General features: G+C 34.1%; 52 protein-coding genes and 1 pseudogene (1 of these 53 running past the window's edge). 3 read left to right on the top strand and 50 right to left on the bottom strand.

What is annotated here, in order from left to right; translation table 11 throughout:
• The 17 genes from VI621_RS03015 to VI621_RS02935 all read right to left on the bottom strand — a co-directional run.
• A protein-coding gene (locus VI621_RS03015) for a glycosyltransferase family 4 protein (protein WP_324216916.1) crosses the window boundary here: on the bottom strand, positions 1 to 484 show its 5' end (the start). 659 nt of this gene lie to the left of the window's left edge; only the first 484 of its 1,143 coding nucleotides appear in the window; the start codon lies at positions 482 to 484; the stop codon falls past the left edge of the window.
• A gap of 36 nt (positions 485 to 520) precedes the next feature.
• Positions 521 to 1,021 (bottom strand): hypothetical protein, encoded by a 501-nt coding sequence (locus tag VI621_RS03010; protein ID WP_324216915.1) that lies wholly within the window; start codon positions 1,019 to 1,021, stop codon positions 521 to 523.
• A gap of 383 nt (positions 1,022 to 1,404) precedes the next feature.
• Positions 1,405 to 2,841 (bottom strand): MBOAT family O-acyltransferase, encoded by a 1,437-nt coding sequence (locus tag VI621_RS03005; RefSeq protein ID WP_324216914.1) that lies wholly within the window; start codon positions 2,839 to 2,841, stop codon positions 1,405 to 1,407.
• An 81-nt stretch (positions 2,842 to 2,922) separates the two neighbouring features.
• Positions 2,923 to 4,008 (bottom strand): glycosyltransferase family 4 protein, encoded by a 1,086-nt coding sequence (locus tag VI621_RS03000; protein ID WP_324216913.1) that lies wholly within the window; start codon positions 4,006 to 4,008, stop codon positions 2,923 to 2,925.
• Positions 4,005 to 5,417: a hypothetical protein gene (locus tag VI621_RS02995; RefSeq protein ID WP_324216912.1), complete on the bottom strand. Its 1,413-nt coding sequence runs from the start codon at positions 5,415 to 5,417 to the stop codon at positions 4,005 to 4,007. The genes VI621_RS03000 and VI621_RS02995 overlap by 4 nt, the downstream gene beginning before the upstream one ends.
• 77 nt (positions 5,418 to 5,494) lie before the next feature.
• Positions 5,495 to 6,448 carry a D-isomer specific 2-hydroxyacid dehydrogenase family protein gene (locus VI621_RS02990; RefSeq protein ID WP_324216911.1) on the bottom strand — a complete coding sequence of 318 codons (954 nt, stop codon included), beginning with the start codon at positions 6,446 to 6,448 and terminating at the stop codon, positions 5,495 to 5,497.
• Positions 6,423 to 7,127 carry an acylneuraminate cytidylyltransferase family protein gene (locus tag VI621_RS02985; RefSeq protein WP_324216910.1) on the bottom strand — a complete coding sequence of 235 codons (705 nt, stop codon included), beginning with the start codon at positions 7,125 to 7,127 and terminating at the stop codon, positions 6,423 to 6,425. The genes VI621_RS02990 and VI621_RS02985 overlap by 26 nt, the downstream gene beginning before the upstream one ends.
• Positions 7,128 to 8,285: a UDP-N-acetylglucosamine 2-epimerase gene (gene neuC, locus VI621_RS02980; RefSeq protein ID WP_324216909.1), complete on the bottom strand. Its 1,158-nt coding sequence runs from the start codon at positions 8,283 to 8,285 to the stop codon at positions 7,128 to 7,130. It abuts the gene before it with no gap.
• Positions 8,286 to 8,512: 227 nt separating this feature from the next.
• Complete coding sequence (locus VI621_RS02975) at positions 8,513 to 8,785, bottom strand: endonuclease domain-containing protein (RefSeq protein ID WP_324216908.1); 273 nt, start codon at positions 8,783 to 8,785, stop codon at positions 8,513 to 8,515.
• A gap of 484 nt (positions 8,786 to 9,269) precedes the next feature.
• Positions 9,270 to 10,268, bottom strand: a complete 999-nt coding sequence (locus tag VI621_RS02970; protein WP_324216907.1) for an N-acetylneuraminate synthase family protein — start codon at positions 10,266 to 10,268, stop codon at positions 9,270 to 9,272.
• Between the two features lie 66 nt (positions 10,269 to 10,334).
• Positions 10,335 to 11,414 carry a glycosyltransferase family A protein gene (locus tag VI621_RS02965; protein ID WP_324216906.1) on the bottom strand — a complete coding sequence of 360 codons (1,080 nt, stop codon included), beginning with the start codon at positions 11,412 to 11,414 and terminating at the stop codon, positions 10,335 to 10,337.
• A 9-nt stretch (positions 11,415 to 11,423) separates the two neighbouring features.
• A complete protein-coding gene (locus VI621_RS02960) occupies positions 11,424 to 12,671 on the bottom strand; it encodes a UDP-glycosyltransferase (RefSeq protein ID WP_324216905.1) in 1,248 nt (415 codons plus the stop codon).
• A 28-nt stretch (positions 12,672 to 12,699) separates the two neighbouring features.
• Positions 12,700 to 13,425 carry an FkbM family methyltransferase gene (locus VI621_RS02955; protein ID WP_324216904.1) on the bottom strand — a complete coding sequence of 242 codons (726 nt, stop codon included), beginning with the start codon at positions 13,423 to 13,425 and terminating at the stop codon, positions 12,700 to 12,702.
• Positions 13,426 to 13,432: 7 nt separating this feature from the next.
• Positions 13,433 to 14,548: a non-hydrolyzing UDP-N-acetylglucosamine 2-epimerase gene (gene wecB / locus VI621_RS02950; RefSeq protein ID WP_324216903.1), complete on the bottom strand. Its 1,116-nt coding sequence runs from the start codon at positions 14,546 to 14,548 to the stop codon at positions 13,433 to 13,435.
• The gene (locus tag VI621_RS02945) at positions 14,548 to 15,483 is read right to left on the bottom strand and encodes a glycosyltransferase family 2 protein (protein WP_324216902.1); all 936 of its coding nucleotides are present in this window, start codon (positions 15,481 to 15,483) and stop codon (positions 14,548 to 14,550) included. The genes wecB and VI621_RS02945 overlap by 1 nt, the downstream gene beginning before the upstream one ends.
• Positions 15,480 to 16,508 carry a glycosyltransferase family 2 protein gene (locus tag VI621_RS02940; RefSeq protein WP_324216901.1) on the bottom strand — a complete coding sequence of 343 codons (1,029 nt, stop codon included), beginning with the start codon at positions 16,506 to 16,508 and terminating at the stop codon, positions 15,480 to 15,482. Before VI621_RS02940 ends, VI621_RS02945 begins: the two co-directional genes overlap by 4 nt.
• Before the next feature lie 12 nt (positions 16,509 to 16,520).
• Positions 16,521 to 17,690 carry a glycosyltransferase gene (locus tag VI621_RS02935; protein ID WP_324216900.1) on the bottom strand — a complete coding sequence of 390 codons (1,170 nt, stop codon included), beginning with the start codon at positions 17,688 to 17,690 and terminating at the stop codon, positions 16,521 to 16,523.
• Between the two features lie 202 nt (positions 17,691 to 17,892).
• On the opposite strand from VI621_RS02935, the gene VI621_RS02930 reads away from it, so the two are divergent.
• Positions 17,893 to 18,864 carry a beta-1,6-N-acetylglucosaminyltransferase gene (locus VI621_RS02930; RefSeq protein WP_324216899.1) on the top strand — a complete coding sequence of 324 codons (972 nt, stop codon included), beginning with the start codon at positions 17,893 to 17,895 and terminating at the stop codon, positions 18,862 to 18,864.
• A gap of 210 nt (positions 18,865 to 19,074) precedes the next feature.
• Here the strand turns inward: VI621_RS02930 and VI621_RS02925 are convergent, their stop codons facing one another.
• The 12 genes and pseudogenes from VI621_RS02925 to VI621_RS02870 all read right to left on the bottom strand — a co-directional run bounded on the left by VI621_RS02925 (position 19,075) and on the right by VI621_RS02870 (position 32,182).
• The gene (locus VI621_RS02925; protein WP_324216898.1) at positions 19,075 to 19,989 is read right to left on the bottom strand and encodes a glycosyltransferase family 2 protein; all 915 of its coding nucleotides are present in this window, start codon (positions 19,987 to 19,989) and stop codon (positions 19,075 to 19,077) included.
• A 394-nt stretch (positions 19,990 to 20,383) separates the two neighbouring features.
• A complete protein-coding gene (locus VI621_RS02920) occupies positions 20,384 to 21,301 on the bottom strand; it encodes a glycosyltransferase family 2 protein (RefSeq protein WP_324216897.1) in 918 nt (305 codons plus the stop codon).
• The gene (locus VI621_RS02915; protein WP_324216896.1) at positions 21,298 to 22,203 is read right to left on the bottom strand and encodes a glycosyltransferase family 2 protein; all 906 of its coding nucleotides are present in this window, start codon (positions 22,201 to 22,203) and stop codon (positions 21,298 to 21,300) included. Before VI621_RS02915 ends, VI621_RS02920 begins: the two co-directional genes overlap by 4 nt.
• Before the next feature lie 315 nt (positions 22,204 to 22,518).
• On the bottom strand, positions 22,519 to 23,127 hold the full coding sequence (locus VI621_RS02910) for an acyltransferase (protein WP_324216895.1): 609 nt from the start codon (positions 23,125 to 23,127) through the stop codon (positions 22,519 to 22,521).
• A 5-nt stretch (positions 23,128 to 23,132) separates the two neighbouring features.
• On the bottom strand, positions 23,133 to 24,260 hold the full coding sequence (rffA, locus tag VI621_RS02905; protein ID WP_324216894.1) for a dTDP-4-amino-4,6-dideoxygalactose transaminase: 1,128 nt from the start codon (positions 24,258 to 24,260) through the stop codon (positions 23,133 to 23,135).
• A complete protein-coding gene (locus tag VI621_RS02900) occupies positions 24,260 to 24,889 on the bottom strand; it encodes an acetyltransferase (RefSeq protein ID WP_324216893.1) in 630 nt (209 codons plus the stop codon). The genes rffA and VI621_RS02900 overlap by 1 nt, the downstream gene beginning before the upstream one ends.
• Positions 24,890 to 24,892: 3 nt before the next feature.
• Positions 24,893 to 25,579, bottom strand: coding sequence for a WbqC family protein (locus VI621_RS02895; protein ID WP_324216892.1), 687 nt, complete (start codon positions 25,577 to 25,579; stop codon positions 24,893 to 24,895).
• A gap of 15 nt (positions 25,580 to 25,594) precedes the next feature.
• The gene (locus tag VI621_RS02890; protein WP_324216891.1) at positions 25,595 to 26,713 is read right to left on the bottom strand and encodes an acyltransferase; all 1,119 of its coding nucleotides are present in this window, start codon (positions 26,711 to 26,713) and stop codon (positions 25,595 to 25,597) included.
• The gene (locus VI621_RS02885; protein ID WP_324216890.1) at positions 26,703 to 28,598 is read right to left on the bottom strand and encodes a DCC1-like thiol-disulfide oxidoreductase family protein; all 1,896 of its coding nucleotides are present in this window, start codon (positions 28,596 to 28,598) and stop codon (positions 26,703 to 26,705) included. The genes VI621_RS02890 and VI621_RS02885 overlap by 11 nt, the downstream gene beginning before the upstream one ends.
• Before the next feature lie 3 nt (positions 28,599 to 28,601).
• Positions 28,602 to 29,927: a glycosyltransferase gene (locus VI621_RS02880; protein ID WP_324216889.1), complete on the bottom strand. Its 1,326-nt coding sequence runs from the start codon at positions 29,925 to 29,927 to the stop codon at positions 28,602 to 28,604.
• A gap of 475 nt (positions 29,928 to 30,402) precedes the next feature.
• Positions 30,403 to 31,168: pseudogene (locus tag VI621_RS14800) on the bottom strand (ABC transporter ATP-binding protein); the annotation flags it as partial.
• 144 nt (positions 31,169 to 31,312) lie between these two features.
• The gene (locus VI621_RS02870) at positions 31,313 to 32,182 is read right to left on the bottom strand and encodes an ABC transporter permease (RefSeq protein ID WP_324216888.1); all 870 of its coding nucleotides are present in this window, start codon (positions 32,180 to 32,182) and stop codon (positions 31,313 to 31,315) included.
• A 206-nt stretch (positions 32,183 to 32,388) separates the two neighbouring features.
• On the opposite strand from VI621_RS02870, the gene VI621_RS02865 reads away from it, so the two are divergent.
• A complete protein-coding gene (locus VI621_RS02865; RefSeq protein ID WP_324216887.1) occupies positions 32,389 to 32,529 on the top strand; it encodes a hypothetical protein in 141 nt (46 codons plus the stop codon).
• 491 nt (positions 32,530 to 33,020) lie between these two features.
• Here the strand turns inward: VI621_RS02865 and rfbB are convergent, their stop codons facing one another.
• From rfbB to VI621_RS02830, 7 genes are all read right to left on the bottom strand, one after another.
• A complete protein-coding gene (gene rfbB, locus VI621_RS02860) occupies positions 33,021 to 34,067 on the bottom strand; it encodes a dTDP-glucose 4,6-dehydratase (protein ID WP_324216886.1) in 1,047 nt (348 codons plus the stop codon).
• Positions 34,068 to 34,544: 477 nt separating this feature from the next.
• Positions 34,545 to 35,936, bottom strand: coding sequence for a UDP-glucose 6-dehydrogenase (locus tag VI621_RS02855; RefSeq protein ID WP_324216885.1), 1,392 nt, complete (start codon positions 35,934 to 35,936; stop codon positions 34,545 to 34,547).
• Positions 35,937 to 36,155: 219 nt separating this feature from the next.
• Positions 36,156 to 36,530 (bottom strand): four helix bundle protein, encoded by a 375-nt coding sequence (locus VI621_RS02850; RefSeq protein ID WP_324216884.1) that lies wholly within the window; start codon positions 36,528 to 36,530, stop codon positions 36,156 to 36,158.
• Between the two features lie 86 nt (positions 36,531 to 36,616).
• Positions 36,617 to 39,052 carry a polysaccharide biosynthesis tyrosine autokinase gene (locus VI621_RS02845; RefSeq protein WP_324216883.1) on the bottom strand — a complete coding sequence of 812 codons (2,436 nt, stop codon included), beginning with the start codon at positions 39,050 to 39,052 and terminating at the stop codon, positions 36,617 to 36,619.
• Between the two features lie 12 nt (positions 39,053 to 39,064).
• On the bottom strand, positions 39,065 to 39,847 hold the full coding sequence (locus VI621_RS02840) for a polysaccharide biosynthesis/export family protein (protein WP_324216882.1): 783 nt from the start codon (positions 39,845 to 39,847) through the stop codon (positions 39,065 to 39,067).
• Between the two features lie 73 nt (positions 39,848 to 39,920).
• The gene (recR, locus tag VI621_RS02835) at positions 39,921 to 40,541 is read right to left on the bottom strand and encodes a recombination mediator RecR (protein ID WP_324216881.1); all 621 of its coding nucleotides are present in this window, start codon (positions 40,539 to 40,541) and stop codon (positions 39,921 to 39,923) included.
• A 108-nt stretch (positions 40,542 to 40,649) separates the two neighbouring features.
• Entirely contained in the window at positions 40,650 to 40,820 is a 171-nt protein-coding gene (locus tag VI621_RS02830; RefSeq protein WP_324216927.1) for a hypothetical protein, read from the bottom strand.
• Between VI621_RS02830 and VI621_RS02825 the strand changes: the two genes are divergently transcribed.
• Complete coding sequence (locus VI621_RS02825; RefSeq protein WP_324216880.1) at positions 40,752 to 41,486, top strand: tyrosine-protein phosphatase; 735 nt, start codon at positions 40,752 to 40,754, stop codon at positions 41,484 to 41,486. The genes VI621_RS02830 and VI621_RS02825 overlap by 69 nt on opposite strands.
• Before the next feature lie 131 nt (positions 41,487 to 41,617).
• On the opposite strand, the gene VI621_RS02820 is transcribed toward VI621_RS02825, so the two are convergent.
• The 14 genes from VI621_RS02820 to VI621_RS02755 all read right to left on the bottom strand — a co-directional run.
• Entirely contained in the window at positions 41,618 to 43,969 is a 2,352-nt protein-coding gene (locus tag VI621_RS02820) for a GumC family protein (RefSeq protein ID WP_324216879.1), read from the bottom strand.
• A gap of 6 nt (positions 43,970 to 43,975) precedes the next feature.
• Positions 43,976 to 44,755, bottom strand: a complete 780-nt coding sequence (locus VI621_RS02815) for a polysaccharide biosynthesis/export family protein (protein ID WP_324216878.1) — start codon at positions 44,753 to 44,755, stop codon at positions 43,976 to 43,978.
• Between the two features lie 273 nt (positions 44,756 to 45,028).
• Positions 45,029 to 46,987: a nucleoside-diphosphate sugar epimerase/dehydratase gene (locus VI621_RS02810; protein WP_324216877.1), complete on the bottom strand. Its 1,959-nt coding sequence runs from the start codon at positions 46,985 to 46,987 to the stop codon at positions 45,029 to 45,031.
• 110 nt (positions 46,988 to 47,097) lie between these two features.
• Positions 47,098 to 48,246, bottom strand: a complete 1,149-nt coding sequence (locus tag VI621_RS02805) for a DegT/DnrJ/EryC1/StrS family aminotransferase (protein WP_324216876.1) — start codon at positions 48,244 to 48,246, stop codon at positions 47,098 to 47,100.
• Between the two features lie 104 nt (positions 48,247 to 48,350).
• Positions 48,351 to 48,899 carry a sugar transferase gene (locus VI621_RS02800; RefSeq protein ID WP_324216875.1) on the bottom strand — a complete coding sequence of 183 codons (549 nt, stop codon included), beginning with the start codon at positions 48,897 to 48,899 and terminating at the stop codon, positions 48,351 to 48,353.
• A gap of 17 nt (positions 48,900 to 48,916) precedes the next feature.
• Positions 48,917 to 49,585 (bottom strand): HAD-IA family hydrolase, encoded by a 669-nt coding sequence (locus tag VI621_RS02795; RefSeq protein WP_324216874.1) that lies wholly within the window; start codon positions 49,583 to 49,585, stop codon positions 48,917 to 48,919.
• Positions 49,578 to 50,546, bottom strand: coding sequence for an ATP-grasp domain-containing protein (locus VI621_RS02790; protein WP_324216873.1), 969 nt, complete (start codon positions 50,544 to 50,546; stop codon positions 49,578 to 49,580). Before VI621_RS02790 ends, VI621_RS02795 begins: the two co-directional genes overlap by 8 nt.
• Positions 50,539 to 51,666 (bottom strand): glycosyltransferase family 4 protein, encoded by a 1,128-nt coding sequence (locus tag VI621_RS02785; protein WP_324216872.1) that lies wholly within the window; start codon positions 51,664 to 51,666, stop codon positions 50,539 to 50,541. Before VI621_RS02785 ends, VI621_RS02790 begins: the two co-directional genes overlap by 8 nt.
• A 518-nt stretch (positions 51,667 to 52,184) precedes the next feature.
• On the bottom strand, positions 52,185 to 52,808 hold the full coding sequence (locus VI621_RS02780) for an acetyltransferase (RefSeq protein WP_324216871.1): 624 nt from the start codon (positions 52,806 to 52,808) through the stop codon (positions 52,185 to 52,187).
• A gap of 3 nt (positions 52,809 to 52,811) precedes the next feature.
• Positions 52,812 to 53,414 (bottom strand): sugar transferase, encoded by a 603-nt coding sequence (locus VI621_RS02775; protein WP_324216870.1) that lies wholly within the window; start codon positions 53,412 to 53,414, stop codon positions 52,812 to 52,814.
• A 129-nt stretch (positions 53,415 to 53,543) separates the two neighbouring features.
• Positions 53,544 to 54,686 (bottom strand): glycosyltransferase family 4 protein, encoded by a 1,143-nt coding sequence (locus VI621_RS02770; RefSeq protein ID WP_324216869.1) that lies wholly within the window; start codon positions 54,684 to 54,686, stop codon positions 53,544 to 53,546.
• A 3-nt stretch (positions 54,687 to 54,689) separates the two neighbouring features.
• Complete coding sequence (locus VI621_RS02765) at positions 54,690 to 55,781, bottom strand: right-handed parallel beta-helix repeat-containing protein (RefSeq protein ID WP_324216868.1); 1,092 nt, start codon at positions 55,779 to 55,781, stop codon at positions 54,690 to 54,692.
• Positions 55,778 to 56,884, bottom strand: coding sequence for a glycosyltransferase (locus VI621_RS02760; RefSeq protein WP_324216867.1), 1,107 nt, complete (start codon positions 56,882 to 56,884; stop codon positions 55,778 to 55,780). The genes VI621_RS02765 and VI621_RS02760 overlap by 4 nt, the downstream gene beginning before the upstream one ends.
• 2 nt (positions 56,885 to 56,886) lie before the next feature.
• Positions 56,887 to 57,671: glycosyltransferase (locus tag VI621_RS02755; protein WP_324216866.1), on the bottom strand; the 785-nt coding region annotated here is incomplete at its 5' end.

The raw sequence follows: 57,671 nt of genomic DNA, 5'->3' as shown, positions 1-57,671 counted from the left end.
TGGTCATAATGGCAGTATAGTGACTTACCGAAATATGTCCATTTGCTTTTTGCAGCGCTCGTTTTTCATGAAAACGATTGATCCACTTCACAGGACGGTGGTCCAGATGACAAAAATAAGTATCACTGCCATGTAAACGAATTACTAGAGGGCATTGGGGTTGAATAAATGAAGAAATTCCTGTCCAGTCGGCGACTTCTACCAAATCAAGCTCTTGTTGGTTATAAAGTTGATTGATGATTTTTTCGAACTTTTTTCGGGTGAGGTACCAGGATAATCCTTTTACTTTTATGTTTTTGATACGTTGTACAACGACCCCATGATCCTCAAAAAGTCCTTCTTCTTTTTGTCCGTAAACCAATATGCGAGCGGAATGCCCCTGATTAACCAAGCTTACGGCCAGACTTTTGATGCTAGTACCCAAACCACCGGAAGTCCCTGTTACAAGGTGTGGATATTCTGAGGTAAGAAAGGCTATTTTCATGTCTTAAATCTTGTTATTTCTTAAAAAAAGTAATTCTTATTGTAATAATTCTTTAACAAAAATTTCGGTAAAAGTTTCTGCTCCGTCATTATTCAAATGAGAACAATTTTGAAATTTATCATTCTGAATAATTACCTTTGAAAAATCTTTTAAGTCGGGTATTTTGTGTTTTAATTTTTTAATAAATTCCAGATTTTTGGTGTGTTTACAAAATGGAGCACAATAAAAAACGACCTTTATTTTGTTTTTTGAACAAAATTTTATGATTGAATCGAATATTTTGTTACTAACCTCAATTTTTTCAGGTAACCTTCCATCATGAATTTCAGAATATCCCTTAAGGGGTATATATCCTTTTGTGTCAATCAATTTGGACTTTTTATTCATCAAATTTAAAAATACTTCTCTAAACCCTAATTTCAAATCATTTCTGCAATATCTATAAAAAGGAACATAATAATTTAATAAGAATCCACCTTTAGATTGTTTTTTTAGATGTGAACTTATAACTTCATTTTCACTTATAAAAGGAATCATTTCATATTCCAGAATATTGGATCTTCCGGAAGTCAGATTAAATATATAATCAATCTGAATAAAAACGGTCTCGTTTTCAATATTTAATTCATTTACTAACTTTAAGACAGTAAAAATATCTTGTAATTTACTTGCCTGAAAGCCCAAATTCACTGCCTCTTTTCCCGTCTTGTTTTTTATAATTTTAGGGATTATCGCGTTTTCAACTCTTGAGGATCCTAAAAAAATATATTCAATTTTTTTGTCTTTTAGGCTTCTTAAATATTGAAATTTAGTTCTCGGTTTACATTCTTCATATATTTTCGTATAGCAATAATCAAGTACCATCATTAAAAAAATGACGGCACTAATTAAAAGCAGCGTGTTTTTAATAAATTTTTTCATTAAAATTGAAAATAAATAAATTCTGAAACTTGTGAAAATACGCCAAATAAAAATATACTCAATATTATAAGCAATAATTTTAAATTTTTAAAATTGCCAGTGATAGGATGAATACTTTCTCTCGAATTCCATTCTATAATTATAAACACGCTTACTAAAAAAAGCACTTCAGAGGAATACCTGTCAATTGTTAAATATTCAAAACCTCCGTCAAATTTAAAAGCAAAAACATTTTTTATGTACTTTAAAGCATCCGATATCGTTTTGGATCTAAAAAATACCCATGCCAAACAGGTGAGTAAAAAGGTACTTAATATACTTGCTATTACTTTTAACGAATTGAAATCCCGCTTCAAATGGATGGTGTCCATATTCGACCGATTTTTATTTAACAACAAAAGTGGCAGAAAGTATAGCGCATTTATAAATCCCCAGGCAATGAAGGTCCAGTTGGCGCCATGCCAAAAACCACTCAATAAAAATATGACAAAAACATTTCGAATTTGTTTGAATTTACTTCCTTTACTGCCACCTAATGGAATATACACATAATCACGAAACCAGGAAGACAGCGAAATGTGCCAGCGGCGCCAAAATTCAGCTATGTCTCTCGAAAAATACGGATAATTAAAATTGCGCAACAAGTCCAGTCCGAATAACTTTGAAGTTCCCAGCGCAATATCAGAATAACCTGAGAAATCACCATAGATTTGAAAAGCAAAATAGATTGCACCCAAAAATAAGGATAGCGAATTCATCGATTCATAATTGTCAAATATGGCATTGGCATACATCGCACAAGTATCGGCTATAACCACTTTTTTAAACAATCCCCAAACAATCTGGTAAATCCCTTCTTTAGCCTGATTGTAATTAAAACTTCTTTTAACTTTTACTTGCGGCAATAAATGGGTGGCTCGTTCTATAGGCCCAGCTACCAATAAAGGAAAATAACTGACAAATAAGGCATAATCTATAAAATTGTGTTCCGCTTTTATTTTATTGTTATAGATGTCTATGATATAGGATAATCCATGAAAAGTATAAAACGAAATGCCTACGGGAAGAATTAGGTTCAATAGCACCGGACTAACATTAAAACCAAAGCCATGTATGAAACCAGCGAAAGAAACCGCAAAAAAATCGTAGTATTTAAAAACCCCTAGAAAACCCAGATTAATCCCCACACTCAGCCAAAACCAAAACTTCCGCATGCCTGGATTCGCACTGTTTTCTATTTTAATCGCAGTAAAATAATCTAAAAAGGTGGAAAACAACAATAATAATAAAAAACGCCAGTCCCAACAGGAATAAAAATAATAACTCGCCAGAATTAGCAGGGTGTTTTGTGCTTTTTTGGAGGTATTGAATACAAACCAATAGAGACAAAAAACGATAGGTAAGAACAAGGCAAAGGATAACGAATTAAAAAACATACTTAAATTAAAATTGAATTACGGTTAAGGAGTTAGATTTTTGTTGCTTTTAAAATTCGTTCAGTAATTTGCAGGAAATAATTAATAATCAATTAGTTTGAGATATTGCCGAACCATATTTTCAAGGGATAAATCTTTTACTTTTTCATTGTTTGAAGAAAAATCATTGATTGCATATTCCTGAATCGAAATCTTAAATAAAATCTCTTTTAATTGGTCTATTTCAGAAACTTCATATAAAAATCCATTGGTATTATTCTCTACTAATCCTAAAACATTTCCATAATTTTTAGTGGTTATAACAGGTAAATTACTAAGTAAACTCTCAACAACTGAATAACAAAAGGTCTCCCCATGACTAGGGTGAATGAGGTAATCATAGTTACAATATAACTCATGTAAATTAGCGACATTTCCTTTAAAAATAAATATATTTTGCAAAGAAAATTCCTGAACCATATTTTTTAATGTTGCTTCATAGTACCCATCACCGTAAATATCAATTATAAAATTGATATCCATATCTTTTTTTAATAAAGCTACTGCCAAAATCAAATCTTGTATTCCTTTGTCCTCTCTTAGGTGTGATGCCGTTATGAAATGCTTATTTGAATTAAATTGTGATTTTTTCTTAAATTTATGAATCTCTAAACCATTAAAAATCACAATTGTCTTTTTTTGTATTGGATTGCCAAATTCGCTGATTAATTCGCTAATCGAATATTTAGAAACACATACAAAAACATCAGTGTAGCGGGCATATAAAATCCCTTTGATTCGTTTAATGATTTTCTTTTTTAAAGCATAACCTTGCAATGGTCTCGGATTATGATCGACGGCGATGGTTTTGGAAGCTTGCTGTTTTTTGACCTTTTTAAAAAACGAAGTGCACAATTCTAAAAAATGCGTAATCACTACATCAAATTGTGAAAGGTTTTGTTTACTGTAGGAAATAAAAATAGATTCTAAAGAATTATCATTTGCAGGAATAATCGTCAGATTATCATAGTTGCCATGATGGGCAGCATTGGGAAAAAACCAGATTACTTCATGTCCTAAACTTTTACAGGCGGTATCAAAAAGCCAAAAAAAACGATCCATACCGCCCACACGATCAGGCAGGAGATGATAATTACATATTACAGCTATTTTTTTATTTTTCTTCATCCGCACATTGATTTTAATACTTCAGCTATGCGCGCACTGGTTCCTAAAATGGGTTTGCTGATCTCAAGATTTAGCAACCTTTTTTGCTGTGATTCTTTGTAATCTGGCGTTTGCAGACATTGATTTATGGAAGTAATAAGTTCATTCTCATTAGTCACAATAACCACTGCATCACTTTGTAAAACATGATTGATATGCTTGTATTTTAAAAATTTTTGGTCCATATATAAACCATTTTCTTTATTGCCAAATACAGTATTTATAACCGGTTTGCCAAAAATCATGGCATCCAGACTCATCGTCGATAACATATTAATATTAACATCACAAAAAGCTAATATAGATTTCAAATCATTTACATCTTGTACAGAAGGAATACGCTGTGACCAGGCTTCCTGGTGATTCGATCGGGTAAGATTCCAATCTGGATAATTCCAACGGATAAAAGGATACTTCTCTTTTATAGCTGCAAATCGGGTAGGTTCCTCAGCGGGAGACGTACGAACCAATAAATTCACTTTTTTTATTAATTTAGATTCCAATATGGCTTTTGCAATCAATTCAACATATAGAGGATCATTTTTGCTGGTGGAAACATCGCCACAGCTAAAAAAAAGCGTAGGAATCTCTTTTTTCAACTGAAACCGTTCTAAGTACTGTTCTCTGTTTATTTCATATCCTCCCATGACATAGGGTTCAAATTGAGGGGTACCCACAACTTCTATCTGGTCTTTGTTAATTGACTTATAAAAGTGGTTTAATTCTTCTTTCATCAAATCACTCCAAACCAAATAATAATTAAAATTACCTGCCATTCTTCCTTTGGATGCTAAATTATCCCAACTGAATATAAAAGTGGCTGTTTTAATTTTTAATTTTTCAGCAGCATAAATTAAAGGAGCAATATAAGGAGGCCGCTGGTGTGTGAAAAACAATAAATCTACTTTAAAATCCTTTAGAAGGGTACGGTATTGGTTTGTAACCTCGTTATTTGAAAAGCTTGCTTGTTGTATGGTATTATAGCCTTGTATCCACGATTCTGAATTAAAATATTTTGTCCAGAAAAAAAGAAATCGGGTCGCAAAACCCCTGACTGTTTTTGAGGATGAATTGTTTTTCAACAAATTACTTTGAATTCCGAAATTCCCTTTAGCATGCAATTGCAAATGTGCTAATTCTTTGGATTTTCTAAAAAACCAGGTAAAAAAGGATTCCTCAAAAACAGCTAATTCAACAATGGTACAATCCAAAAACAACCCATCATAAGCACTTTTAGGAAGACAGGAAAAAACAATAACTTCATCAAAAGTTTTTTTTGTCTGCTCAATAAAATTGCTCAATATAAAATTTCTATAACCGACACCATCGGTAATAACAACCCCAATGCTTTTTTTATACTCTTTTGGCATAATTCAATTTAAATATTTTTTTTTTTGACAAAACTATTATTTGTCTTTTCTTTATAGTAAATGTGATTATTTTAGAGCTAATGATTCGGATCTTTTTTAAATAAATTTATAAATTTATCAGCCACATACTCTTCTGTCATGGCCATAGATTCATAAGTGGCTCCCGCAATATGCGGGGTGATAATTACATTATAATTTTCTTTTGCCAAAAGTACTAATGGGTTTGAAGAAATAGTACTGCCATCCAGTTCCTTTTCTAAAACATCAACGGCAACTCCTTTTATTTTTCTCTGTTTAAGCAATTGCGCTACTGAATTTTCATCCCAAACACCACCTCTTGAAGTGTTAATCAACATAGAATGGATTTTAGCATGTGATAACAATTCTTTGTTGACAAAATTTTCATTTTCAGCATTGTAAGGGATATGAATGGTCACAATATCGGCCCAACTAAATAATTCTTCCGGGGTTTGGAAACTTTGATGAGGTGTTTTGATGTTACAAATATCAAAATACCCCACTTCCATTTCAAAAATTGCTGCAAATTGAGCCACTTGTTTGCCAACCCTTCCCAGTCCAAGAATGCCTATTTTTTTCCCTTTTAGATTATTCCCCTTAAACAAATTTCTATTCCATTTTCCCTCTTTAACATGGGTGAAAGAGGAGGGTATTTTTTTAATTAAAGATAATAATAATGCCCAGGTATGTTCTGCTGTTGAAGGAATGGAAGACAAAAAATCCGTTTCCCCTTTTAAAGATATTATTTTTCCGCCTCTCTTTTCGAAATAATTCACATCGACATGATCTAATCCGGTAGTTGCAGACAAAATATATTTTAATTGGGGTGCGTTTTCAATTATTTTCCTGTCAATCTTAAATCGAAGTCGGACAAAAAGCACCCCAACATCAGATAGCTTATCCATCAAAAGTACTTTATTATTGATGTCCGCAACTTCTACCTCAAATTTTTCTTTTAAGTTTGAAATGGCTAGACTGCTAAAGTCTTCAGATTCCGTTATTAGTAATTTCATCTTTCCACTCCTCATATAATAACGTTGCTAATTTAAAATCTCTCTTACTATCAATATTAACTAACCATTCCGGATTCATTATATAGGCCCTTTTATTGGAAACCATAAAGGATTGTTCTTCAAAAAAAGCTTTGGTTCTTACGGCATAAAAACAGCCATTTCTATAATAAACCGGTTTCAGATCCTGACGCCTCAAAGTTTCTCCATCAGCTAAAAAGGGAACCATAACCCCCTCTTCTGATAAGTTATACATTCGGGCAGGGTGCATATCATCCATAGGTACCACACTGATTACGCCATCTATTGTCATATCTTCCGCTAACATTGTTATAACGTTATCTAAATCTTTGCCAGTCCTTAAAGGAGCAGTGGGTTGCAGCAATACAATAACATCAAACGTTTCTTGTAAGGCTTCATAAACATGATTCACAGCAGTAATTACATTACTGGTATCTTCCGCAAGGGAAGAAGGTCTTATTATAACTTCCGCACCAAATTGACGGGCAATAGTTGCCGTTTCTTCTGAATCTGTAGAAACGATAAGTCTTTTAATATTTTTAGCACTTTTAGCACAAGCTATTGCATGAGCGATTAACGGCCGATCACCCAATACTCTGATGTTCTTTCCCGGAACACCTTTAGAACCCCCTCTGGCCGGTATTACAACTAAAATTCTCATCTAATACATAATGGTTTTATGGAACTGTAAGGGCAATTTTAGTAATAATTCCGCTATTTGACTGCCTGCTTTTCCTTCACCATAAAGAGTGGACGAACTGAATTTTCCATTTTTTATAGATTGTACAATAGCAGCTTGTATTTTCTCTTGACAATAATCCACATCCATACTATTGCCGCCCCGGTCTCTTCTGTTTTGGCGGGAACCTATATTTACAACAGGAACACCCAAATAGGCACATTCCCGAATGCCTACACTTGAATTGCCTATAAGACAATCGCTGTGTTGCAACAATTGCAAAAAATCTTTACCTTCCATATTCTTAAAAAAATGAACTTGGGGCAACTGGTGTTGTTCCCTGAAGGCTCTAATTCCGGTGGAAGTACCATCGGCTCCGGCATCCACATTGGGCCAAAACCAAAGGGTGGGTTTGTTTAATGTATGAATGGCTTCCAGCGTCGCTTCAATATGTTTTCTGGAATCCTGATATTCTGTCGTTACAGGATGTTGCATGACTACCAAATAACCATTCGCCAAATCGGGTTTTGCCCCGACACCACCATATTTTTCATACGGGTTAAAAGGGAGCGTTTTACTGAGTAACACTTCTTCGGCCAAATCAATGGATGGACAGCCGGTATTAAAAACCATTTTAGGGTCTTCACCTAGTTTAATTACCCTTTCTTTAGCGCTTTCTGAAGCGACAAAATGATAATCAGCTAATTTTGTAATGGCGTGACGGACTTTTTCGTCAATGTTTCCTGTTACTTCACCGCCCTGAATATGTGCCAAAGGAATATTCATATAAGAAGCGGCAATGGCTGTGGCCATCGTCTCGAATCGATCCGCTACGGTTACTACAATATCAGGTTTTAAGTTATCAAATACGGTAGATAACTCTAAAATACCAATGCCTGTTGTTTTGGCAGCTGCCGTTAAATTTTCACCTTCCAATACATTAAACACGCGTGCTGCAATGGTAAAACCATCTCTTTCAATATAATTGACCGCCGAACCATATCGGTCTAACAAAGCAGATGCCGCTACAACCAATTGCAGCTCCAAATCAGGATGTGCCTGAATGGCTGACAAAACGGTTCTCACCCGACTGTAAGAAGGGCGCGCAGTAATGACAACGGCTATTTTTCTTTTTGGCATTTCTCGTTTTTTATTCTTGGGTTTAAAAGTAGGTAAAAAAGTGGAAACAGGAAAATTTACCGCTATCGTTTCCTCTTTCTTTCCTCAACCCTAAAGGGTGGAAAAATATATTCGAGCTTTCCTTTTTCTTTCCCCGCCCTAAAGGGTGGAAAAAGGAAAACAACATCTCGTTTTATAACTAGTCTCACAATTTTCGGCTCCCTTTAGGGAAGGGGAAAAACGAAAATTTATGATACTGATGTTATAAACTCCTTGATTTTATTAATAACTTCCGGTAATTTCAATAGTACTTCTTCATTTGTAAATCGAATCACTTGTAATCCTTGAAATTCGATAGTAGCGGTTCTTTCTTTATCCAAAACTTGCTGCTCTTCTGCAAGATGATACGCTCTATCTATTTCAATGACTAATTTTAGTTTATGACAATAAAAGTCGGCAATGTATATATTTATTGGATGTTGTCTTCGAAATTTATAACCATCCACTTGATTATTTTTCAAAGCTAATCATAGTAATTCTTCTGCCTTTGTTGGATTTTTTCTTAATTTTATGGCATTAGAAAAAATCTGCGAGGGAGCTCCTTTCCACATATTATCTGGTTCGAATGGATTTCTTTTCATATTTAGATAATATTTGTTTTTTTGTAGGAATATGTAATTACTTTCCTTTTTCTTTCCCCGCCTGAAGGGGTGGAAAAAGGAAAACAACATCTCGTTTTATAACTAATCTCCTAATTTTTCGGCTCCCTTCAGGGACGGGGAAAACGAAAATTTGCGCCCTTTTAGTTTTTCCTTTTACCAGTTCTAAAGGGTGGAAAATATATTCAAGTTTTCCTTTTTTTTCCTGCCCTAAAAGTTGTAAAAAGGAAAACAACATCTCGTTTTATAACTAATCTCGCAATTTTCGGCTCCCTTTAGGGACGGGGAAAAATGAAAAAATACTTTTGTGCTAACAAAACTTCTTACACTCACTTCTCACTTCTTATCAAAAATCCTCCTCATTCAAAAAATCCCATTGCCTTAAATCTCTTTTAAGAGCTTTCCCCAAAACAGTATGAAACAGCAAAGCATCCATTCCATATCCTTTTGGTTTTTTTGCTTCCAGATCGTCAAACGTCAACACATGTCCTTTGGGTAGATCTTTATTGACCGCCAGTGATTTCTCAAAAATAGTTTTTAACGCACTATATTGCTCATTTTTATTTTTATCAATTGGGTGTTGCAGTGCCGTATAAATTTCATTGGCAGCAATTACCAGTTCGGAAACTTCGGGTATCGTTAACGATGACTTACTATCGGGACCAAACATATTCCGATCAAAAACCACATGGAATTCTAATATTTCCGCTCCTAAAGCAACTGCAGCGATGCCGGTAGCGATGGTAGCTGAATGATCTGAAAATCCGACAGGAACTTCATAGCGTTCTTTCAATTCATTAATAACATTTAACCCATATTGCTCAGGTTGTGTTGGATAGGATGTGGTACATTGCAATAAGGAAAAGGAGACCTTTCTGTTCCTCAAAAAAGCAACGGCAGTGTCCAATTCTGCATAACTGCTCATTCCGGAAGATACAATTACGGGTTTTCCGGTTTGTGCGATTTTCTCCAACAACAATAAATTGGTCACTTCTCCGGAACCTATTTTATACTGCTTTACACCTATTTCTTCCAACCAATCCACCGCCTGATTACTGAATGGGGAGCAGATAAAATCCAATCCGACCTCATCACAATGTTTTTTGATTCCGTGCCATTGTTCTAAAGTAAAACCCATACGCCGCCAATACGCCATTCGGGTAGCATCTTCCAATGAAAATTGGACTCTGAATGGCTCGTAGTCACTGCTTTCAGCTTCTGCAATATGCATTTGAAATTTGATGGCCTGCACCCCGGTTGTGGCTATAGCATCGATATAGGAATGCAAGAGTCCTAAACTTCCTTCATGGGCTTGGCCGATTTCGGCGATGAGATAAGGTTTCATATGAGTTGTATTAGGTATATTGTACTTTTCTGCCTTTTTTTATTGAAATGAAATTTATTTTTACAGTTATAATCTAATTGTAAATGTAATTGTTCTCAAATCATCAGCTATTTTATAGGCATAATTTGTATCTCTGTATTCATATAAAATTTTCTTCAAAATAATATCGTTAACAATTTTCATACTTATATAAGGCTGAGTTTGCCTTTTGAGTATTTTTTTTAAAAAGTGTTTTGCCGATTTGTGGTACATCTCTTCTTTTACTGTTACACAAAGTACTATATTTTTATAGGTCCTAATTTGTTCGTTAAAAAAATGATAAATCTGTGCATGAATATTTTTTAATTCAATAGTTAGCATTGGATTTTCAATAAAACGCTGTTCCTCTTCTGTCACAACACTTCCAAAACTAGGCTGTCTATTGGGTATAACAAGTTTATTATTTATATTATTAAAATAATGCTGCTGGTTAATCCTTTTGATATTATACAAATGTGGACTAACACTCATTTTTCTATCATTATAAGAATTGTATATAACATGCCAATTATGATAAAAATAAGTTTCTTTATTATTAATAATTTCGTAACCGGCATTGGCCAAACGGTTGTATAAATCAACATCTTCCGCTCCATAAAAATGGAAAAACGTATCATAACCCTGCACTTTTTCCAAGGCTTTTTTACTAACTAAAATCATCCCGTTAATAGTACCATAATGTTTAGGCTTAAGTGCTTCAAATTGAAACGGTTTTGTCAGTTGCAAAGAGTTTTGCTTGTCTAAATAACCCAATTTAAAAAGATTGACTTTGTCGGGATGTATTATTTTTTTAAAATAAGCTATGGTATTTGGACTAAAAATCAAATCAACATCAGCAATAAAAACGTTAGCAGTTTTAACTTTCTTAATGCCATAATTTAAGGCTTTGCTTTTATTCCATAATAAAGTACGGGCATGAATATAATAATAGGTAGCAAAAGAATAGCTCTCAACTAACGTTTGTATGGCTATAGCCAATTCCTGTTCAGAGCCATAATCAACAAATATGACTTTAAATGATGGATCACTCTGAATCTGAAGTGAATCCAATGATGCTTTTATCCTTGACAATTCGCGATTACGATAGGCATATACAATAGTAACCATAGACTTTATTTATAATTTTTCAATACTTTTTTTTAACTGACCCATGGATAAATAGTCCTTCAAATCGTCTCTATTGAGTTCAAGTCTAGATCTTTTTTCTTTCCATAAAAGATACATATCCGTTATCAATTTTTCTATGCCGATACTGTCATCTGCCTCTGCCCAATAGGGATAATCATTGCCTAACAACCGCTTAGATTCACTATAATAGGGCCCTAGTAATAAAATAGCTTTATTAGCAATCACACAATGTGGGAATTTTGCTGGTAAAAACGGACTAATCTCTGATTTGGATTCTAATATGACATTGACACTCGCCTGATTCTGCAATCCTAAAACTTCCTTAAAAGGAACATTTTGATTTATGAACGTAAGGCCTGAGATTCTGGATTCATATTGTTTTATAGTGGCTTTATGATAATTGCCCCGACCAATAAGCAAAAGCTGGGTGTCCTTTATAGCCTCGGGGTTTCTTTTTAAAAACGATTGGTAGGCATCAAGTAGGAATTTGGGATTACGCTGTTTCATTAAAGTCCCAGCGTGCAAAATGGTGAAGGCGCCTTCCTTGAAATAGGCGGGTAATTTGGAATCACTTAAAGCATATTCCATCAATTGATGCGGAATAACAACACCTGTTTTTAAAAAATCAGGAAAATAACTCCCCATCCATTCTTTTAATAACAAACTGGGAAAAGCCGAATATTTCGCTTTGTTTGAAACAGCTAAAAAAAAATTCTCTTTTTGCTTATATCCAGGTTGAATCCAATTATAAGGTCTTGGATAATAATGAAAAGGATAGGGATCATGAATATAAGCCATCCATTTAGAATGCCATTGTGGGAACTTTAATAACGCATAATGGGGTCTGAAACTGGAGCCTTTGCTTAATGTAATTACCAAATCAGGCTCAAAATTCACCTCTTTTCTTACTGCTTTTACGACACTGTAAGTATCATTAAAAAAAGTAAAGGAGAAACCAAAAAAACCTTCCAAAAAAGGATTTAGATTAATACCGGTCCAACGTGAAAAAAGCCGCTGTAGGCGACTTAGCAAATAAATGCCATTTCCTTTCTTTTCGAGGATGGAAATGCATTTCATATCCGCTAAGTGAATTTCTTTTTGAGTATAATGATATACTTTGAGTTGAAAACCAGCCTGATTCAGATTAGTGATCAAAGCTACATTGGCTTTAGAACCACTACTGTCATTGACATTAATAGAATCAACAACAATCAATATTTTTGATATGTTTTTCAAACAATTAGTATTTGTGAGAAATTCTTGGTCATACATCTTTCAGCTCTTTAAAGTTTTCATTTACAAACAAAGCGTCTGTTCTGGAAGCGTAACCTTTGTTCGTATATTCAACATCATAAAATCGGACCATATTAAATCCTTTTTCTGACAAATAATTATAGATATCTCCAAATGAAGATTGTCCTATATAGTTTTCGTAAAAAAATATCTCAACAAAAATAAATTGAATTTTATTTTCATCCAACATTTTAGACGCTCCTTTTAGTACATTTAATTCATAACCTTCAGTATCTGTTTTTAAAAGGTTTATATTATAAATATTATTTTCCTCACAATAAGCATCTACTGTAATGATATCAACCAAATAATTATCAATTATTTCAGACTGCGTAAATGCTCTTCTAAGGAAGGAACTTATATGACTCCATGAATACTCATTAAATTCCAAACTGCCTTTTTCAGAACCAACTGCCTGATTGTTTAATACTATTTTTTTTACTTGACCAAATTGCTCTTTCAAGATTTTAAAACTTCTTTTACTTGGCTCAAAACTATGTAAATTTGATTCTGGAAAAATGGATTTAATCTTCTCAATAGTCTGTCCTTGATTGGCACCAATATCAAATATCATTGGATTGTTGGCTACTCTGGATTTTATGGCTAAAAATGGATTTTCATTTAATAAATTATTTTTATTCAGTTTACTGATTTTATAACCCAGCTGGTTTAAAACACTTTTAATATTTTTTTTCATAATCTCATTAACTAGCTTTGAAATACTTTAAATAACTAATAATTTTTTGAGACGCATCTCCCATCCCGTACGGATTTTCTGGTTTTTCAAAACCAGAAAAATGATCCAAAATCGAATAAACAGTCTTCATGATTTTTTCCGGATCAGTGCCCACTAAAATTGAAAATCCAGCTGCAACGCCCTCAGGTCTTTCAGAAACGGTTCTAGTCACTAAAACTGGCTTTCCTAGTGATGGTGCTTCCTCTTGAATACCACCTGAATCTGACACTATAAGAAAAGATTGTTGCATGAGCCAGACAAATGCAGGATAAGAAACTGGTGAAATAAGGTGTATGTTTTCTTTATTTGATAACTTTTCATAAACAATTTGCTTCACATTGGGATTTAAATGAACTGGATATACAATGGCAACATCATCTCTTTCTGAAATTGTACAAAGTGCGTCACATAAATTTTTGAAACCATCTCCAAAATTTTCTCTCCGATGCCCTGTAACTAAAACTATTTTTTTACCTTTCGGAATACTATTTTTTAACTCCTCAATTTCAGGATGTCTATAATTTTCGGTTTCAATCTTTTTGATAGTCCAAAACAAAGCATCAATAACCGTATTGCCAGTTTCAACTATGCAGTTTTTAGAAATCCCTTCGTCTAGCAAATTTTGTGTCGCTTTCGATGTAGGTGTAAAATGAATATCCGCAATTCTACTGGTCAATTGACGATTCATTTCTTCCGGGAAGGGAGCCTGTTTATTATACGTACGCAAGCCGGCCTCAATATGGCCCACTTTTATACTATGATGAAAGGCTGCTAAAGCTACCATGGAGGAAGTGGTGGTATCACCATGAACCAAAACTAAATCGGGCAAATATTTCACAAAAATGGAATCCATACCTTTTAAAATTCGGGCACTTAATCCGTTCAACGTCTGGTTGGGCTGCATTAAATCTAAATCATAATCAGTTAGGACTTCAAAAAAATCCAACACCTGATCCAGCATCTCCCGATGCTGCGCCGTCACACATACTTTTACCTCAAAAAAAGAGTGTTTTTTTAACTCATGGTAAAGCGGAGCCATTTTGATAGCTTCCGGACGCGTGCCAAAACACAATAGGATTTTCATTATTGATTTAATTTTTTAATTTTCTTCCATTTTCCAAAAACCGATAAGCGCAAAGGTAAAGTAAAATAGAAAAGCTGTAATTGTACTTTTTCAAATATAGTCAATTGTAGCTTATTCAAAATCTTACTAAACAAATGATACTCTTTAAAACCTAGTGACAGTTGTATAAAATAACGCAGTAATGAAGGAGACAGCAATTGCTTTTCCTTCAAATTTTGCACTACCAACAAAATAGCCTCTTTTTTGGACGCTCTCCGAATAGGATTGTGAGTATAAAACTCCCCTGTATTCGAATTAGCATGTTTTCTTCCGTAAAACAAACATTTATCTATAGAGATACCCCTAATCCCAGTGGATATTATTCTGGAATACAATTCCCATTCTTCAGCGTACATTAAATGCTCCGTAAATCGATTGTTTACAAAACAATCTTTCTTCCACATAACAGCGCAAGAATTAAATGGAAGCTCATTTTTCAATATCTTTTCTACATCATTTGCGTCGATATAGAATGAAGTATACACTTTTGAATAATCAAAATCATACATAAAATCACCCATAAAAGCATGACGAATATACCTACAAAAGGAAATGTCTTTTTGGGATAATTCCGTTACACACAACTCTAAATTTTGAGGATGCACTATATCATCATCATCAAAAAAAATGATGTAATCGCCTTTAGCTACATCTAATCCATAATTACGACAGCCGGGCAATCCTTTTAGATATTTATCGGGACGTTTTAAAAACCGAAACCGTTTATTATACTCTAGAATAGGAGTTATGACTTCAGCAGTATTATCGGTTCCTCCGTCATCAATAATTAAGCATTCCCAATTTTCAAAAGTTTGATTTTCTATGGATTGCAAGGTTTCTACTATAAAGTGCGCCCTGTTATAGGTCGCCATTATAATGGTTACTGATGGTGTCATCTTTTTTTCTTGAAAAATGAATATTTGATTAAAGTCTTTATATCTTTTTTATCAAGAACCTTAGCATATTTTTTTATAATAAATAACGATCTGGAAAAATTATTTTTAAAATATTGATCCAAGGTCAGTAATTTAATGGTGTTTATAAGAAATGCTCTCTCAATTAATGCGCTATTCAAAAAATTTATATTTTGTTTTAGTTTGCCCTTGAAATCTGAAATTCTATCAAAATTAATTATAATCCAATTAAAATCTATTTTCTGATGAGTCAATTTTTTTGATAAAAATCCTGCAATTTCGTTATCGCTTGATTCTAAAAAAATTTCACAGAAACCAGCATACATTTTACCAACATTTTCCTTCCAAAGTTGGTTTTTTGCATCATTTTGACCTATTAAATATGTTAAACTTTGTCCATGTTTTCGATATCTGTACAGGACTTTATTTTTAATCTGATAATACTTACTATGTAAAATGGCCCGTAACCAAAAATCATAGTCCTCAACTAAAAACAAATCTTCGTTGTAACCTTTGTTTTTATCAAAAACTTCTTTTTTATAAAGAAAACATGAACCAATATAATTTCCAAAAATCATATTTTCAAAACCAAGTAATTTAACTTCTCTTATTTCATTTCCCAAATCATCAATTAAAATAAAATCACTATAAACAATATCTGCCTTTTTATTTATGATTGTAGCATAAAGTTCTTCTATTGCATTCAATTCATATAAATTATCATCACTAGTCCAGGTAATGAAATCGCCTTTTGTATTCCGGTGTCCTATATTTAAACTAGCAGGTAGCTTTTTATTCTGTTTATTATTGACAATCTTAACTCTATCATCTTTGTCAGCATAATAAGTTGCAATCTGTAAAGTCGTATCGGTAGAACAATCATTAACAATTATTAACTCAATATTTTTATAAGTTTGGTTTAGACAACTTTCTATGGATTGAGATAGATATTTTTCTCCGTTATAGACAGGAAGTATTATTGAAATTAATGATTTATTTACACTCATTAAGGCTTTAAATTATTTTATTGTTTTATTAATGATTTTTTCTAACTTATTGACATAAGTCACTACGTCATATTCTTTTATTTTTCCCAAATTTTTAATTCCTTCAGCATCTCTTAAATTTTTAGATTCAATAAGAATCGACAATTTTTCATATATTGTATTTTCATTGTTTTCAACTAAAAATGAAGACTCCCTTAACAAACCTATACAACCCGGATGATTAGAAGCAACTACTGGCAATCCATATAACATATATTCCATTACTACATTGGGCGTTCCTTCCGTAAGTGAAATCAACACCCCAATATCAATTATATTTAAAACCTCATTTACCTCTTCATTACTCAAAAGAGTAACCCTATGTCTTAAATTATTTTCTTCAATTCTATTCCCTAAATGAATAAATTTATCATACGAGTCTTGTTTATTTTCTTTATTTCCCAGAAATAATAAATGTGCAAGGGGATATTTTTTTTGCAGTTTAGTAAAAACATCCAATACTAAATCGTGGTATTTATCGTATCTGAAATGAGCAATCATGCTGATTACTATACTATCCTCTGGAATATTAAATTTTTTCCTTATTTCCTTTTTATCTAAATCAACCCGTTCCAAGGTTACATTTTGAGGAAGTATGTTTAGTTTTCCTTTATCAATATGATATTCATTATTAAACATTTCTAAACAGTTTGGAGCATTCCCAATTACACAAGGGGTATTATTTACTGCAATACTTTCCATAATATCCATACTTAAAGAATCTAACCCCAACTGATGCCAGAAAGTAAATTGAGCCGAGGGTAATAATTTATAGAGATAGAAAGCAACTTTGGATGGAAAATTTAAATAAGGAATAATAATTTCAGGTTGATGTTCTATTAAACCCTTTCTGAGTTTTAACAAATACTGAATTGTCCATTTAAAACGCTTTAAATTTCTAATTGAAAACTCTTTTTTAACAAAAAGGTATGGTTTTCCAAAATGCATTACTTTATTAATAGAGCATTGCTCTAAGTATTCATCAAATTCTTTAGTCGTTTTATCTGAAAAAGTTAAAAGTAAATCAACTTTACAATTACATTCCTGAGATAAATACCTCCCTAAACCTAAAGCTTGTCTTTGTGCACCACCTAATGCTCCTTCATGAAGTATTAATAATACTCTTTTATTTGATAAATTCATTCAATTACTACTTAAGACATTATAAACAGGCAATCTAGAGCATACATAGTAGCTTCAAAACATTACGATTCAGATTCCTATCTAATTAAAAAATCAATAGTATATTTGCTCATAAAGCATACACTGTCTAATCTTGCCAAAGCTATAAAATTATTACCAATTATTAGATTAATTAATTTAACGGTTGAAATAAAACATAAAAATGGGAATCAACTACATTATTCTGGCTCATCAAAACCCACAACAAGTACAACGATTAATTAATCGCCTGGATACTTCTTACAGTAATTTTTATATCCATATTGATAAAGGAGTAAACATAATTCCATTTAGAGATGTTTTATCAAATAAACCCAATATTTTTTTTATTGATGAACAACAAAGAGAATATGGTACTTGGGGTGATATCGGAATTGTAAAGGCTACCATTGCTATTTTATCGCAAATTGTAAAAGACAACCGAACTGGCTATTGTATCTTAATGAGCGGTCAGGATTATCCGTTAAAAAACAATCCATTCATCTCTGATTTTTTCGAAACCAATTACGGTGCAAATTTCATCGTAACCTATCCGCTCCCTAATAGAGGCTGGGGCGCTCAGGGAGGTTTAGATCGTTTAAACCAATATAAGGTAAATCTTTCTAACTCCAGAATGGATTTTGTCCAACTCCCTTCCATTTTTGATGCGTTTTTCTACAAAAAACAAACCATAGGCAAGTTAAAAAAGTTATTAAAAAGAAAACATTTTTCTGGGTTATCAAAAATATTATTAAAAAGGAAATTGCTGAAAAACATTAAGCCTTATGGGGGAAGTCAATGGTGGGCTTTTCCGATAGAAACAATAAAAGACATTCTGGCATTTATAAATTCAACCCCAGAATATCTGAAATATCATTCGGACACCCTTTTACCAGACGAAATATTTTTTCACAGCATACTGATGTATTTGAAAGAAAAAAATGAAAATATTATTATTAAACCAAGTATTACTCATGCGAATTGGGAACGTAAAAACACGTCGTTACCCGTTACATATAAAAAAGAAGATATAGAGGAGCTAAAGATAGTGTCTAACAATAAATTATTTGCCAGAAAATTTGATATGGCAATTGACGAAGAAATTCTATCTATTATAGACGAAAATTTACTTAAAAAAATAAATGAATCCAATTAGAGAAATTATAAAAAGTATGCTTCCTAAATTAGTTAAATATCAATTCAGGTTGTAAAAAATGCAACGAAAAACAGCGGTTAGAAAAGCAGTATACTGAAATAAAGTTATATGAATAAAAGAATCTTCCAACAACTCAATCTAATAAGAAAATTTAATTGGATGTTTACGAGGAAATATTAAATATTATTGAATTTCAAAAGATTAGGCAATTTAATTTTTATTAAATATCCTGTATAATATCCTTTTAAATGAAAAGTTGTTTCTTCGTATTTCATCTTCAAAAAAAAGTTTGTTTTCTTTTATTATTTTTTCATTTTCTTTGGAAATCCTTTGGTATAAATATTTTTTTGAAATTCGTACCAATTGGGTACTTTCACCAAAATGAATTTTAAAATAGGATTCAATTAATTGCCAGCTTAAAATGGCATGTGTTATTTTAAGTTCATTATTTAAAAGACTTACGTTATCATCATTATTCCTTCTGTAATAAACAACTGCATTATTGCTAAAGACCACTCGTTTTGCCTTAATAAATATACGGGCAAAAAATTCCCCATCCTGATTGACTGCCAAATTTTCCATCCAATTACCTGCCTGATCAATTAATTTTCTGCTCACTAAATAAGCATGCGGCGGTAAAAACCCCCCAGACCAGGCTAATGCATCTATAAACTCCGAAATAGTATCAAAATTTTTGTACGCTTTGAATTCATTTTGCGAATCAGAATCTCCTAAGAAATTAGAGAAAAATTGCCATCTGCAAATGGCAATTGTTGCTGCATCATCTTTCAATAATTGCACTATTTGTACTTCGATTTTGTTGGACGAAATTAAATCGTCCGAATCTAAAAACTGAACGAATTCCCCTTTACTCAACTCCAACCCATAATTACGGCAGGTGTTAGCCCCTTTGGGTCTTTCTACCGGTCGAAGGTAGTATTGAAATCGAGGATCTTTTTTTTTGAATTCCTGAACAACTTCCTCCGTAGCATCTGTACTTCCGTCATCCACCACAATACATTCCCAATAGGTGTAGGTTTGCGCCAACACACTGTCTAAAGTTTCCCTTATGAGAGATACCCGATTATAGGTTGGAATAATTATGGAAACCAGCGGGTTGTTCATGGGTAGTATTATAATCAATTATAAAAAACTGCTTTTTCATGAACAAAAATAGTTTTATTTTTGAATAATTGATAGGTATAATTTTTTTAGTATGAAAATTTGTGTTGGGTTTTAGTTTATTTAAATCAACAAGTCACGATTAAACAATTCAGTCATCGAAAAATGAAAAATCTCTAAGTCCTCACGAAAAAAAAGAAGCATGTTATTATAATTCTAAATCAAGTCTTGTAAATAACATTAGCTTATTTTTTATTGATTTATTTTAACTCATCAATATCATCCGCAAAAAATATTCTAATTTTACATATGTTTATACCAATGCCCTATCCCTAATTTCGCTAATAAAATGAATTCAGTCATAAGCAAGTATAATTATAGAAGTGGGTTATTTTCATTATAAATAATGCTTCCCTTTTTTACTATTCAATTCTCTACTTCTTTCAATTTCAGGAACAATTTTATTTAACAATGTCAATTCTCCCCTATACAGATTGGCTTTTTTAAATTCCAGCTTCAAAAACAATTTTACTATCAATTTCAAAAGATCCTTATTATTCGTTTTAATTTCTTCTCTCACTTCTACATTTATGTTTGCCCATTTGGATTTTAAATAACGTTCCTTTAAAACCAGCTTATCCTTTATATCGTTTACGACTGTTGGCTTTCTAAATTCTCTATCGTGGAAAATATAAGCCTCAGGAACAACTCCTATTTTCAATCCATGAAATAAAACTCTTTGACAATAATTTTCATCTTCTGCATAATGGTGAAATATAGGATCAAACCCTCCGATATTTTCCAATGTTTTTCTGGGCAACATCCAAGCCGCAGCATTTATAAAAGGAACCTCATAAATAGATTTCAGAAATTTGTGCTGCAACGCATCGAAAAATAAATCATCGTTTTGTTTTATGTAATTGGAAAAGTTTTTATCTAATTTGGTTCCGGCTCCATTTAAGTGAATAGGGCTTATAATTCCGTATTGAGGATTTAATTTGGTAACTTCAATTAATTTCTCCAATGTTTTTTCTTCTATCCAGGCATCTTGGTTGAGTAAAAAAACATAGTCTGCACCAGCATCATAGGCTTTTTTAATTCCAATATTATTCGCTTTTCCAAACCCTAAATTTTTTCCAGATGCTATAAAATCAACTTCCGGAAAACATTCCTTAATTATTACTTGAGAACCATCCGTAGAGCAGTTATCAACAACAATCGTTTTTAATGGAATCGTGCTGTTTTGTAAACTTCTGAAACACTCGTTTATCCATTTTTTGGGGTTATAAGTAACTATGACGACGAATAGATTCATTTTAAAACTTTCTTTTTAATTTTTCGTGATATTTTTTTTAAAAAACAAATCCATTTATACCTAGTAGAGAATTTATTTCTTAGTTTTTTTTGAACTTCCGGATGAAGCAACGCTAAGTATTTATCAAACAAAATTTTATCATAAATATCGTAATCATCAATTTTCTTATTTCTGTTAACATTGGTCTCCTGTTCCTGATGTATTCTAAATTTAACTAATGGTTTGTTAATAACAATAATATCCTTAATTTTCAGTATTCTGTACCAATATTCATAATCCAAAATCTGTTTTAATTGTGTATCAAACAATCCTATCTTTTTAACAATCTCTTTCTTAAACAAAACGGTTGTTGGTTCTCCTATTTTATTTAATGGCGATTTCAAAAATTCAATATTAGAAAACATTTTTTTATTTAATACCGTTATTGAACCACTATTTTCACATATATTCATTTGCAAATCTCCAAATGTATCAATCCACTTATATGTTGCTTCATTATTAGAATTTTCCTCAACAATAAAATTACGCTTGCAGGTTATTAATCCAGCATTTGGGTATGTATTATAAACTCTTACCATTTCTTCAATACAAGTAGGTTCTAAAACGTCATCTTGAAATAAAAATTTAATATACTCCCCATTTGCTTTTTCTATACAATTATTCCAGTTTCCTCCTATACTATTGGGCAAATGATTATAAATATATACCGGAAAATGAACATTTTTAGAAAATTCGTTTATTAGCGACAAGGAACGGTCTTTAGAATTGTCATCACTGACTATTAATTCAATATTTGTATAGGTCTGCTTACTCAAACTCGCTAAAGCTTCTTTTAGATAGTTTTCTCCATTATAGACAGGCAAACAAACTGATATTAAAGGCATTATTTGTTCCATATTCATTTTATAAATCTTTAAAAAAAGCAGTCTTTTCTGCTATCCAAATATATTTCCTTTGCCCAATTTAATTCCTTTTTGTCACTGCTTAAAAGGACTTGGTGAATTTTTAGCACTTACTATAAAAGGAGACACTTTGGGGAAGGTCTGCATAATTTTCCAATAGTCGAACACTATTATCCCTGCTGTAATCATGCTATAAAATAACCTCAAAATTTGATACGTTTGATTTAAAAATACTTTCTAAGCTTTGTGCCAAGTATTTTCATGGTTGTAATTAGGATCAATTACATTAACTAAAGGTCTATCAAACACAATGGGCTATTTTATTTTTTTTATGACAACGGCTGGAACACCCGCAACAACAGAGTTAGCTGGTATATTTTTTGTTACTACCGCATTGGCAGCAATTATACTATTCTCACCAATAGTTATGTTAGGCATTATACAAACGCCTTCACCAACCCAAACATTTCTTTTAATTAAAACTGGACCTTTAGAAATTAATGGCCTCATATTAGGAGCTATATTCAACATTGCTTCTGATGTATCTCCATGATTATGATCCGTAATATATACTCTGCTAGCAAACAAACAATTATCTTCAATAACGATAGAATTAATACATCCGATATGGCAATCTGTATTAAATGTTACATTATTTCCAATAATGATTTTTGGAGAAAACTTTTCTCCATTATATTGATCTAAAGCTTCTAATCTAAATCTTTGCAGAGAAACGAAATCGTTACCTATTTCTATATATTCAGGTCCTAAAATTCGAAAATCTTGTTCTAACTTAAAATTATGTCCTACTTTTTTAAATTTAGAATTCAAAATTCTGCGCTCTTTTTGTGCTTTATCAATAAGATAATTATCAAAAGCATTGAAAACTTTTACTTTCAAATATTTTTTTATTTTTTTTAGCATACATTTTAATTAAAACAGGCTACAATTCTATCAATTTCTTTTTCTGTTAGTTCAAAAAACAGAGGAAGTCTTAACAAGGTATCGGTAAATTTATCACTATTCGTTAATACTCTTCCGTCATGTTTAGTGTGGTAATAAGGACTTGAATGCAACGAAATATAGTGAAAAACCGCCAATATATCCTTTTCTTTTAATTTTTGAATGTAATGCGTTCTTTGCTCTAAGCTTTCAAAACTAACAAAGAACATATGAGCATTGTTAGTGGCGTATTCTGGAATTTTAGGTAACTGAATGGAAATTTCATCTGCAATCAATTGCATTTTTTCAAAATAATACTGCCAGAGCTGTTTTCGTTTATTTTGAATGGCCAATATATTTTCAATCTGAGCCCATAAAAAAGCGGCAATTACTTCGGAGGGTAGAAAAGAACTTCCAATATCTACCCAGCCGTATTTATCAACTTCTCCCCTAAAAAAGGCAGAACGATTGGTTCCCTTTTCCCAGATAATCTCTGCGCGTTCCACAAATTGGCTATCATTAATAGCTAACATGCCGCCCTCGCCGGAGATAATATTTTTGGTTTCATGAAAAGAAAAAGCGGCTAAATGCCCTATGGAACCTAATGCTTTTTTTACTCCGTCTTTTCCGGTATAAAAACTCTCTATAGCTTGAGCTGCATCTTCGATAACAAACAAATTATGTCGTTTTGCAATATCCATGATGGCATCCATATCACAGGCAATTCCTGCATAATGAACAGGAACAATAGCCTTAGTCTTAGGCGTAATTAAGGCTTCTATGGTGGCCACATCCATATTTGGATTTTCAGTACCCGAATCGGCAAAAACAATTTTGGCGCCTCTCAGTACAAAAGCATTGGGTGTGGAAACAAACGTATAGGAAGGCATGATAACTTCATCACCGGGTTGAATACCAATTAAAATCGCTGCCATTTCTAATGCATCGGTACAAGAAGTGGTAAGCAAACACTTACCAAAGCCATAATGCTGCTCAAAAAACTGTTGGCATTTCTGGGTATATTTTCCATTACCGGATATTTTACCGGAAGCTACTGCATCTGTGATGTATTCGGTTTCTTTTCCGGTAAGATAGGGTTTGTTAAAAGGTATCATTATCTTATAAATTTTGCGGGATTACCTACGTATAGTCCGCTTTTATCAATTGACTTTATTACTACCGCTGCTCCTCCTATTTGAGTTTTAGCGGCTATTTTTATACGATCTATGATGGTTGCATTAATTCCAACAATGCTCTGCTCCTCGATGATGACGAATCCGGCAACCGCTACACGAGGCGATAAAAAACAATGCTTACCTATCTTGGTGTCGTGAGCAACTGTACAACCTAAATTTAGTAGGTTATTGGCACTAATGATTACTTTGGCATCAATAATACAGCCCGGATAAATTATGCATCCCGATTCAATTGTTGCGGACGAATCTACCCAGGTACTGGAATGCACTATGGTACCGAAAGGAATTTGTTCAGAGAACCTATCGAACATTTCTTTTCTTACGGCCAAATGCTTGTATCCTATGCCTATTAGCAACTCATCAAATTGTTGGGACTGGAAAGCAGCCTCAATAGCATTTGTTTTTCCTAAAACAGGAATAGCATTCACTTCTTTTTCCGCAGAAAAGTCATCAAAGAAAACTACTGCATCATAATGCTTGTCAGACAAAGCATAATGTGCAATTTGTTGCCCTAAATGTCCTGAACCTATAATGGCGAGTGTTTTCATGTCCTAAAATTTTAAAAACTTTCGAGAATCAGTCCCTTCATTAAAAATTAAATCTAAAATCGTTACGCCATGTTCAAAAGGAGGAAATAATTGATTATACTCTTGATATCCCGAATAATCCATCCATTCCAAATTTATATTTTCCTTGCTAAAAAGAGATTCCTCTAAATAATTTTTGGCCGCGGGCCCTGAAATATAATGCGTTGCCTGAGTTTGTTTGCATAAATCCACCAGCCGCTCTGTTTTTCCTTCAATTAGATTGTAATCAGTAGAAAAACTGATTTTTGTTTTGATATTCAAAAATTCACAAATATTTTTTATAAAAATAAAATTAATTTCTGATAAATAGTTTGTTTTTGAAGCTTGATTATACAATTCGAAAACAAAATCTTTATGTGCATTAAAATATTTTGCCTTTGCATAATTGGCCTGAATCGTTTTGCTGTGTTTCGTTGCCCAGTTTGAACTGAAGACTTGTGTTTGATTTATGCTTTGGGACAAGCTTTCTATTCGCACCGGTATAGTAATCCACTCTTCACCTTTATTGGTTTTTATCTTATTCCTGTTTCTCCAATCGTTTTTTGTGTATTGCATCTCATCATAAATAATAAATTCGTCAACAGAAGCAATAAGATCGAAATACCCCTTCCATGGAATGTAATTGGATTGCAGTATGGCTATTTTTTTCATTTTTAATTAAATATCTTAGATATTTCCACTTGTAATTGGCGCATATTTATATTTTAATTTAAGAAAAAACAATTCTACATATTTATAAGATAAGTAACTAATTAAAATTGTAAATCCGATTATTAAAAAATATAGGGTTAAGTTACTTCCAATAAAAGAAGTAATGCCCACTTTATTGACAAAAGAAAAAGAGAAATACATAACCAAAGGATGATACATATAAATTCCATACGACCATTTTCCTAATTCTGAGAATAATTTTATTTTTATATTATTTTCTATGAAAAGTAATATTAATAACCCAAAACTCAATGATAAGGTGACATTAGATATCTTACAGCATAAATGTAAAATTAAAGAAAGTACTATTAACACAATTACACTTCTATTTGTAATTAACCTTTGAACTAAGTCTTTATTCTTTCTATAGAGTATTGCAATAATTCCTCCCATTGCCATAAAATCGATATTAAATGATGACAAAAATGCTTTCAACAAGGGAAAGGAATTAAATAATTCGATTTTATAGTTTATCAAGTTCATTAAAAGAATTATCCCTATTAAAACTGGTAATAATATTTTTGAAAAAAAACTCACAATCCAAGGCCAAATAAGATAAAACTGTTCTTCTACGCTAACACTCCAAGATTGTGAAACTCCAGCCACTGCTCCAAAAATTTGCAAGGCTACGTTCGATAAAAAAAACAAATGCAACAGTAAATTGTCCCCATAAACAAGTTGTTCAATTCTCTCATTGTAATAGAGTTGTCCATAAAAAAAACTCGGAAATAATCTATATACCCATGGTAAAATAAAAAAACCAAGTATTAATATTATGAAATATAGTGGCCAAATTCTTAATATTCTCCTACTATAAAACTTGGAAATTGAAATGTTGCCTTTAACTACTTTTTCTTCTAACAAAAGATATGTTATTAAAAATCCAGACAAAACAAAAAACAAAAAAACGCCATTCTTCCCTAAATGTCCAATTATATTGTTTAATATGCTAACATCATATAAAGAACTTAATTTCAATCTATGTTTATACAACTCAATATGATGAAATACTACTGCCAAAGCAGCAAATGCTCGCAATTCATTTAGCCCACTAAAAAATAATTTATCTTTCATTTTTTTCGTTTTCTAAAATTTCCTGCATTTTAGTATTCCAGACAAACTCAACTTTCTCATTAATTAATTTACAATCGCCCACCCTAATCCAGGGTTTCGAAATCTGAATTTTAAGAAAATCAGGATTCCATTCTTCTTTAGGCGTAATTTCTTTTACATAAAAAGAATATTTAAAATTTTTAGCCTTTTTACTGTTCTCAAAATACCTTAAATAAGGAACCATGCCCTTTTCAAAATTATCGATATTTAAATTCGGGGCATTTACCCTGAAAGTATAATTTACCCATAAAGCACCGTTAATATAACTTTTGTTGGGTATTCCATTTTTATCCAGTATAGGCACTGAACCGCTGTTGCTGCCATTTGTATATTCAATTTTAAAAATATGATTATAACCATCAAAGTGGTCTTTAAACATAAAAACGGGGTGGTGCGTAATCCCTAAATATTTTACCAAAAACCATTTTGAATGTTCATAGGGTATCGAAACCACTTGATTCAAATAATTTTTATAGGGTAAGATACTTTGAACACTCGGAGAAAACCAAATCATTAAACCTTGTGCCAGAATGAAAAACACTAAAATGATTTTCCAGAATAATTTGGTTATTGCTAATTGGTTCCAGCCTTTCAGTAGTAGATCCTGATTTTCATCTAATGGGAGTTGATATACCGGCAGATTACAATTTTCGACTGTACATCTTTCCGTTAACCGGTTGCCTGCTATAAAATGATATACTTTTTTTCCCAGAAAAGAAATTCCGGGTAAGGAACCCAATAAACCTAATGGATAGGTGTACATCAAAGATTTTAATAATTGAATATAAGCCCAATAGCCCACGTACACTTTCCCTGATGAAGTTACTCCGTGAATATTAATCAGCAAAGCTTCTTCGTTGTATGACTTTAAAACCGCATCATCAAGATAATTTCCTTGAACGGTTCGACATTGGATGGTATGAAACAAATCAAAATGACGTATTACCACCACTACTTTATTGCAAAGGGGACATTCCGCATCATAATAAAAAGTATAGCGTGTTTTTTTAGATTGTATCCCATTTAAAATAGTTCTCCAAAAAACGGGGGGAATTAAAAGCAAATAAACACCTATTGCAGTTAAGGCAAACCATGGTATCGGGTAGGCAATTAATATTCCGAAATGAAAAAAAAGGCCTACCAACAATAAAGGCACACGCCATTTTTTAAACCAGAATAAAAAAATAAAAACGGTTTCAAAAACCAAAACCAAATAACCCAAAAACTTAACGACCCACTCCTGATTCAATAAAAAAGAAGTGTCATTCCAGACTATCATAGGTAAACTGGAAGGAAGCCAGACGCCTAAACCATCCATCCACATTTTACTGGAGAACTTATGAAAAATGGAATCAAAATAGACCAATCCTATAGCTACAAAAACTGGAACTAAATAATTAATCTCCATAACCGTTTTGTCTATAGTAAAGGGTTTTCCAATATGGGTATATTTTAATTTTTTCAATAAACTATCCAATGAAAAAATTCTCGAAACCGGTAAAAAAAGCAATAAAAAATTTAAGCCAACATAGGCATAAAAAACATGGTATTCAAAATGCAAAGCAGAACTAAAAATAATAACCGAGAAAATGTAGTTGACTATAGTGGTGAATCTTGTAAATAAGCCAAGAAATAAGAAAGCAAGGATGACAAACCAAAAGTAAAATAAAAACGCCACATCAATTTCTCCAGTGTAAATAAAGGGGTCTTTATCATAAATAATATGACGAAACTGATAGAGTTGGGTAATTTCACAAAATAATATGACACTATAAAACATTCTGAAAATAGAAAGTCCGATAGCATCTGTCTTCAAATTAAAAATCTTATCAATGAATTTATACATCACTTATGAATTTTGATGAATACTTTCAAAAATTGATTTTGCATAATCAAGAGAAGAGAAATCTTCAACCATTTTTACAGCATTATTTGAATACGTAATATACTCTTCTATAGAAAGCTCAAAAATAGTTTGAATCCCTTTAGCTAGATCGTTACTATCTTTCAAAATTGCCTTATAACCATTGTACCCTGTAACCACCATATTATTTACAACTCCCATATCAAAACCTACTACAGGCGTTCCACATCCCAAAGCCTCACATATCATTAATGGCCCTGAATCCTCAATAGAAGGATTTACAAATACATCTATAGCCTGATACAATAAAGCCAACAATCTATAATCTTTTACATAATCTATATGTCTTTTTGGAAACGGAATTTGATCAAATGAATTTATTTTACCTCTAGAAACAATTAAAACTTCTAATCTATTCTTCTGTGATTCAGTTAAGTTATTCGCAAGAATTTGTAATGATTCAAGTAAATACTCAAATCCTTTTCTTTTACTATTAGCATCTTGACACCCCATTAATATATAAAATTTATTTTTATCTAAATCAAATACTCTTTTAGAAATGTCTTTATTCTTTGTATTAAATAATTTAGTGTCAATTAGTCCATTTATATTTAAAACAGACATTTGATTTTTATAAATTTTAGATTCTTTAGCTTGTTTCAATGTCCACCCAGAACCTGCAATAATTTTAAAATTACCTAGTTGCGCATTTTTGAGTTTTGTTTCAAAATTAATTTTAGGGATTTTCTTTCCTACTGGACTTAAAACTGCCGGACAATAGGTATCACAACCGTTTATATAACCTTTGCAGTCCCACGCAAAGTGACATCCCCCTGTAAAATGATTCATGTCAACTGTAATATTATAAACCTGTGCATTGGTTAATTGTTGCAGATTAAGTAAATCGGTTGAATTCATGAATCCAGTGGTCATACCAGTATAAATAAATTCAGGAACAAAACCTATCAGTTTTATAATTTGCTCAGAATCTACATTAGTATTTGTTTCATCAATGCTTATAAAATCATAATTGGGATCAAACAATATACTTGTAGTTTGCGCTTTAGGCTTGACTTTTATTTTACTTTCAATTTTATTAAAAATGCGAAGCCAAATACTTTTCTTTTTATAATGTTGATAAGGTATCTTATAAGGTATAATAAAATCTTTGCTTTGTGTTTTGCTTTTTACCAACATCGAGACCTGATGCCCTTCTTCCTCAAAAAGCAAACCCAATCTGTAAATTGCTTCATAAGCACCATTGACATCTCCTGCAGATAACAATAAAATTTTTCTCTTTACCTCTCCCATTTCACCGGTATTTTAAAAATTCCGTTTTCTTTATCCCCTTCCTTAAATTCTTCCTGTGCAAGATTAATGATATTTAGATTCAGTTTTCTTTGAGGAAAGTCCAACACTCTTACTTTCGGTATGTCTATAGCCAAACCTATAATATAAGAATTTGCAATTAAAGTGTTTCTGGGTACTTTTACTTTCCAAGTGGTTATCCCAGTAAAATCCAATGCTCTACGGTTTATAAAAATTAAATTTTCGTATTTATCTAAAATAGAAAAATTTAAACGGGCATTTTCCTCGTGAAAATTATTTTTTAAAGTTATCTGAATATATACATCCTGATCAGTGAAATATTCATTAACTCTATTGTTATTTTCGTCTCTTAACTCTACCGCTAAAATTTGGGCCTCTTTACTGTCATCCCCTTCATATATTATAGTAGAAGTTTCTTCCTCCTCTGAATTCAATTCTAAATATTTAGACAAAGCATTATCAATATTACCATCGTATTTTACCCTCCCATGTTCTAAAACAATCCCTCTGGTACACAAGCTCTTCACGGCTGCCATGTTATGGCTGACAAACAACACCGTTCTACCGCCTGATCTTGATATATCCTGCATTTTACCAATCGCTTTTTTCTGAAACTAGGCATCACCTACAGCCAGCACCTCATCAACAATTAAAATATCAGGTTCGAGAAAAGCGGCTACGGCAAAAGCCAATCGCACATACATCCCGCTACTATATCGCTTTACCGGAGTATCAATATAGCGTTCGCAACCGGAGAAATCAATGATTGCATCTATTTTAGAGGTGATTTCTTTTTTGGTCATCCCAAGAATAGCGCCGTTTAAGAATATATTTTCACGCCCGGTCATCTCTCCGTTAAACCCGGTACCCACTTCCAATAAAGAAGCAACACGACCACCAAACTTAATACTTCCGGTTGTAGGCGCCGTAACACGAGATAATATCTTGAGCAGCGTAGATTTTCCTGCTCCGTTCTTTCCAATGATTCCTAAAACTTCACCCCGTTGTACTTCAAAATTAATATCCTGTAAGGCCCATACATAATCGCTGGTCCCTTTAGTGGAACGGTCATTAGTATCACCAATTTTAAGATACGGGTCTTCTTTACCTCGAATCTGATGCCACCAACGATTGAAGTCGTGAGTCAAAGTTCCTGTGCCTACTAATCCTAAGCGGTATTGCTTGGAGATGTTCTCAGCCTTTAATATAATGTCTTTTTTCAATTGTGAATGTATATTGTGAATTGTGAATTATCTGAAAATGGTAATCTGATAAATCGAACAACCTGTAATTTATATTAATGTCAAGTTTTAATGTCAATAGTAGAACTAACAATCTAATAGTCGAACAATCTAACGATCGCCTGCCTAAACCGTATCTATAAAACTCTTCTCCGTCCTGTTAAATATCAAAACCCCCACCAAGAACACAATAACTGTTATCAGAAAGGTATACGCTAATCCCAAAACAGATATTTGTCCAACACCTAGTAACATATATCGCGTAGTTTCTATCACATAGGCTAACGGATTGTATTCCACTAACCAACCGTAACTAGGTAATTTTTCTTTAATCAAGGCCATAGGATACATTACTGCTGACAAATACATCAATAGTTGTACACCAAAACCAACCAAATTACTGAAATCCCGATATTTAGTAACTAAAGAGGAGATAAACATCCCCAATCCCAATCCCAAAACACCCATCATAACAATCAATAACGGAAAGAATAAAGTCGCTGCATTCATCCCTATTGCAGCTCCTTGAAGGTAGTAATACAGATAAAAACAAATGAATATAAAAAACTGAATTCCAAATTTTAACAGGTTAGATATTACAATAGAAAGAGGAACAATAATTCGGGGAAAATAGACCTTGCCAAAAATTCCGGCATTACTGCCAAAGGTATTGGAGGTACCGTTGAGACAGGCTGTAAAATAATTCCAAACCGTGATTCCGGCTAAGTTAAACAAAAAAGGAGGCACACTACCGGTATTGATTCCGGCCACATTATTAAAAATAATGGTGAAGGTAACCGAGGTAAACAAAGGCTGTATGAGATACCAAAGCGGTCCTAAAACGGTTTGTTTATAAACCGTCACAACATCTCTTTTTACAAAAAGCATCAGTAAATCCCGGTATTGCCAGACTTCTTTAAGATTCAGCGAAAAAAATTTGTTTTTGGGTGTGATTTCAAACAACCATTCCGCACTGCTATTTTCCTTATTATTCATTGTTGTATACTAAAAATCATTGGGTTCTTATTTTGTTTTTAAGCCGAATTTAATCCATGCGCCAAAACAATCGTTATAAATTATTCAAATTTATAATAATAACGCACCAAATATAACAATTAATAGGTAAAAAGCACCCTTTGGGTAGTCCATTTTGTAATCAAAGCTATTCGATAATGAATAATCTTACGTGTTTTTAAAGGGAAGTGAATAATCACAGGTACGAAATAACAAACTCTCCATTCACCAATTCCGACATCGTCCCAACAAATCCAACAAATCCAACAGATCCAACAAATCCAACAGATCCAACAATCCAACAATCCAACAATCCAACAATCGAATAATCAAATAATCAAAATCCCTCATGGAATTTTTTAAATAATGAAATTTAAAAGCAAAAAAATAGAGATTCCTCCTCTGTCGGAATGACAAAGACTAAAAAACCCTAGCATTCCTAAGAACATAGATTTATTTAAATGATGAAGTTTAAACAACAAGAAGTATAGAGATTCCTCCTCTGTCGGAATGACAAAAAAAGCACCCTGTCATTCCGACGAAGGAGGACTCGAGCGTAGCAAACAGGCGAATTAATCCCTAAATTTCATAATAATCCAAGGAGCAAAAAAAGTGAAGAGGTAAAATCAAACAATCAAACAATCAAACAATCAAACAATCAAACAATCAAACAATCAAACAATCAAACAATCAAACAATCAAACAATCGAACAATCGAATTATCAAACAATCTACTGTCATTCCGACAAAGGAAGACTCGAGCGTAGCGAACAGGCGAAGCAATCTCATAACTTACAACTCATAACTCATAATTTAAAACTCACTCATACTGTTTCTCATAATACTTCGCATACTCACCAGAAGTCACATTTTTCAGCCACGTTTCATTAGCTAAATACCAATCCACCGTTCTGTCCAATCCCTGTTCAAAAGTAACTGATGGTTTCCAGCCTAATTCCTTATTTATTTTGGAGGCATCAATGGCATAACGCAAATCATGACCTGGGCGGTCTTTTACATAAGTGATTAAGGCTTCGGAAGTTCCGGGAACTCTTCCTAATTTTACATCCATGATCTGACACAATAATTTGACCAGGTCAATATTTTGCCATTCGTTGAAACCGCCTATATTGTAAGTTTGATGATTTTTACCTTCATGAAAAACCAGGTCAATCGCCACGGCATGGTCTTCTACAAAAAGCCAGTCCCTGGTATATTTTCCATTACCATACACGGGCAAGGCTTTGTTATTGATAATATTATTGATAAAAAGTGGAATCAGCTTTTCAGGAAAATGATTGGGTCCGTAATTATTGGAGCAATTGGTGATCACATAAGGCAAACCATACGTTTCCCCATAGGCTCTGACAAAATGGTCGGAACTGGCTTTTGAAGCCGAATAAGGGGAATTGGGGTCGTACGGAGTTGTTTCTGTAAACAAACCTTCGGCACCCAGACTGCCATAAACCTCATCGGTACTGATGTGGTAAAAACGCTTTGTCGCTTCCTTTCCCTCCCATTGCTTTTTGGCGGCATTCAACAAATGCATCGTCCCGATGACATTGGTTTTTACAAAAGCCAGCGGGTCTTCGATAGAACGGTCGACATGCGATTCGGCGGCCAGATGAATCACCCCGTCAAACTGATGCTGCTCAAACAAATGGTTGATAAAAGATTCCGCTGTAATATCGCCTTTTATAAAAGTATAATTCGGCGCTTGCTCTATATCGGTAATATTTTCGAGATTCCCGGCATAAGTCAGTGCATCCAGATTATAGATTTGATAGGCCGGATATTTTTGGACAAATCGGCGTACGACATGGGATCCTATAAAACCAGCTCCGCCGGTAATCAATATTTTTTTCATTTTTTGTAAGTTGTTATCCTGTTTTCTTATGGCTTTTTTAAAACCAAAAATAGTAAGAACATCCCGTAGGGTTTTATTATTAAAAAGGGCCGTTCGCGTATCTTTTGTTAAATAAACTAAAACACTAGGAACTGAAAGTCCATAAATTTGGCTTGGCAGACTAGAAAGACTCACTCAGATTAATCAGTGATAATCTATTTAATCTGTGCAAAAAAAATTTAGAAGCTAAAGCAAAATACACCAAAGTACCTAGTTTTAACTATCCCTATGCCAATAAACTAAACCACTATGGACTGAAAGTCCAAAGATTTGCCGCAAATTAGAAAGGTTCACACAGATTAATCAGTGATAATCTATTCAATCTGTGGCAAAAAAATTTTAGAAGCTAAAGTGAAATGCACCAAAGTACATATTTTTAACTATTCCTGTGACCAATAAAAAATATAGGGAATGGTTTTAATCTTACGCCCAAACGGGTTAAGAACCAATTCCTTGATACACAAATCCGATGTCTGCTAATTTCCTGCCGTCAAGCACATTCCTGCCATCAAAAATAAAGGCCGGTTTTTGCATATGGTCATAGATGCGTTGCCAATCGTAATTCTTAAATTCATCCCACTCGGTTAGTATCGCAATAGCATGAGCGTTTTGACAGGCTTCATAAGGATTTTCAAATACAGTGATGCCTTGTTTATTTTTTTCTGTTGTTCGGGTTTCCAAATAGTCTAAATCGCACAGTACCTGTTTTTCGGATACTTTGGGATCATAAACCGCAATTTGGGCCTGTTCATTCAGTAAATCATCGGCAACAAAAATGGCTGCTGATTCTCTGGTATCGTTAGTGTCTTTTTTGAAAGCCCAGCCTAAAAAAGCGATTTTTTTACCGGAAATGGTATTGTATAAGGTACTGACGATGTTTTTGGCGAATCTCCTTTTCTGATGGTCATTCATGATGATTACCTGTTCCCAATAATCTGCTACTTCATGCAGCCCATAGGATTTTGCGATATAAACCAGATTCAAAATGTCCTTTTGAAAACAAGATCCTCCGAAACCCACGGAGGCTTTCAGGAATTTAGGACCAATTCTGCTGTCCATGCCAATGGCACGGGCCACTTCATTGACATCTGCCCCAGTTTTTTCACAAAGTTCCGAAAGCGCATTGATCGAAGAAACCCTTTGTGCCAGAAAAGCATTCGCGGTTAATTTTGATAATTCCGATGACCATACATTGGTAGTCAGAATACGATCTTCACTGACCCAGTTGGAATACACGTCTACCAAGGCCTGAATCGCTTTTTTACCTTCTTCCGAAGCATCGCCACCAATCAAAACACGATCGGGATGCAATAAATCCTGTACGGCCGTTCCTTCGGCCAAAAATTCCGGATTGGAAAGAATCTGGAATTGAACCCCGTTTCCGGTATGGTCCAAAATACTTTTAATGGCTTCCGCGGTCCGTACCGGTAAAGTAGATTTTTCGACTACAATTTTATCGTCTTTGGCAATTTTAGCAATTTGTCTGGCGCAAAGTTCAATATATTTTAAATCGGCAGCCATACCTTTCCCCGAACCATAGGTTTTGGTGGGGGTATTCACCGATATAAAAATTAATTGTGCTTCATCAATGGCGCGTTCCACATCGGTGGAGAAAAACAAATTCCTGCCTCTTGCTTCAGCAACAATAGCACCTAAGCCCGGTTCATAGACTGGAATATTATCGACGTTGGGGTCATTCCAGGCTGCAATTCGCTCCTCATTTAAATCTACAACAGTCACTTTTATATCCGGACATTTCTGCGCAATAACAGCCATGGTTGGCCCTCCCACATAACCTGCCCCGATGCAGCATATTTTTGTTATTTTCATTTTTTTAACTTTCTGTTTTTTTTTATCCGTTGGCGGTTTTCTGTTATCGGTTTTCTGTTATCCGTTATGGGTTGTCCGTTGTCTATTTTCGGTTGTCCGTTTTCAGTTCTCTATTGTCTGACAACCCATAACGGATAACAGAAAACCGATAACAGAAAACCCACAACTCAAAACCGAAAACGGATAACTCAAAACCCATAACTCATAACCCAAATCCCCTCACTCAAATTTATTCCAATTATTCTCCACATACCGCAGAAAAGAAAATAGTTTAGCCCCTAATGTATCATATTCATTTTGAAGCAAAGTTATTTCATTTGCTAAGTCAGGGTAAAGTAAGAGCAGTTTTTCTAAATGACAAATAGTTTCCAGATTGCTGGCATGAGAGTAAGTTAAGAATTTAATAAAATCAAACTTATAACGTCTTCTTCCATATCCTTCCAAAATGTTTGTTACTACCGAATCTGATGATCTTCTTACCTGGCTTCCCAATTCATACAATTCATATTTAGGGAGTTTTAAAGATACCGCATGCGTTTTATAAAACAACGATAAACTTAAATTATAGATATCTAAATCTTTATAGCTTTTCATCCATTACTGAATTTTTGATTTCCCATAACCCATAACTGATAACCCAAAACCCATAACTCATAACCCATAACTGACAACCCACACCCCTACTTCCTAAAAATTTTTTTTCTCCATTTTTCTAAAAAATTTCCAGGCTGCTCTTCATCATAATACCCTCCGGAATAATTGCCATAACCGTAGCCGTAGCCATATTTGGCCTTGCTTTCAAATCCATTTAGGATAATGCTGATGTTATTCAATTCTTTCCTTTTGTGTTTGTCATTGACCAAGGTAAGCATGCCTTTTTTGGTTACATTTTGTCTGACGATATACAGTGTCACATCGCAATACTGCGCCAATTCTAAGGCATCAGAAACCAAACCTACCGGTGGCGTATCTAAAATGATGTAATCGTATCTGGTTTTCAAATCATCCAATAGCTCTTTCATGCTGTCACCGAGAATCAATTCCGATGGATTGGGTGGAATAGGCCCCGAGCTGATGACATCCAGATACGCTATATGCGTTTTTTGAACAATTTCATCGACTGTTTTTTGACCAATCAAATAATTAACTACTCCGTGCGTATTTTCTAAATTAAAATCTCCGAATATTCTTGGTCTTCTTAAATCCAATACCACGATGACGGTCTTTTTTTCGCTTAACGCAAAAACGGTAGCGATATTGGTCGAACAAAACGATTTCCCTTCTCCACTGATGGAGGAAGTGATCATCAGGGTTTTTGCCCCGACCACATTTTGTTTTTTATATAAAAACTGCAGAGAAGAACGGATGGCCCGGAACGATTCGGCTAATCCCGATTTTGGTTTTTCAAAAACAGCAAGGTTCGTTTTACCAGTATTCACACCGGTAACGCCTATCACTGGAATATTTGTCAGTTTCGCAATATCATCGGTGCTGAGAATACTATTATCCATAAAAGTTAGCGTAAAGGCAACCAACAAGGGAAGTAACAAGCCTAAAAACAGCGCCAGTATATAATTCACGCTTGTTTTTGGTCCTAATAAACCACCGCCAACATCCTTCGCAGGATCTATAAACTGAATATCGGATACATTGGCGGCTTTTACAATATCTGCTTCACTTCTTTTTTGTAAAAAAGTATTGTAAATATTATCGCTCAAATCGTATTTCCTTTTGATCTTCACTAGTTCCTGCTGCGCTTCAGGTAATTTTTTCATAGTGCTTTCCGCTTCGCCAATATTTCTGTTGACCATCGACAAATCATATTGAATCGCCACTTTAGCCGAGGCAATATTTTCAAGAAGCACTCGCTTAACCGCTTCCATCTGATTGTCAAATTCCCTGTAAATTTTATCATTCTTAACGGCATACGCCATAGCAGAACGTTCGGTAGATAACGCGATTAATTTTGAAACCCCGCTAACGATATTGGGATCATCTATTCCCGCAACGGCCGGAGCTGGTAGTTTTGAATAATCAGTGCTATTGGACAAATAGGATTTCAGCCTGTTGTAATAAGCCATTTTTCTGTTAATAGCATCCCGTTCGACATCAAACCCTGAAAGCTTATCTGATACTTTACTGCCATCCCCTTCGAGTTCAAAGACATTTTTATCTTTTCTGAAATCCTCCAATTCCCCTTCGGTTGCTTTCAACTGTCTTTCCATCGCCAGCAGGGTACTGTCAATGAACATGATGGTGTTTTTGGCAAATTGGTTTTTGCTGTCCAATTCATTTTTGCGCAGCACTTCAACGGTGGTGTTCAGATAATTGACCATTCGGGCTTTGTTGGTCCCCTGCATACCCAGTTTTAATATCGAACCGCCTTTAGCATCCGTCTCAATATTAATATTTCTGTAACCGGCCACTGTCCCATTGAAATCACCAAAGCTTACAAAAAATTCTTTCCCTGCATAATCGGCGGCATTTTCTCCCAACTCTAATGTCCAATGCAAAAAAGGCAGGGAGACAGCTTCTCCAATTTTGAATCTCTTTACAAACCCTTCTACAGCCACTGCTGTGGTCGTGTTGCTGTTAGTGGCATAATTAACCAAGGACACCTGAGGGCTTTCAAAAGGAATCCTGATCTCATATTCCGTTTGATTGATAAACTTGATGCCAATGGTTTTTCCTAAAAGTTGCCCTTTCGATTGGTCTATATTAACAAAAAAGGGAGCCTCACCATAGGCGTCTTCGAGTTTGTATTTTCCTTGTTTCAGATACTGGATATAGTATTGCAGTTTGGCCACCACCAATTCATTATGCGAGCGTGATTTCAATATGGTCACTACCGTCTGAATCTTATCCGAAGTGCCGCCCCAATTGAAAACCAGACTGGTATTGGACGTAAAAAACGGATTGTTTTCTTCTTTTATGTTAATTAAACTTTCAACGCCGTAAATTTTTTCCTTTCTGATATTAACCTGATAGGCAATGGTGAAGGCGATAATCAGACTCACCACAAACCATTTCCAATAACTTAATATTTTGATTAAAAACCCTTTAAAGTCAAAGTTGTTTTGGCTTTCGAAAAACGTAAAATCTTTTGTGTCCAGCATGTTTGTCGTAAATTATAGACTTTTAAAAACCAAATAGGTCGAAATCAGCAGGGTCAATACAGATATAATGGTCGTAAACGATTGTATTCCTGTGGTTCCTGTTCCCCATGATTTTTGTTTCAATGGTTTAATATAAATAAAATCATTGGGCTGCAAATAATAATACGGTGATTGCATCACATTGATATCGGTTAAATCAATGGCATGCATCTCGGTTCCATGGGGAAATTGTCTCATGACAACCACCTCTTTTCTGTTCCCTGTAATGTTAATATCTCCTGAATTAGCAATGGCTTCCATTATACTGACCTTATCCCGATACAATACTTTTGACCCAGAGCTTCCAATCTCTCCCATAGTAGTATATCTGAATCCGGCTAATTTTACGGTCACAAAAATATTGGCTTCTTTATTAAAGTATTCGGCTAATAAAAGGGTCTCTATTTTTATTCTGATTTCTTCCGTGGTATAGCCCAAAACATTGAGTTCCCCCAATACCGGAACCCGGATATTTCCATGATCATCTACGCCATAACCCTGAAAATAAGCCCCTTCTTCCGTTTGGGCTGATCCGCCAATATTAAACATCGTTACTAATTTTTCGTCTATGGCTTTTATCGCAATAGTCAAAATATCATTAGACTGGATTCTATAAGGCTTAGACATTACCTGACTCATGGGGGTATTTCCCGCTCCGTTGTCTTTGTCTTGAAGATAAATTAAGTCTTTTGTTGGTACGCAGGAAGTAAAGAAAAGTCCGGCCAGCATTAAAAAACAGAGTGTTGTTTTATTCATTATTCCTTTTATTAGCAAACAAATATAGTTTTTCCTTTATAAATACAAAAATGAAGTCCTTATAATAAACCGTTTAATTGTTTTTGAAGGAATTTTCAAAGGGTACCCGCTGCAAAATACTGCGTCCCAAAGTCACTTCATCGGCATATTCCAGCTCATCTCCCACCGAAATGCCTCTCGCAATAGCCGAAGTAATGATGTCGCATGCCTGGATTTGTTTGTAAATGTAAAAATTGGTCGTATCGCCTTCCATAGTGGAACTCAAGGCAAAAATAATTTCTTTTACCGTTCCTGATTTTACCTTCTCTACCAAGGAGGCAATTTTTAGCTGGCTTGGGCCAACCCCGTCAATCGGAGAAATCTTTCCGCCCAACACATGGTAAATACCCCGAAACTGGCCGGTGTTTTCAATCGCCATGACATCCCGGATATCTTCCACAATGCAAATAACCTGATGGTTTCTATTGGTATTGGAACAAATCTCGCAAAGTGCCACATCGGAAATATTATGACAGCTTTCGCAAAACATAATTCCCTCTCGCATGTTGACCAATGCCTGCGATAAAAATCCCGTTTGCTCCTTCGGCTGCTTCAATAAATGCAACACCAATCGCAAGGCCGTTCGCTTCCCGATTCCTGGCAGCTGTGCCATTTCGTTGACCGCTTTTTCTAACAATTTTGATGAAAATTCCATTTGGCAAATGTAGTAATTTGTTTAATTCGATTTTTAGATTATTAGATGGTCCGATAATTCGATGTGACGGCGAAAACCATTCACAACTCAAAACCCATAACCCATAACTCATAACCCACAACTCATAACCCACAACTCATAACCCATAACTGATAACCCACAACCCACAACTCCACAGTAATCCGTATATTTGCCATCAAATATCAAATCATGATTTCTTTTTTTAAAAACAAGCCCATATTGTCCGAACTGATTCCCGACGGTTATGTCGACATTCATTCCCATGTTTTATGTGGCATTGACGATGGCGCTCAAACCATCGCTGAGAGCCGCTTTTTATTACAGTCGATGATTGATTTAAAGTTTTCAAAATCTATCACCACGCCGCACACGATGAAGCATGTCTGGAATAACACCACTGAAACCATTTCAGACAGCCTAGCAGCGGTCAAAAAGGCGCTTCCGGACCTAACAGCCCAATTGGATTTGACTGCCGCCTCTGAATATCTTATGGATGACCATCTGACACCGCTTTTTCAATCCACACCCCTATTAACCATAAAAGACAATTATGTTTTGGTGGAAATGTCCTATCTGAATCCACCAATGCAGCTGCATAATATCATTTTTGAACTGCAATTGGCGGGCTATATCCCTATTTTAGCCCATCCGGAACGTTATTCTTTTTACCACAACGATTTCGAACAATATAATAAACTCAAGAAAGCAGGGTGCCATTTCCAGTTAAATCTACTGTCCACTGTCGGTTACTATGGAAAAGGTGTAACGGAAGCCGCTCAAAAACTGCTCCATAAAGGCATGATTGATTTTGCCGGCTCTGATATCCATCATAAAAACCACGTGGAGGCCTTCTCCCGAAAAGTCCTGATCAAAGAGACCAAAATACTGGTTGATGTGATGCAAAACAATTCGTTGTTTAAATAAAATCGACTATTCAAGAACCCATAGCTCAAAACCCACAACTCACAACTCACAACTCATAACTCATAACTCATAACTCATAACTCATAACTCATAACTCCCCTAAATAGAAAAAGAGGCTTTCGCCTCTTTTTCTATTTAAAAATCTCCTTATACCATGGTTTTTTTTCCACCTCAACGCCGTACCCGTAACCATAACCGTATCCTTTTTGAGTTTGGGTGTCATTAAGCAATAAAGACATATTAGGCAGCTTATTTTCTTTATATAGTCTTTCGGGCACATGAAGCATCCGTTTGTCTAAATAGTTGGCACGTACTACATAGACGAAGGTATCGGCATTTTTCGCTATGATCAAGGTATCCGTCACTAAACTTACCGGAGCCGTATCTACCACAATATAGTCGTATTCCTTTTTTAATTGTTCAAACAATTCGTCTGTTTTTTTGTTCATTAACAATTCCGCCGGATTCGGAGGGATAACACCTGCCGGGAAAATGTACAATTCCTCAAAACCTTCCTGTTTGACAATATAATCCTCAATTTTGCCCTCTTTTGATGACAAATAATTGGTTACTCCTTTACTGGGTAATTCTAAATATTCACTCAGTTTTGGATTTCGAATATCCATTCCCACCAAAAGTACTTTTTTACCCGAAAGAGCAATGGTTCCCGCAAGGTTAACGGCTATAAATGTTTTTCCTTCTTTAGGCACCGTCGAGGTTACAAAAATGGTTTTACCGGTACCTTCCGGCACTGCATTCAACATAAACTCAAGATTGGTTCTGATAATCCTAAGGGCTTCTGCTGCGCCTGTACGTGAGGTGGCACTTATAATTTCATTATGGGTTTCCGAAGTCGGTACATCGCCCAAAAATGGAATGGCAGATTTACCATCAATGTCAAAGCGGCTTTTTATTTTGGTATCCAAAAGTTCCTTAACATAAATAATGGCAAAAGGAAGTAATAATCCCAATAATAAGGCAGCCAGATAAATGATATTTTTCTTCGGAGATACAGGAGTCTTATTCGCTAACGCGGCATCAATCACTTTTGCATTGGGCTCGGTAACCGCTAATGAAATGGCAGTCTCTTCTCTTTTTTGCAACAAGTACAAATATAAAGTTTCTTTAATTTGTTGCTGACGGCCTAATCCGCGAGCTTCTCTTTCCAATGTTGGAATTTGGGTAATTTTTCCGCTTACGATTGCATTTTGTCTTGCCAGATCTCTTCTGTTAATTTCCAATGCCGTCTTTTGCTGAGACAGACTGGATTTTACATTGGTTTTCAAGGCTTCAATTTTGTTGTCAATAGTCTGTACAACTGCATTGTTCGGTCCCGCGTTTTTTAACAAACGGTTGCGTTCCAATACCAATTGGTTGTATTGGCTGATCAATCCGGATGCATTAGAGTCTGTCGATAAAATATTCGCAGGAATTAAATCGGAAGTATCGTTTTTATTGACAAAATCGGTCATTGATTTTACCACTTTCAACTGGGTTTCGATTTCAATTTCCTTTTTTTCAAACTCGCTGGCATTCTGAAGAAACAAACCCGCTTCAGAGGTAATGTCAGTCACGCGGTTGGCTTTCTTAAAAGTTTCCGCTTCTTTTTCGACGCCATCTAACTCATCTGTAATTAACAGCAGTCTTTGCTCAATAAACTTGGAAGTATTTTCCGAAATGGAATTTTTATCAGCAATGGCATCTTCATTATAAATCCGGATCATCGTATTCAAAAAGTCTTCTGCTTTTTCGGAAACGGGATCAATAATAGAAAGTTCTGCTATACTGGTTGTTTTGCTCAGGGGCATCACGTTTATTCTGCCCTTAAAGCTTTCCACGACACTTTCCATAGGATGTATCTGGATGGTGATGTTAAAATCATTATCGGCACCCTTTAATTTTGCACGCTGTTTTTTTAAAATAGTGCATTTCCCTTCCTTACACTGAATCACCTGACCATAGCTATAGTCGCCTAATTTTCCGGTTTCATCATAAAAAGTGAACTTAGAATCGGAGCTGCTCTCTATGCGATAAGTATGGCTTTTTTTATAAAAGTCCTTCGAAACTGTAGAAAACAAAATTTCAATAGGAGCATTCTTATATATTTCTGCCGATTTTACGCGTCCTAAACTCAAATAAGAAACATTCAAGCCCAATTCTTTTACGGTAGCCTGAATTAAGGTACGTGATTTAAGGATTTCAATCTCATTGTCAACATTGCTCTTGGCGCCCGAAAGCATCCCTAAATCGGCAAATGCGGAAAGTTCTGAAGCCATCCCGCCCTTTTTTTCATCTTTCACCAAAATAGTGGTGACCGCCTTATACTGTGGCACTGCATAACGCAAATAAAAATAGGCTCCGGCAAGCAGTAAGAGTACGCTCAACACGAACCACTTCCATTGCATGAGATAAAGTTCCAGCTGGTCTCTGAAATTAAAATTATTTTCTTCTCCGTCTGGTATTATGGTTTGATTCTGTTGCATAAAATATTATCTGATGGTTAACGCAATGATGGTAATAATTAAAGATAGGGCTGATATTCCCACGGTAATATTTGGGCCAATCACAGAAGCGTTTACTTTTGTTTTATTGGGCTCTACATAAACCACATCATTTTGTGACAGATAGTAGTAGGGAGAATTGATAAAATCTCTTTTGGTGATATCCACTTTTTGAATTGTTTTTACGCCTTCTTTCTCACGAATGATCAAAATGGTATTTCTCTTCCCATAAATGGTTAAATCCCCGGCGTAACTTAGCGCTTCCAATAAGCTAATCCTGTCCGACTGAATATTTTGAACTCCCGGCTTGCTTACTTCTCCTAAAACGGAAACCTTAAAGTTGAGAATTCTTAAATTCACGATGGGATCTTTAATATGATCTGTTAAAAGCATTTTTATTTTTTGTATGGCACCAGTACGGGTAAGACCCGCTAATTTTATTTTTCCCAACATTGGAAAATCAACATGGCCTTCTTTATCGATTAAATAGGATTGTAGTCGCTCTTGTCCCACTCCAATTTCAGAATTTCCTTGAAAAAAAACCGATTTCATATTGTAGGGTGCTGCCACTTCAGGATTTTCTGCGGAAATGACAATCATCAGTGCGTCATCAGGCTGTAGCAAAGGTTCATAATTTGCAATTTCCGTTGCTGTTTCCTGATTACCGTCAGCTTGTAAATAAACGATGTTTTTTTTAGAGGTACAGGAAAAAAAAACACCTGCAACCAGAAGCAGGAGTATAATTTTAGTGGTGGATGTAACTGCCATAAATGATATTAATTTTTGCAAAGGTATATTTTAAAAAACTTTATTGCTAAAATTTTATGATTTCCTGTTAAATTTCATATTCAATAATCGTAAAATAGGGCCAGCAATCAACCAACTGATTAATTTCAAGAGAAATTTAACAATCTAACAATCAATCCCAACCAATCTCCGGTTCCATTCGAATGATTTTTAAAACTAAAAAATTACTGTCCCAAAATAAAATGCTCCTGATTAAAAAAATCGAACTATCGAACTGTCGAGCTATCGAATCATCTATTTATCCAATGCCTCAAAACCAGAATTCATACTGATAAACTCCGGTACGATTACTTTCATTTTCATCACAATGTCGTGCATTTCAAACGATTTTGTAATCTGCATCAGCTCGTCCACCGCTTTTGACAATTGTTCAAAATTATCACTTATATCTTCGGCAATCATTATTTTCTCATGATGGGTCGGCAGCGCTTTGGCAGAATCATTTAACAATTCTTCATACAATTTTTCACCTGGACGCAAGCCTACGATTTTAATTTTTATGTCCTTTTCAGGAATAAAACCGGCCATACGAATCATTTTATTCGCCAGATCAATAATTCTGACTGGTTTACCCATGTCGAAAATGTAAATTTCACCTCCTTGACCCATGGCACCTGCCTCTAAAACCAGCTGACAGGCTTCGGGTATCGTCATAAAATAACGAATAATATCAGGATGGGTAATGGTTATAGGCCCTCCATTTATAATTTGTTGGGTAAACAAGGGTACTACCGAGCCATTCGATCCCAAAACATTTCCGAAACGGGTGGTAATGAACTTGGTGCCTTTCTTTCCTTCTTTTTTTAAATTATAAGACAGCGACTGTACATATTTCTCGGCAATACGTTTACTGGCCCCCATAACATTACTTGGATTAACCGCTTTGTCGGTAGACACCATCACAAATTTTCCGACCTCATATTTCATCGCCAAATCAGCCAGGTTTTTTGTACCTGCTACATTGGTAAATATGGCTTGCGCCGGATTATCTTCCATCAAAGGAACATGTTTGTAGGCTGCCGCATGATAAACAATATGGGGTTTGTGCTGCTTGAAAACGGCCTCCATGACCTCATAATTTCGAATATCGGCAATGACCGAATGTACGGTAACTGTACTGTCCTCCTTAGCTAATTCCAGACACAAATGATGCAACGGTGTTTCGGCCTGATCCAGAATAATAATATTTTTCGGATTGAACGATTTGATTTGCCATACAATTTCACTTCCAATAGAACCCGCTGCTCCGGTAATCAATATAGTTTTCGATTTAATTTGGTTGCTTATCGCTTTGTTGTCTAAAACAATGGGATTACGCTCTAATAAATCCTGGATTTGAATATTCTTTACTTTCTTTGAAATTTCCCCTGGATTTTCCCAGTCGGTAATGGTTGGAAGGGTAAAAACTTTGAAATCGAATTCCAGACACTCATCTACAATCGCTATTTTATCGGCTATGGTTAAACTTTTATCGGCTAAAATCAAAGCCTCCGCATTCATGGACCGCAGCAGTACCGGAATTTTCTTTTTCTGATTCAGGATTGGAATATCCAAAATGGTTTTTGCGGAATTTTGACTGGATTTATTAATGAAAGCCACCAATTTAAAACGGGCAGGAATTTCAGTTCTTAACGCATTCGCCACAAAAATAGCATTCGCATCAGAGCCGTATACAACGGCCCTCATCAACCCGGATTTGCTTTTTTCAACGGTATAATACTCAAACATTTTCTTTACAAAAATTCGAAATAAAAACAACATGGAAAACGTGATCACATAGTTGACAAACAATCCCGGTATCAGGTATATTTTTTTACCTATAATAAAGTAAGTGGAATAATTGATTGTCACCAAGGTCACAAAAGAGGCTGTTGTGGAAAATAATAATTTAATGCCGTCTATAAAAGTGGAATGTCGAATAATCCCGGAATAGGTCCTGAATATTAAAAAGAAAATCATATTCACCAATACCACTATCCCATATCGGGTAAAAACATCCAGGGTCTGGTAAAAGGATAGGGTAAGATTTGAAATAAGCTGATACGTAACAATGTTAGCAAAAACAACAATCGATACATCAATACAAAAAATGACCCATCTTGGCAGATAGTTTAAGGTACTGAAACGTTTTTCGAGAATGCTTCCGGGAAATATTTTACGGAAGACGTTTTTTAAATTTTCTATAAGCTTCATATTCAAGCGTAATTATTATTTTTGTTATGATAAATTATAGAAATAAAAAAAAATATCACAAATGCGGTTCAAAATTACAATTTTTAACAAAATAATATTTTTATTTAATATTAAATTAACGGTTTAAAAAAACGATCTAATGCCGAAGTAATGCGTTCTTTATCCGCTGCTGTCGTATTAGAGCCTGACGGCAAACACAGCCCGTCTTCAAACAACTGCTCCGCCACCTGATTTCCGTAGTAAGGATATTGTTGAAAAACGGGCTGTAAATGCATGGGTTTCCAAAGCGGACGGCTTTCAATATTTTCCTGTTCCAGCGCGAGACGTAAATCTTCTCTTGTTTTTCCCTTCAGCTTTTTTGGTTGCATCACAATGGCCGACAGCCAATGATTGGAGTAATAATCAGCATTAGGTTCTGAAAATACTGTAACGCCATCAATAGCTAAAAAATAATCGGAATAGAACTGGTTCATTTCCCGACGCAAGGCCACATGTTTGTCTAATACTTCCATTTGACCACGACCAATTCCGGCGCAAATATTACTCATCCGGTAATTGTACCCTACTTCACTATGTTGGTAATGCGGAGCGTTATCTCTGGATTGTGTTGCGAAGAACACTGCTTTATCTTTTATTTCTTTGGTTTTGGCAACAATAGCACCACCGCCGGAAGTGGTGATGATTTTATTGCCATTAAAAGATAAAATCCCAATAGCACCAAAAGTGCCGGATTTCTGGTTCTTATAACTGCTTCCGAGTGCTTCGGCGCTGTCTTCTATTACCGGAATCTCATATTTGTTGGCTACAGCCATAATTGCTTCCACATTAAATGGCATACCATATAGATGAACCGCTATGATGGCTTTTGGCTTTTTACCTTTCGCCATCCGATCTATAATAGCTTCTTCCAACGCTATTGGAGACAAGTTCCAGGTATCCTTTTCGCTATCAATAAAAACGGGGGTAGCCCCTTGGTATAAGATAGGATTTGCTGAAGCCGAAAACGTCATGCTCTGACAAATCACTTCATCGCCAGCCTGTACGCCCAGCAAAACCAATGCTAAATGAATAGCTGCCGTTCCGGAACTTAAAGCGCCTACAAAAACATTCTGATTCAAATAATTTTCTAAATCCTGTTCCAATCCGGTAACGTTAGGCCCTAATGGAGCCACCCAATTGGTATCGAAAGCTTCCTGTACATATTTTTGTTCGGTTCCACCCATGTGTGGGGACGAAAGCCATATTTTTGAATTTGTCATTGTTGTAGTCTTAATTGGTGCAAAGATATTATTAAAGTATTTTGTTTCCTATCCCTGAATTTAGGGATATTTTATTATTTTTCATTTGTATTGACCTAATTCCCCTATCTCCTGAAAACGGTATTGCAAATAATCCGAATATCTCCCCAAAAGCTGTGATCGTAATAATACGTTAAGTTCATCCGAACTTTATCCGGAAAAATAACAGTATCGTTATACTTTAAAGAGTTTTCTTGTTGGGAAAGTAAATACGCTTCGTTAAAATATTTTAACGAAGCTGGACTGGTAAGTCCCGGTTTCAACTCCAGTATTTTTCTTGCTTCGCCTTGCAATTGATCGTAATATCCGGGGACATCAGGCCGTGGACCAACAAAACTCATATCACCCAGTAAAACGTTAAAAAGTTGGGGGAGTTCGTCCAGCTTTGACTTTCTTAAAAATCTTCCCATAGCAGATATGGTTTGTTTTTTTGGATGTATTGTTTTTAACTTGAAGATTTGAAAAGGTTTGCCAAACTGACCTATTCTGCTTTGAAAAAAAAGACCGTTGGATCTGGTGTCGATTGCGGCAACTACCCAGCACAAAAAAATAAATAGGCCTAAAAGCAACAAGGCAGCAAAAGAAGCAGTGATATCGAAAATTTTTTTGTTCATATTACAAAATAAAAAAATTAAATCAAATTTAAAATTTCTTTCAGGCTATTGATTATGAAATGAGGCTGGTAAACTTCCTCAATTTCAAAATGCTGTCGATGTATATTTTTCCCATTATCCAATAAGCATATCGTTTTCCATCCCATTTTTTTAGGGGCAATAAAATCTTTACTTGTATTATCTGCCACATAAAAAAAAGTGCTTTCACCAAATAAATCAACAAAACGCCTAAAGTTTTCCGGATTAGGCTTTTCTGTTCCAAACTCTTCCGAAATCAGGATATATTCAAAATATTTTTCAATATTCAGAGCCTTAATTTTGTTTCTTTGCTGAATCGATCTCCCATCAGTAATCAGTCCAAGCTTATAACCCTTGGCTTTCAATTGTTTTAATATAATTTCATCATGAATAGCAAGTTTAATGGAAGAAGGATAATGATTTCTATATATCTCCAGCAAATCTTCTTTTGATATGTCATTAAGGGCATATTTTTGAATCACTTCACTAAACGCATCTTTTTTTTGAGAATAAAAACCATACAGATCACTATATATGCTTTCTGCTATAATTGGATCCGAAGATGTTTCAGCGATTCTTTTTGCTATTTCATTATAAGCAGATTTCAGATAATCAATCTCTTTGTACAAGGTATCATCCAAATCAAAAATAATACTTTTTTTAACCATTATAATTATGAATTATCACTTCGTCATCATAACGAAGCATAAGCATTTTGTCTTCCCAATCCATAAAAAAAGGAATTTCTTCATCTAATAAATATTCTTTAATCAGCCATAACGGATAATTGGCTCCCGAAAGATAGCTTAAAGGAAAGCCCCCTCCGAAACGGGGATTGATTTCAATACCAACAATTTTTTTTGTTGCTGGATGAAAGAAAAACTGCATAGTTAAACAACCCACAGCTCCTTTTATTTCAGATAAATGTTTTTTTACATAAGTTACTATTTCATTCTTATCGGTAACGCCTTTATTAACTTCTCCACTACGAACTAAAATACGTTTACGAGGCACTATGCATTTTAACTCGTTATATTTATTATAATAGGTATCCACGGTATATTCCTCAAATTGATTATGGTCAATGTATTCCATAAACATGAACTTAGGATTTTGAAAATGGTAATCCGTTAATTCAGAAGCCTTACGAATTAAAAAAGTATCCTTACTCAAACTTCCGTCATAAGGTTTTATAAATAAAGGAAAAACAGGATTACTCTTATCTATGTCTTTAGGACTATCAATGTTATTTTCTTTAAAAAACTGTTTAGTTATGCGTTTGTCCCTGCATTTTTGGACAAAGTCTAAACTGGAAACAATTGGAACAATGCCATTTTCTAAAAATAATTGTTTGTTTGCTGCCAATACCAAAAGCTCGGTATCAATTGTAGGAATAAGGAGCTGAATTTTCCAATCTAAACAAATTTGTAATAACTCTTCAATATAATTCTCCTCTGTAACATATTTAACTTGTTTGTACCCATCCGATACATGACATGCGGGTGCCAATCTCGGATTTAAGTCCACCGTATATACTTTTGCGTCTAAATTTATTTTTTTTACTTCTTGCTGAAAAGCCCTGACTAAAGAGACGCGTTGACCGGCAGAGGTGATGAGAATGTTATACATTATCAAGCACTTTTTGATACACTGCTATCGTTTTCTCAGTCATTTTATCAGATGTGAAATGTTCTATTGCAAATTGTCTTCCACGTATTGCCACCTGTTTCCTTAAATGATCATCAAATAGTAATTTTTCTAATATATTCGATAACGCTTCGTGTTTTTCATTTCCAAATAAAAATCCGGTGCTACCATCAGTGATTTGATCATAGGCACCTTCAACATCGCTTCTGATAATACAACAGTTAGCTAACATTGCCTCAACGACTACCAATCCAAAACCTTCCAGTCTTGAAGGTAAAATCAAAATATCCATTACATCATAAAAAGGTTTAGGAAGTTGAAAATCAAATTTTGATATGCTGTCTTCCAAATTTGAAGCTATAATCATCTCTTTAAGCCATCTTTCTTCCTCAGCATTGCCAGAGCCTAAAATAATTAAATGAATTTTATTTTTACAATGATCCGGTAATTTTGCAATTGATTTTAACAATACATCATGGCCTTTTCTATATTGGATACTTCCAACAATTCCTAAAATTATTTTATCCGTAGGGATATTCAATTTGTTTTTTAAAGAAAGACAAGCAGCGTCTTCAATTAATTCAGAAAATTCAGAATTAACGCCGTTACATATTAATGAAACTTCATCTTCAGTGTATTTAAATTTGACTAAAGCTTCTTTATACGTCTCTCTGCTTATCGTTATCAGATGTGTTGCATTTTGATTTAAAAAACTAAGAGAAAGATTCTTTACATGAATCGTTTTGATAAAGGACAAGCCTAGTAATTTCGGAATAAAAGACAGCGCAGGGGTATGCACATGGATGACATCAACATTAAACTGTTTTAAATACTTCTTTGTCAGATAAATGGATTTAGAGAACTTAAAAAGATAGTTCAATTTATTTTTACGATTTAAAGGATAGGGTATGTCAACTATTTTTATCCCTGTTGCCTTAAGTCTGTCGAATATTTCAACATATAAAATATTATTGGGCTCTTGTGGACCTGCGGTAAAAACATAAACTTCATGGCCTTTTTTAATTAACTCAGAGGACAGGTCAATGATGTGAGTGGTAACGCCACTTAAAAAAATGACCCTTGATAGAATAGCTATTTTCATATTGATAAGTTTCTGACGAATGCTTTAAAGCCTGTCATTCATGAGAAATTTACTCTCTGACAAACATTTTTTTATTGTTTTAAAAAATATTCTCATGTCAGTGCTGTAACTTACGTTCTACGCAACAAAACATCTTTTCCTAATTTCACCACTACTGTAACCAATATTCCGCTATTTCTAATTGCTGACAGCGATACATAATATGTCTTTCATAACAAAATTCAACAGTCTTTTCATAAAAGGCTTGGTCGTAAATTTTACTATACTTTAAATTAAGCTTACTTGCGTTGGTTGTAATTATTAAAAACGTCGGTTCGAATATTTTTGTATATAAAAATGGAACACAAAAGGTATCGAAAACCAGTTTTTCGTAATAAATTATACCAACGGTTAAGTTTATAGTCATAAACATAATACAGGTTATAATTTATTCATATCCACTAAAGGCCAGAACAGAATTATAAAGCAGTCAAATATACACAATCCAATTGTAGTAAATGGTATGTAAGAAAATACATTTAGATATTTAAATCATTTGGTTGATTAAATTTTATTATTTTTCCAGGATTTCCAACAACAACTGCAAAATCAGGAACATCTTTTATAAGGGTTGCTCCGGCACCTATTGTCGCCCACTTCCCTATTTTTATTCCCTGAATCACACAGGCACCTATTCCAATATGGGTACCTTCTCCAACAGACACGTCCCCGGCCAAAGCCACATTAGGAGAAACATGTACAAAATCACCAATCACACAATCATGATCTACAGAACAATTGGTATTTAGGATGACATGTTTACCTATTTTACAATCTGCATTAACACTTACGCCAGCCATAATAACGGTTCCTTCTCCTATGGTAGTCCATTTGGATAAATTTGATGACGGGTGAATTGAGGTAATAAATACAGCACTTAATTGATTTACAACTTTTTTGCGAATAGCATTTCCCCCTATCGAAACAATCAAACCGTCTTTTTTAACATCAAAACCATTAGGCAGTTTTTGATATACAGGGTACGCTGACAAACGTGTAAGTAAAGGATTAACATCTATCAATCCTCCAATCATTTTGTGCTCTAATTCCAAACTCTCAATAATCACTTTTGCGTGACCGCTTGCCCCAAATAAATATACCATACCTTAATTTCCTTTAAACACTTCCATAGTAACTGATTCCGTACTGCTTATCCCGTCACTTTTTACTACTTTTAATAACGTTTTGAATATTATTTTTATATCCAGTCCAAAACTCATATGATCAACATACCACACATCATACGCAAATTTCTGATTCCAACTGATGGCATTCCTGCCATTCACTTGCGCCCAGCCGGTAATTCCGGGTTTTACTTCGTGGCGCCTGTTTTGGAAGGCATTGTATAAGGGTAAATATTGGGGTAATAAGGGCCTTGGTCCTATTAAGCTCATATCTCCTTTAATGACATTCAACAATTGAGGCAATTCGTCTAATGAAGTCTTGCGAACAAAAGAACCAATTTTTGTCAACCTTATCGCATCGGACAACAGGTTGCCGTTGGTGTCTTTTTTATCATTCATGGTTTTAAACTTGATGATTTTGAATAGGTTTCCGTTTTTACCGGGTCGGTTTTGAAAAAAGAAGGGTTTTCCTTGGTTGGCAAAATACAACCCAACAGTGACGATAAGGAATAACGGACTTAAAAGCAACAGTCCCGTTAAGGCTCCGATAAAGTCGATAGTTCTTTTAAAATAGGATTTGTACATGGATTGCTGTTCGTTTTGAATGTGCAAAAATAACTATTATTTATTTATCAATTGGTAATGACTGCTCGATTGGAGAATAACCTACGACAGAATTCAGACCAATCATTAAATGGTTTGCTTTTTAGATTTTTATAGGCTTTTGTATTCTGCTAAAATAGCTTCCCAAACCACTTGTTGCTCGTATCGGGAAACAATCATCGGTCGGGCGTTTTGTTGGAGTTTGGTTCTAAAACCAACTACATCCACCATTGTTTTCATCGCTCTATACAAGGCATCAGCATCTTTAACCGGAATGATCGTGCCGTTTTGTCCTTCGATTATGATTTCATTACAGCCGTTAATATTAGTTACAATACAGGGCAATCTCATAGCTCCGGCCTGCATTACCACATTTGGAAAACCCTCACGATAACTTGGAAAAGCAAGACAGTCACTAATGGCAAGATAAGGTCGTACGTCTTTTTGGAAACCAACGGATATGATGTTGTTATTGGTAGTTATTTCTTGTATGGTTTCTTGTTCTAATGGATCTAAGTCTGACTCAAAAGAACCTACCAAAATCAATTTTATCCCTTCTGTTCCTGAGGAAATTTTTTTGAAAGCCTGAATCAATTCATTAATCCCTTTATCGCCCACCAAACGCCCCACAAAAATAAAAACAAAGTCGTCAGCCTGTATTCCTAAATTGGTTTTTAATATTTGATTTTGCAGTTCTGAAAAATTTTCCGGACCGAAATAAGCGGTATCGATTCCATTGGAACTTCCACTGGCAAGAACTTTTAATTTATTTGGTTTGCAGAATTGCTCATTAATTATGATCTCTTTTAAACCATAAGAATTAGGATAAATACGAGTGGCACAAGTATAGGTTATTTTTTCGACGGCATTTAGCAATTTCCTTTTAATACCTCTTGCTTCCAATAAAGGTAATCCCGCAATAGTGTGTAGCCTGTGGGGCACGCCGGCAAGTTTGGCTGCCATCATTCCGACTGTACCCGCTTTAGGAGTATGGGTATGAACTATAAACGGCTTTTCTCTTTTAAAATAGTTGTATAACTGCCACACAGCTTTTACGTCTTGCCAAGGGGTAATTTTCCGTGTCATTTCAACGTGAAATACTGCAACCTCTTGCAATTGTCCTACTCGCTCTAAATTGGGCTTGTCAGAGGAAATGGCTGTCACTTCATAATGCGATTTCATGAAAAGCAATTGGTTTTCCAAAAGTTTTTCTAAGGATATAGGAACGGTGGTGATGCGGATGAGTTTTTTCATAACTTAATTTTTAATCACTAGTTTTGGTGAAAACTCATTATTTTTGAAAACTATTCTTTTTTTATTATTAATCCAAATAGGCTTAGTAATGATAACATTCCCCATTAATGGTCTGTCAGCTTTATAACTGCCACTAGGTTCATCAATAATAAAACCTGAAATAGACCCATTGTCTAAATGATTATTTATCGAAATATTTACATCTTTTTTCAACTTCCCTCTTAAAAATTTCATATAAATAGAAATTCCATATCTTTCATTATTATATGTTATTGGATTGTTTATAAATATATTATTTATTTCATCATTATTATTATTGGGTTCAATATCAATTCCGCAACCAGGCATAGTTCCATGTGTGTTACTGACTAATGGCGATTCTACGAATATCCGATCTCCACTGACAATTGAAATTCCGTTTCTTCTATTATTATCTAATTCAGGATAATAGATATTTATATTTTTACTACTATTTAAACTTTTGCCTATATAAATCCCATCTCCCCAACAATCTGAAATTTTAGGATTAATTATCTTAATGTTTGAAGATCCCATAATAGAAATTCCCATACCCCACTCTCCTTTAGTATCTAAATGATAATTCCTATCACCTTTTATCACAGGAAAATAAACAACACTGTTTTTTATATTAAACAATCTTAACACTTGATAACTATCCATGGCATTAGGCTCCATTATTAATTTTGAGTTTTTCTGGAAAATAACTGTACTATTGCTTTTTATGCCAAGTCCTTCTTTATTAACCAATACCGGAAAATTAGGAAAAATAACAACACGATAATTATTCATGCCATCTTGTAAATATTTTGTATAATCTTTTGTCCCATTTTTAAGATACCCTTTGGGTAAACTTCTAGTTAAATCATACGCTTTTAGTTTCTCTTTTTCTACATGTTTTTTATATAATCCCAAATGGACTGAGGATACAAAATATTTTTTAGGAGTTCCTTTATACGTAAATTTTTCAGCTTGTGCATTACAGCTTACTATGGACAATGCTAGATTTAATATTAAATAAAAGTTGAAAAACAAACTTCTATATTTAAAATACGGTTCATAATTATTTAAATTCATTGATTGTGTATGTTTAAAAAATATTCTATTTTAACAATAAAATTATCTATTGATCGCTCTTTAAGAAATATATCAAATTCACTGCCAACTTTACAATTCTGGCTATTTAATGATTTTAATATTGCTTCTTTTAAACTTTCTACATCATCAGTTTCAGCAATACAAACACCTGGTATTTCGTCTATTCCTCCAGCACATTTTGTAGAAACAACATTTTTATTCTGTGACATCATCTGTAACAATACATTAGGAAAACCTTCAATTCTGGATGAAACTGCACAAAGTTTAGCGGATCTAAAATAGGGGTAAACATTTTCAACAAATCCAATAAGAAAAACATCCTCTTCTAATCCCAATTCATTAATTTGGTTAATTAATGAAGTTTTCTCTTTACCTTCTCCAAGAACAACCAATTTTAAAGACTTATAATCTTGTTTGACTTTATAAAATGCATGTATTAAAATATCATAACCTTTTTCCGGAATAAGCCTGCCAGCTGAAACAATATAATCACCATATTTTTCTATACCATCATTGGCGTTAGCCGTTGATTTCAGTAAGATTAGTTCTAAATCGATTGGATTAGGTATTACCTCAATTTTCGTACTGTTTTCCAACCATGGCAATGCTTTTAATAATTCCATTTTCATTTGTACCGTCTGACATATCAATAAATCAACGGAAGCATATCCGGTTTTATACATCAGCTTATAAAGAAAAAGCTTGAAACCTTTAAATCTTTGAAAAATCAAAGTTGATTCTCTCGCAACAAAATAATCTTTTGAAATTAATTTCAATCTAATTAACAAACCTATTATCCCTGTAATAAATACATGAGAAGTATAAACAAAAGTGTATTTTTCCCTTGACTTAAATAAAATCTCAAAAAGAAAACAAATTGAGCCTAAATATTCAGAACCTACATTAAAATATTTTAAAGTAACATTCTCATTATTTCCTGTATTTTCCCATTGATTAGTCATTTTTCTTTTGAAGAAAAAAATATCAATCCTGTCCTTTTTATGATACTCAGCCAGCATTTTCAAAATTTGTTCTGCACCTCCTAAAGCATCATTTGGCAATACGATTAGAATTTTTTTCATACTTACAACGAATTAAATAAATCTTCATATTGCTGAACTATCTTTTGCGATTCAAATTTTTTCAAAACCGAAGTCTTTACTAATTCTTTATCAATACTTTTTAATTTGTAAATATCATTCAAAAGGTACACAAATTCGATTTCATCTTCTACTAAAAATCCATTGACTCCATTGACAATAATATCTTTTGTTCCACCCGGAGCTTTAAAAGCAATTACGGGTGTCCCTACGGTACAACTTTCTAACAGGGCATTAGGGAATCCTTCAACATAGGATCCTTGAATAAAATAGTCGTTTTTAATAATTTCTTCCAAAACCTTTGAGGTATAAGAAATGAAACTTACTTTTTCGTTTAATTGCAACTTATCAATTTCTTCTTTAATCAATGTTTCCATAGGTCCGGACCCAATGATGGTATAATGGAAATCATAATTATAAATCTTAGAAAGTCCTTTTATTATTCTTAGATGTCCTTTTTCTTCGCTTAGCCTTCCTACTGTAACAAAATGAAATTTATCATCCGGAATTTTATTTTTAATAACTAAATCCGAATTTGTAATCGGGTTGTGAATAACAACTAATTGTAAAGGTTCAATTCCTAACGTATGGATAAAATCTTGTTTCATGTCTTCTGATTGGCATATAATTGCTGACAATCTCGAATAAAAAAATTTCATTATCTTATAAATAGTGTTTGGATTTACTTTCGAATATTCGATCATTTTTGAAACTACACTAGCCTCCCTTCCAACAAATTTTATTCTTCGAAATACCATACTAAATAGCC

The organism is Flavobacterium sp. (assembly GCF_035292545.1).
In the GTDB taxonomy this organism is placed as follows: Bacteria; Bacteroidota; Bacteroidia; order Flavobacteriales; family Flavobacteriaceae; genus Flavobacterium.
The sequence above is the reverse complement of the archived record's forward strand: the minus strand, read 5'-3'. Positions and strand labels throughout refer to the sequence as shown.

Excerpts from the sequence above, each read along its gene's own strand:
- neuC (WP_324216909.1), bottom strand. The coding sequence starts at position 8,285 with ATGCCAAAAAGAAAAATAGCCGTTGTCATTACTGCGCGCCCTTCTTAC.
- VI621_RS02935 (WP_324216900.1), bottom strand. The coding sequence starts at position 17,690 with ATGAATTTATCAAATAAAAGAGTATTATTAATACTTCATGAAGGAGCA.
- VI621_RS02940 (WP_324216901.1), bottom strand. The coding sequence starts at position 16,508 with ATGAGTGTAAATAAATCATTAATTTCAATAATACTTCCTGTCTATAAC.
- VI621_RS02765 (WP_324216868.1), bottom strand. The coding sequence starts at position 55,781 with ATGAATTTAAATAATTATGAACCGTATTTTAAATATAGAAGTTTGTTT.
- VI621_RS02780 (WP_324216871.1), bottom strand. The coding sequence starts at position 52,808 with ATGGTATATTTATTTGGGGCAAGCGGTCACGCAAAAGTGATTATTGAG.
- VI621_RS02845 (WP_324216883.1), bottom strand. The coding sequence starts at position 39,052 with ATGCTGGACACAAAAGATTTTACGTTTTTCGAAAGCCAAAACAACTTT.
- VI621_RS02800 (WP_324216875.1), bottom strand. The coding sequence starts at position 48,899 with ATGAACAAAAAAATTTTCGATATCACTGCTTCTTTTGCTGCCTTGTTG.
- VI621_RS02870 (WP_324216888.1), bottom strand. The coding sequence starts at position 32,182 with ATGAATAATAAGGAAAATAGCAGTGCGGAATGGTTGTTTGAAATCACA.
- rffA (WP_324216894.1), bottom strand. The coding sequence starts at position 24,260 with ATGATACCTTTTAACAAACCCTATCTTACCGGAAAAGAAACCGAATAC.
- VI621_RS02895 (WP_324216892.1), bottom strand. The coding sequence starts at position 25,579 with ATGAAAAAAATAGCCATACTGCAATCCAATTACATTCCATGGAAGGGG.
- VI621_RS02920 (WP_324216897.1), bottom strand. The coding sequence starts at position 21,301 with ATGAATCTATTCGTCGTCATAGTTACTTATAACCCCAAAAAATGGATA.
- VI621_RS02795 (WP_324216874.1), bottom strand. The coding sequence starts at position 49,585 with ATGGTTAAAAAAAGTATTATTTTTGATTTGGATGATACCTTGTACAAA.
- VI621_RS03010 (WP_324216915.1), bottom strand. The coding sequence starts at position 1,021 with ATGATTCCTTTTATAAGTGAAAATGAAGTTATAAGTTCACATCTAAAA.
- VI621_RS02815 (WP_324216878.1), bottom strand. The coding sequence starts at position 44,755 with ATGGCAGTTACATCCACCACTAAAATTATACTCCTGCTTCTGGTTGCA.
- VI621_RS02840 (WP_324216882.1), bottom strand. The coding sequence starts at position 39,847 with ATGAATAAAACAACACTCTGTTTTTTAATGCTGGCCGGACTTTTCTTT.
- VI621_RS02855 (WP_324216885.1), bottom strand. The coding sequence starts at position 35,936 with ATGAAAATAACAAAAATATGCTGCATCGGGGCAGGTTATGTGGGAGGG.
- VI621_RS02930 (WP_324216899.1), top strand. The coding sequence starts at position 17,893 with ATGGGAATCAACTACATTATTCTGGCTCATCAAAACCCACAACAAGTA.
- recR (WP_324216881.1), bottom strand. The coding sequence starts at position 40,541 with ATGGAATTTTCATCAAAATTGTTAGAAAAAGCGGTCAACGAAATGGCA.
- VI621_RS02990 (WP_324216911.1), bottom strand. The coding sequence starts at position 6,448 with ATGAAATTACTAATAACGGAATCTGAAGACTTTAGCAGTCTAGCCATT.
- VI621_RS02825 (WP_324216880.1), top strand. The coding sequence starts at position 40,752 with ATGATTTCTTTTTTTAAAAACAAGCCCATATTGTCCGAACTGATTCCC.
- VI621_RS02785 (WP_324216872.1), bottom strand. The coding sequence starts at position 51,666 with ATGAAAATAGCTATTCTATCAAGGGTCATTTTTTTAAGTGGCGTTACC.
- VI621_RS02925 (WP_324216898.1), bottom strand. The coding sequence starts at position 19,989 with ATGAACAACCCGCTGGTTTCCATAATTATTCCAACCTATAATCGGGTA.
- VI621_RS02810 (WP_324216877.1), bottom strand. The coding sequence starts at position 46,987 with ATGAAGCTTATAGAAAATTTAAAAAACGTCTTCCGTAAAATATTTCCC.
- VI621_RS02995 (WP_324216912.1), bottom strand. The coding sequence starts at position 5,417 with ATGCCAAAAGAGTATAAAAAAAGCATTGGGGTTGTTATTACCGATGGT.
- VI621_RS02760 (WP_324216867.1), bottom strand. The coding sequence starts at position 56,884 with ATGAAAAAAATTCTAATCGTATTGCCAAATGATGCTTTAGGAGGTGCA.
- VI621_RS02830 (WP_324216927.1), bottom strand. The coding sequence starts at position 40,820 with ATGAATGTCGACATAACCGTCGGGAATCAGTTCGGACAATATGGGCTT.
- VI621_RS02790 (WP_324216873.1), bottom strand. The coding sequence starts at position 50,546 with ATGTATAACATTCTCATCACCTCTGCCGGTCAACGCGTCTCTTTAGTC.
- VI621_RS02970 (WP_324216907.1), bottom strand. The coding sequence starts at position 10,268 with ATGAAACCTTATCTCATCGCCGAAATCGGCCAAGCCCATGAAGGAAGT.
- VI621_RS02965 (WP_324216906.1), bottom strand. The coding sequence starts at position 11,414 with ATGGTTACTATTGTATATGCCTATCGTAATCGCGAATTGTCAAGGATA.
- VI621_RS02880 (WP_324216889.1), bottom strand. The coding sequence starts at position 29,927 with ATGGGAGAGGTAAAGAGAAAAATTTTATTGTTATCTGCAGGAGATGTC.
- VI621_RS02900 (WP_324216893.1), bottom strand. The coding sequence starts at position 24,889 with ATGAAAACACTCGCCATTATAGGTTCAGGACATTTAGGGCAACAAATT.
- VI621_RS03005 (WP_324216914.1), bottom strand. The coding sequence starts at position 2,841 with ATGTTTTTTAATTCGTTATCCTTTGCCTTGTTCTTACCTATCGTTTTT.
- VI621_RS02910 (WP_324216895.1), bottom strand. The coding sequence starts at position 23,127 with ATGCTAAAAAAAATAAAAAAATATTTGAAAGTAAAAGTTTTCAATGCT.
- VI621_RS02890 (WP_324216891.1), bottom strand. The coding sequence starts at position 26,713 with ATGAAAGATAAATTATTTTTTAGTGGGCTAAATGAATTGCGAGCATTT.
- VI621_RS02775 (WP_324216870.1), bottom strand. The coding sequence starts at position 53,414 with ATGTACAAATCCTATTTTAAAAGAACTATCGACTTTATCGGAGCCTTA.
- rfbB (WP_324216886.1), bottom strand. The coding sequence starts at position 34,067 with ATGAAAAAAATATTGATTACCGGCGGAGCTGGTTTTATAGGATCCCAT.
- VI621_RS02985 (WP_324216910.1), bottom strand. The coding sequence starts at position 7,127 with ATGAGAATTTTAGTTGTAATACCGGCCAGAGGGGGTTCTAAAGGTGTT.
- VI621_RS02805 (WP_324216876.1), bottom strand. The coding sequence starts at position 48,246 with ATGACAAATTCAAAAATATGGCTTTCGTCCCCACACATGGGTGGAACC.
- VI621_RS02770 (WP_324216869.1), bottom strand. The coding sequence starts at position 54,686 with ATGAAAAAACTCATCCGCATCACCACCGTTCCTATATCCTTAGAAAAA.
- VI621_RS03000 (WP_324216913.1), bottom strand. The coding sequence starts at position 4,008 with ATGAAGAAAAATAAAAAAATAGCTGTAATATGTAATTATCATCTCCTG.
- VI621_RS02820 (WP_324216879.1), bottom strand. The coding sequence starts at position 43,969 with ATGCAACAGAATCAAACCATAATACCAGACGGAGAAGAAAATAATTTT.
- VI621_RS02955 (WP_324216904.1), bottom strand. The coding sequence starts at position 13,425 with ATGAAAAAAAATATTAAAAGTGTTTTAAACCAGCTGGGTTATAAAATC.
- VI621_RS02850 (WP_324216884.1), bottom strand. The coding sequence starts at position 36,530 with ATGAAAAGCTATAAAGATTTAGATATCTATAATTTAAGTTTATCGTTG.
- wecB (WP_324216903.1), bottom strand. The coding sequence starts at position 14,548 with ATGAAAATCCTATTGTGTTTTGGCACGCGTCCGGAAGCTATCAAAATG.
- VI621_RS02915 (WP_324216896.1), bottom strand. The coding sequence starts at position 22,203 with ATGAATATGGAACAAATAATGCCTTTAATATCAGTTTGTTTGCCTGTC.
- VI621_RS02885 (WP_324216890.1), bottom strand. The coding sequence starts at position 28,598 with ATGTATAAATTCATTGATAAGATTTTTAATTTGAAGACAGATGCTATC.
- VI621_RS02945 (WP_324216902.1), bottom strand. The coding sequence starts at position 15,483 with ATGACACCATCAGTAACCATTATAATGGCGACCTATAACAGGGCGCAC.